At 63.3% G+C, this 55,891-nt stretch carries 55 protein-coding genes and 1 pseudogene (2 of these 56 only partly in view); 33 read left to right on the top strand and 23 right to left on the bottom strand.

Features of this window, described 5'->3' with window-relative positions; genetic code table 11:
• The 5 genes and pseudogenes from ABZ728_RS06065 to ABZ728_RS06045 all read right to left on the bottom strand — a co-directional run.
• Positions 1-1,542 (bottom strand): annotated as a pseudogene (locus tag ABZ728_RS06065) (adenosylcobalamin-dependent ribonucleoside-diphosphate reductase) (its annotated part extends 177 nt beyond the left edge of the window); the annotation flags it as partial.
• A gap of 40 nt (positions 1,543-1,582) precedes the next feature.
• Positions 1,583-2,326, bottom strand: coding sequence for a lysophospholipid acyltransferase family protein (locus ABZ728_RS06060; RefSeq protein WP_366655063.1), 744 nt, complete (start codon positions 2,324-2,326; stop codon positions 1,583-1,585).
• A gap of 71 nt (positions 2,327-2,397) precedes the next feature.
• On the bottom strand, positions 2,398-3,114 hold the full coding sequence (locus ABZ728_RS06055; protein WP_366655062.1) for a YdcF family protein: 717 nt from the start codon (positions 3,112-3,114) through the stop codon (positions 2,398-2,400).
• Between the two features lie 64 nt (positions 3,115-3,178).
• Positions 3,179-4,399 carry a hypothetical protein gene (locus tag ABZ728_RS06050; protein ID WP_366655061.1) on the bottom strand — a complete coding sequence of 407 codons (1,221 nt, stop codon included), beginning with the start codon at positions 4,397-4,399 and terminating at the stop codon, positions 3,179-3,181.
• Between the two features lie 19 nt (positions 4,400-4,418).
• Positions 4,419-5,291, bottom strand: a complete 873-nt coding sequence (locus ABZ728_RS06045; protein WP_366655060.1) for an ATP-binding cassette domain-containing protein — start codon at positions 5,289-5,291, stop codon at positions 4,419-4,421.
• Positions 5,292-5,453: 162 nt separating this feature from the next.
• Here ABZ728_RS06045 and ABZ728_RS06040 point away from each other — a divergent pair, with 162 nt between their 5' ends.
• Both ABZ728_RS06040 and ABZ728_RS06035 read left to right on the top strand, forming a co-directional pair.
• Entirely contained in the window at positions 5,454-6,287 is an 834-nt protein-coding gene (locus ABZ728_RS06040; RefSeq protein ID WP_366655058.1) for a DUF3426 domain-containing protein, read from the top strand.
• Positions 6,288-6,358: 71 nt separating this feature from the next.
• Positions 6,359-6,736, top strand: coding sequence for a response regulator (locus ABZ728_RS06035; RefSeq protein ID WP_366655056.1), 378 nt, complete (start codon positions 6,359-6,361; stop codon positions 6,734-6,736).
• Between the two features lie 28 nt (positions 6,737-6,764).
• On the opposite strand, the gene ABZ728_RS06030 is transcribed toward ABZ728_RS06035, so the two are convergent.
• The 4 genes from ABZ728_RS06030 to argH form a co-directional block, all read right to left on the bottom strand.
• A complete protein-coding gene (locus tag ABZ728_RS06030; RefSeq protein ID WP_366655054.1) occupies positions 6,765-9,356 on the bottom strand; it encodes a TIGR02302 family protein in 2,592 nt (863 codons plus the stop codon).
• Between the two features lie 148 nt (positions 9,357-9,504).
• On the bottom strand, positions 9,505-10,797 hold the full coding sequence (gene lysA, locus ABZ728_RS06025) for a diaminopimelate decarboxylase (RefSeq protein ID WP_366655053.1): 1,293 nt from the start codon (positions 10,795-10,797) through the stop codon (positions 9,505-9,507).
• The gene (locus ABZ728_RS06020) at positions 10,794-10,988 is read right to left on the bottom strand and encodes a hypothetical protein (protein ID WP_366655052.1); all 195 of its coding nucleotides are present in this window, start codon (positions 10,986-10,988) and stop codon (positions 10,794-10,796) included. Before ABZ728_RS06020 ends, lysA begins: the two co-directional genes overlap by 4 nt.
• A complete protein-coding gene (gene argH, locus ABZ728_RS06015) occupies positions 10,985-12,397 on the bottom strand; it encodes an argininosuccinate lyase (RefSeq protein WP_366655050.1) in 1,413 nt (470 codons plus the stop codon). The genes ABZ728_RS06020 and argH overlap by 4 nt, the downstream gene beginning before the upstream one ends.
• 104 nt (positions 12,398-12,501) lie before the next feature.
• Here argH and ABZ728_RS06010 point away from each other — a divergent pair, with 104 nt between their 5' ends.
• A complete protein-coding gene (locus ABZ728_RS06010) occupies positions 12,502-13,080 on the top strand; it encodes a TlpA disulfide reductase family protein (RefSeq protein WP_366655048.1) in 579 nt (192 codons plus the stop codon).
• A 250-nt stretch (positions 13,081-13,330) separates the two neighbouring features.
• Positions 13,331-14,332 (top strand): transposase, encoded by a 1,002-nt coding sequence (locus ABZ728_RS06005; protein ID WP_366655047.1) that lies wholly within the window; start codon positions 13,331-13,333, stop codon positions 14,330-14,332.
• A gap of 263 nt (positions 14,333-14,595) precedes the next feature.
• Here ABZ728_RS06005 and ABZ728_RS06000 read toward each other — a convergent pair whose 3' ends face one another.
• A complete protein-coding gene (locus ABZ728_RS06000) occupies positions 14,596-15,423 on the bottom strand; it encodes an alpha/beta hydrolase (RefSeq protein ID WP_366655045.1) in 828 nt (275 codons plus the stop codon).
• Positions 15,424-15,564: 141 nt separating this feature from the next.
• Here ABZ728_RS06000 and ABZ728_RS05995 point away from each other — a divergent pair, with 141 nt between their 5' ends.
• Positions 15,565-16,233: a helix-turn-helix transcriptional regulator gene (locus tag ABZ728_RS05995; protein WP_366655044.1), complete on the top strand. Its 669-nt coding sequence runs from the start codon at positions 15,565-15,567 to the stop codon at positions 16,231-16,233.
• Between the two features lie 130 nt (positions 16,234-16,363).
• A complete protein-coding gene (locus ABZ728_RS05990; RefSeq protein WP_366655106.1) occupies positions 16,364-16,813 on the top strand; it encodes a helix-turn-helix domain-containing protein in 450 nt (149 codons plus the stop codon).
• Positions 16,814-16,968: 155 nt separating this feature from the next.
• Here ABZ728_RS05990 and ABZ728_RS05985 read toward each other — a convergent pair whose 3' ends face one another.
• The 3 genes from ABZ728_RS05985 to ABZ728_RS05975 form a co-directional block, all read right to left on the bottom strand.
• Positions 16,969-17,847, bottom strand: a complete 879-nt coding sequence (locus tag ABZ728_RS05985) for a 3-hydroxybutyryl-CoA dehydrogenase (protein WP_366655105.1) — start codon at positions 17,845-17,847, stop codon at positions 16,969-16,971.
• 162 nt (positions 17,848-18,009) lie between these two features.
• Positions 18,010-18,579 (bottom strand): cob(I)yrinic acid a,c-diamide adenosyltransferase, encoded by a 570-nt coding sequence (locus ABZ728_RS05980; RefSeq protein WP_366655043.1) that lies wholly within the window; start codon positions 18,577-18,579, stop codon positions 18,010-18,012.
• 29 nt (positions 18,580-18,608) lie between these two features.
• A complete protein-coding gene (locus ABZ728_RS05975; protein ID WP_366655103.1) occupies positions 18,609-18,797 on the bottom strand; it encodes a twin transmembrane helix small protein in 189 nt (62 codons plus the stop codon).
• A gap of 156 nt (positions 18,798-18,953) precedes the next feature.
• On the opposite strand from ABZ728_RS05975, the gene ABZ728_RS05970 reads away from it, so the two are divergent.
• Positions 18,954-19,406, top strand: coding sequence for a hypothetical protein (locus ABZ728_RS05970; RefSeq protein WP_366655042.1), 453 nt, complete (start codon positions 18,954-18,956; stop codon positions 19,404-19,406).
• A gap of 15 nt (positions 19,407-19,421) precedes the next feature.
• On the opposite strand, the gene ABZ728_RS05965 is transcribed toward ABZ728_RS05970, so the two are convergent.
• The gene (locus tag ABZ728_RS05965) at positions 19,422-20,327 is read right to left on the bottom strand and encodes a hypothetical protein (RefSeq protein WP_366655040.1); all 906 of its coding nucleotides are present in this window, start codon (positions 20,325-20,327) and stop codon (positions 19,422-19,424) included.
• Between the two features lie 349 nt (positions 20,328-20,676).
• Between ABZ728_RS05965 and ABZ728_RS05960 the strand changes: the two genes are divergently transcribed.
• Both ABZ728_RS05960 and ABZ728_RS05955 read left to right on the top strand, forming a co-directional pair.
• Positions 20,677-21,258 carry a YqaA family protein gene (locus ABZ728_RS05960; protein ID WP_366655039.1) on the top strand — a complete coding sequence of 194 codons (582 nt, stop codon included), beginning with the start codon at positions 20,677-20,679 and terminating at the stop codon, positions 21,256-21,258.
• A gap of 4 nt (positions 21,259-21,262) precedes the next feature.
• The gene (locus tag ABZ728_RS05955) at positions 21,263-21,811 is read left to right on the top strand and encodes a disulfide bond formation protein B (protein WP_366655037.1); all 549 of its coding nucleotides are present in this window, start codon (positions 21,263-21,265) and stop codon (positions 21,809-21,811) included.
• A gap of 44 nt (positions 21,812-21,855) precedes the next feature.
• Here the strand turns inward: ABZ728_RS05955 and ribA are convergent, their stop codons facing one another.
• Positions 21,856-23,046, bottom strand: a complete 1,191-nt coding sequence (gene ribA / locus ABZ728_RS05950) for a GTP cyclohydrolase II RibA (RefSeq protein ID WP_366655035.1) — start codon at positions 23,044-23,046, stop codon at positions 21,856-21,858.
• Positions 23,047-23,253: 207 nt separating this feature from the next.
• Between ribA and ABZ728_RS05945 the strand changes: the two genes are divergently transcribed.
• Positions 23,254-24,168: a RibD family protein gene (locus tag ABZ728_RS05945; RefSeq protein ID WP_366655034.1), complete on the top strand. Its 915-nt coding sequence runs from the start codon at positions 23,254-23,256 to the stop codon at positions 24,166-24,168.
• Here ABZ728_RS05945 and ABZ728_RS05940 read toward each other — a convergent pair.
• The 5 genes from ABZ728_RS05940 to ABZ728_RS05920 form a co-directional block, all read right to left on the bottom strand.
• Positions 24,161-24,859 (bottom strand): YopT-type cysteine protease domain-containing protein, encoded by a 699-nt coding sequence (locus ABZ728_RS05940; protein ID WP_366655032.1) that lies wholly within the window; start codon positions 24,857-24,859, stop codon positions 24,161-24,163. The genes ABZ728_RS05945 and ABZ728_RS05940 overlap by 8 nt on opposite strands.
• Before the next feature lie 167 nt (positions 24,860-25,026).
• On the bottom strand, positions 25,027-25,962 hold the full coding sequence (locus tag ABZ728_RS05935; protein WP_366655031.1) for a class I SAM-dependent methyltransferase: 936 nt from the start codon (positions 25,960-25,962) through the stop codon (positions 25,027-25,029).
• On the bottom strand, positions 25,959-27,089 hold the full coding sequence (locus ABZ728_RS05930; RefSeq protein WP_366655029.1) for a glycosyltransferase family 4 protein: 1,131 nt from the start codon (positions 27,087-27,089) through the stop codon (positions 25,959-25,961). The genes ABZ728_RS05935 and ABZ728_RS05930 overlap by 4 nt, the downstream gene beginning before the upstream one ends.
• Complete coding sequence (locus tag ABZ728_RS05925) at positions 27,086-27,508, bottom strand: 6-carboxytetrahydropterin synthase (RefSeq protein ID WP_366655028.1); 423 nt, start codon at positions 27,506-27,508, stop codon at positions 27,086-27,088. The genes ABZ728_RS05930 and ABZ728_RS05925 overlap by 4 nt, the downstream gene beginning before the upstream one ends.
• 26 nt (positions 27,509-27,534) lie before the next feature.
• Entirely contained in the window at positions 27,535-28,524 is a 990-nt protein-coding gene (locus tag ABZ728_RS05920) for a zinc-binding alcohol dehydrogenase (RefSeq protein ID WP_366655027.1), read from the bottom strand.
• A 255-nt stretch (positions 28,525-28,779) separates the two neighbouring features.
• Between ABZ728_RS05920 and ABZ728_RS05915 the strand changes: the two genes are divergently transcribed.
• The 16 genes from ABZ728_RS05915 to ABZ728_RS05840 all read left to right on the top strand — a co-directional run bounded on the left by ABZ728_RS05915 (position 28,780) and on the right by ABZ728_RS05840 (position 45,501).
• Positions 28,780-29,529, top strand: a complete 750-nt coding sequence (locus ABZ728_RS05915; protein WP_366655025.1) for a YebC/PmpR family DNA-binding transcriptional regulator — start codon at positions 28,780-28,782, stop codon at positions 29,527-29,529.
• A gap of 51 nt (positions 29,530-29,580) precedes the next feature.
• Complete coding sequence (gene ruvC / locus ABZ728_RS05910) at positions 29,581-30,078, top strand: crossover junction endodeoxyribonuclease RuvC (protein WP_366655024.1); 498 nt, start codon at positions 29,581-29,583, stop codon at positions 30,076-30,078.
• Positions 30,075-30,725, top strand: a complete 651-nt coding sequence (gene ruvA, locus ABZ728_RS05905; protein ID WP_366655022.1) for a Holliday junction branch migration protein RuvA — start codon at positions 30,075-30,077, stop codon at positions 30,723-30,725. The genes ruvC and ruvA overlap by 4 nt, the downstream gene beginning before the upstream one ends.
• Before the next feature lie 5 nt (positions 30,726-30,730).
• Complete coding sequence (gene ruvB / locus ABZ728_RS05900) at positions 30,731-31,849, top strand: Holliday junction branch migration DNA helicase RuvB (protein WP_366655102.1); 1,119 nt, start codon at positions 30,731-30,733, stop codon at positions 31,847-31,849.
• A 1-nt stretch (position 31,850) separates the two neighbouring features.
• Positions 31,851-32,336 (top strand): YbgC/FadM family acyl-CoA thioesterase, encoded by a 486-nt coding sequence (locus ABZ728_RS05895; RefSeq protein WP_366655020.1) that lies wholly within the window; start codon positions 31,851-31,853, stop codon positions 32,334-32,336.
• A gap of 57 nt (positions 32,337-32,393) precedes the next feature.
• Positions 32,394-33,116: a protein TolQ gene (gene tolQ / locus ABZ728_RS05890; protein WP_366655019.1), complete on the top strand. Its 723-nt coding sequence runs from the start codon at positions 32,394-32,396 to the stop codon at positions 33,114-33,116.
• Between the two features lie 9 nt (positions 33,117-33,125).
• Positions 33,126-33,614 (top strand): protein TolR, encoded by a 489-nt coding sequence (tolR, locus tag ABZ728_RS05885; protein WP_366655018.1) that lies wholly within the window; start codon positions 33,126-33,128, stop codon positions 33,612-33,614.
• A 6-nt stretch (positions 33,615-33,620) separates the two neighbouring features.
• Positions 33,621-34,658, top strand: coding sequence for a hypothetical protein (locus ABZ728_RS05880; RefSeq protein WP_366655017.1), 1,038 nt, complete (start codon positions 33,621-33,623; stop codon positions 34,656-34,658).
• A 163-nt stretch (positions 34,659-34,821) separates the two neighbouring features.
• Positions 34,822-36,126 (top strand): Tol-Pal system beta propeller repeat protein TolB, encoded by a 1,305-nt coding sequence (tolB, locus tag ABZ728_RS05875; RefSeq protein ID WP_366655016.1) that lies wholly within the window; start codon positions 34,822-34,824, stop codon positions 36,124-36,126.
• A gap of 119 nt (positions 36,127-36,245) precedes the next feature.
• On the top strand, positions 36,246-36,770 hold the full coding sequence (gene pal, locus ABZ728_RS05870; protein ID WP_366655014.1) for a peptidoglycan-associated lipoprotein Pal: 525 nt from the start codon (positions 36,246-36,248) through the stop codon (positions 36,768-36,770).
• Positions 36,771-36,928: 158 nt separating this feature from the next.
• Positions 36,929-38,101 (top strand): tol-pal system protein YbgF, encoded by a 1,173-nt coding sequence (ybgF, locus tag ABZ728_RS05865; RefSeq protein WP_366655012.1) that lies wholly within the window; start codon positions 36,929-36,931, stop codon positions 38,099-38,101.
• A gap of 32 nt (positions 38,102-38,133) precedes the next feature.
• Entirely contained in the window at positions 38,134-39,666 is a 1,533-nt protein-coding gene (gene tilS, locus ABZ728_RS05860) for a tRNA lysidine(34) synthetase TilS (RefSeq protein ID WP_366655010.1), read from the top strand.
• 51 nt (positions 39,667-39,717) lie between these two features.
• Positions 39,718-41,640, top strand: a complete 1,923-nt coding sequence (gene ftsH / locus ABZ728_RS05855) for an ATP-dependent zinc metalloprotease FtsH (protein ID WP_366655009.1) — start codon at positions 39,718-39,720, stop codon at positions 41,638-41,640.
• Positions 41,641-41,647: 7 nt separating this feature from the next.
• Positions 41,648-42,889 (top strand): dihydropteroate synthase, encoded by a 1,242-nt coding sequence (gene folP / locus ABZ728_RS05850; protein WP_366655007.1) that lies wholly within the window; start codon positions 41,648-41,650, stop codon positions 42,887-42,889.
• Positions 42,890-43,063: 174 nt separating this feature from the next.
• Positions 43,064-44,488, top strand: a complete 1,425-nt coding sequence (gene glmM / locus ABZ728_RS05845; RefSeq protein WP_366655005.1) for a phosphoglucosamine mutase — start codon at positions 43,064-43,066, stop codon at positions 44,486-44,488.
• Positions 44,485-45,501: a bifunctional hydroxymethylpyrimidine kinase/phosphomethylpyrimidine kinase gene (locus ABZ728_RS05840; protein ID WP_366655004.1), complete on the top strand. Its 1,017-nt coding sequence runs from the start codon at positions 44,485-44,487 to the stop codon at positions 45,499-45,501. Before glmM ends, ABZ728_RS05840 begins: the two co-directional genes overlap by 4 nt.
• Here the strand turns inward: ABZ728_RS05840 and ABZ728_RS05835 are convergent.
• Entirely contained in the window at positions 45,486-46,103 is a 618-nt protein-coding gene (locus ABZ728_RS05835) for a shikimate kinase (protein WP_366655002.1), read from the bottom strand. The genes ABZ728_RS05840 and ABZ728_RS05835 overlap by 16 nt on opposite strands.
• A gap of 198 nt (positions 46,104-46,301) precedes the next feature.
• Between ABZ728_RS05835 and ABZ728_RS05830 the strand changes: the two genes are divergently transcribed.
• The 7 genes from ABZ728_RS05830 to ABZ728_RS05800 all read left to right on the top strand — a co-directional run bounded on the left by ABZ728_RS05830 (position 46,302) and on the right by ABZ728_RS05800 (position 52,435).
• The gene (locus tag ABZ728_RS05830) at positions 46,302-46,487 is read left to right on the top strand and encodes a hypothetical protein (protein ID WP_366655001.1); all 186 of its coding nucleotides are present in this window, start codon (positions 46,302-46,304) and stop codon (positions 46,485-46,487) included.
• 125 nt (positions 46,488-46,612) lie between these two features.
• Positions 46,613-47,707 (top strand): site-specific tyrosine recombinase XerD, encoded by a 1,095-nt coding sequence (locus tag ABZ728_RS05825; RefSeq protein ID WP_366654999.1) that lies wholly within the window; start codon positions 46,613-46,615, stop codon positions 47,705-47,707.
• A 44-nt stretch (positions 47,708-47,751) separates the two neighbouring features.
• Positions 47,752-48,738, top strand: coding sequence for a CoA ester lyase (locus tag ABZ728_RS05820; protein ID WP_366654998.1), 987 nt, complete (start codon positions 47,752-47,754; stop codon positions 48,736-48,738).
• A 121-nt stretch (positions 48,739-48,859) separates the two neighbouring features.
• Positions 48,860-49,816 (top strand): acetyl-CoA carboxylase carboxyltransferase subunit alpha, encoded by a 957-nt coding sequence (locus ABZ728_RS05815; protein WP_366654996.1) that lies wholly within the window; start codon positions 48,860-48,862, stop codon positions 49,814-49,816.
• An 85-nt stretch (positions 49,817-49,901) separates the two neighbouring features.
• Complete coding sequence (locus ABZ728_RS05810) at positions 49,902-50,090, top strand: hypothetical protein (RefSeq protein ID WP_366654995.1); 189 nt, start codon at positions 49,902-49,904, stop codon at positions 50,088-50,090.
• A gap of 4 nt (positions 50,091-50,094) precedes the next feature.
• Positions 50,095-51,570, top strand: coding sequence for a sodium:solute symporter family protein (locus ABZ728_RS05805; protein ID WP_366654994.1), 1,476 nt, complete (start codon positions 50,095-50,097; stop codon positions 51,568-51,570).
• Between the two features lie 49 nt (positions 51,571-51,619).
• Entirely contained in the window at positions 51,620-52,435 is an 816-nt protein-coding gene (locus tag ABZ728_RS05800) for an outer membrane beta-barrel protein (protein WP_366654993.1), read from the top strand.
• A gap of 22 nt (positions 52,436-52,457) precedes the next feature.
• Here ABZ728_RS05800 and ABZ728_RS05795 read toward each other — a convergent pair whose 3' ends face one another.
• Positions 52,458-53,531: an AbrB family transcriptional regulator gene (locus tag ABZ728_RS05795; protein WP_366654992.1), complete on the bottom strand. Its 1,074-nt coding sequence runs from the start codon at positions 53,529-53,531 to the stop codon at positions 52,458-52,460.
• Positions 53,532-53,898: 367 nt separating this feature from the next.
• Positions 53,899-55,891, bottom strand: the 3' portion of a protein-coding gene (secA, locus tag ABZ728_RS05790) for a preprotein translocase subunit SecA (RefSeq protein WP_366654991.1). Its footprint extends 773 nt past the window's final position; only the last 1,993 of its 2,766 coding nucleotides appear in the window; its start codon lies beyond the right edge, outside the window; it ends in the stop codon at positions 53,899-53,901.

Genomic DNA, 55,891 nt, shown 5'->3' with positions numbered 1-55,891 from the left:
CAGATGATCTTCCGGTGACAGGCTCTGGGCGTCGATGAAAGCGTCCGGCAATTCGTCCGGCGCCGGGATCCGGCCGATATGCTCGGCGTAGCGTTCGACTGCCGGGTGCAGCATCGCCTCGCTCGTGCGCGTCCCATCCGGCTCCAGTACCGCCCGGTCGTATCGGAAGGCGAAAACCGGCTCAATGCCGGACGATACGGCATTGGCGAACAGCGAAATCGTTCCCGTCGGTGCGATCGACGTCAGCAGGGCGTTGCGGATGCCATGTTTTTCGATCATCGCCCGCGTCTCAGGATCGAGATCGCGGATCATCGGACGATCCATGTATTTCGCGCGATCGAACAAGGGAAATGCGCCCTTTTCCGCCGCCAGCCGTGCGGAAGCGCGATAGGCCGACCGCCTGAGGATATCGAGCCACCGTTCCGTCAGGCGGATCGATTCCGGCGATCCGTAGCGGACATTGCAATAGATGAGGGCATCGGCCAATCCTGTGACGCCGAGCCCGACGCGGCGCTTCAGCCGGGCTTCCTCGGCTTGCTGGGGCAATGGAAATTGCGAGCAGTCGATGGCATTGTCCAGCATCCGCACTGCGGTCGGGACGAGATCGGCCAGAGCGTCTTCGTCCAGGCGTGCATCCGCGGTGAACGGGTCGCGGACGAGCCGGGCCAGGTTGATCGAGCCCAGAAGACAGGCGCCGTACGGAGGCAACGGTTGCTCGCCGCAGGGATTCGTCGCGGCAATCGTCTCGCAATACGACAGAGTGTTTGTGGCGTTGATCCGGTCGATGAATATCACCCCCGGCTCTGCGTAATCGTAAGTGGCCCGCATGATGCGGTCCCAAAGCTGCCGGGCGGATACCGTTCGATACACCTTGCCGTCGAAGATCAGCGGCCAGTCGGCATCGTTGTCGACGGCATCGACAAAGGCATCGGTCACCAGCACCGAAACGTTGAACATCCGCAATCGCGCCGGATCGGCCTTGGCATCGATGAAGGTCTCGATGTCCGGGTGATCGCAGCGCAGCGTCGCCATCATGGCGCCCCTGCGGGAGCCGGCGCTCATGATCGTTCGGCACATTGCGTCCCACACATCCATGAACGATACCGGGCCGGAAGCGTCGGCCCCGACACCGTGAACGGCCGCGCCGATCGGCCGGAGGGTCGAAAAATCATAGCCGATACCGCCGCCGTACTGGAGGGTGATCGCTGCCTCGCGCAGATGGGTGAAGATCGACCCCATGTCGTCCTCGATCGTGCCCATGACGAAGCAGTTGAACAGCGTGACCCGGCGGTCGCTGCCGGCGCCCGAGATAATGCGGCCGGCCGGCAGGACCTTGAAATCGGTCAAGGCGTCCATGAAACGGGACGACCAGCCGCTTTCCGCCGCTTCGGGCGCGGCCAACGCACTGGCAACCCGTCGCCACGTATCCTCAATCGTCGCATCAGACGGGGTCCCGTCGGCCGCGCGGAGCCGGTACTTCATGTCCCAGATGCGGCTGGAAACCGGGTTCAGATCGTCCATTGTGGCGAATCCCGAGGGCATCGACAGGCGTAAAAGACTATGGGCATTCGCCCCTGGCGCGTCAACGACCCCCGTCATGGGGATCGGGCTGGCGCGTTGCCTCCGTCAGCAGCCGATCAGAGGCGCCTTCCAGTTCCGATCTGAGCCGTGTCGCCATTTCTTCGCGCGCCAGTCCCGGCGGTATCGCCGGCAGGAATTCCACCGTGATCGTTCCGGATTTCTTTCGAAACGACCGGCGCCCCCAGAACGCGCCGGAATTCAGCGCCATCGGCACAACAGGCAGGTCCAGCGCATCGTACAGCGCGAATATGCCGGCCCGATAGGCGTGGTCCTGGCCGGGCGCGACCCGGGTCCCCTGTGGGAATATGACGATAGGCCGGTTCTGGGCAGCCATCCGGTGCGCCCCTTCGATCAGGCTGGTGATCGCCCGGCCCTTCGCGCCGCGATCGACGGCGATCTGATCGGCCTTGCGCGCGTACCATCCCCAGAGCGGGATTTTCAGAAGCTCGCGCTTCAGGATGATGGCCGGGTCATCGAGCAGGAGATGAAGTTTCATCGTTTCCCACATCGATTGATGCTTGGCGGCGATCAGCACCGGCCCGGGGGGGAGATTCTCAAGCCCGACGACGCGGTAATCAAGGCCGAGAATGACCCGTTCCAGAAACGAAAGCGACCGCAGATACCAGCGGATAACGGCCAGAAAGGCGGGCTTCGGCAGCAACAGTGACCACAGCAGCGCTATGCAGAGAATGGCGGTCCACGAGAACATTACCGCATTGAACAGGAGCGAGCGCAGGACAACCATGGTACCGCCGGTCGGAAAAAGGGGGACGAGGCGAATTTGCAGGTGATCGGCGTCGTTGCCGACTTCCCGTGTCAGGCTGGTCGGGCGATTCCGACCGGCAGGGCGATCCCGCGAAGCCAGGACCGGACGCTGGCATAGAGGAATTTGTTGTATTCGGCAACGACCAGCCGCGTCGTTCCGGGCCAGCGCCACCAGTCTTCCAGGCGGACATCCGGGCTGGCGACGGGATAGGAGGCAATCTCGAGATCCGGCATGGTCTGATGGAATTCGACGACCGACCGCGGCATATGATAATTCGACGTGACCAGCCAGATCGAATCGACGCCATTCGCCTCTGCCCACGCCGCTGCCTCGGCCGCATTGCCCACGGTGTCGCGCGCAACGTGATCGAGATGGACGCAGCACGCCGCAAGCGACGGTGGCAGGCGGCCCCGGCGCACCAGTTCGTCGAGGCCGACATCGCCATGGACGCCCGAAACGAGAAGATTATTTCCCTTGCCCTCGGCGAGCATGGAAAATGCAGCCGGAATCCTCTCGCGACCGCCCGTCAGAACAATGATGGCGTCCCGCGCGGCGAGGTCGCCGATCCCGGGCGGTACGTCGTCGCGAATGGTCTGGGCGAATTGCACGAGTCCCACGACCCAAGCCATGGCCATCACCATGAGACCAAGCGCAATGGCCGCGAACAGGGCGGTGGTGCGTCTGCGGCGGCCGGTCGCCAGCGCAACGTACCGGCAATTGTCATCGGAGCCGGGTTCCAGCATCGTCGCGGGCGATTGGGACGGCATGGCGCGGACCTTCGGATGCTCCCGACTCGGCTGGCGGAAAGGCGGCGACTTCCAGGTTTTCCCTCTACCACACCTGACGAAGCCGGTGGAACAAAATCCCGCCGCACGCAACGGCGGCAAAAAGGGCAGAAAGGGGCGGCACGATCAGGACGACGCCCATGTGCCACCATTGCGGATCGATCAGGCCGCCGAAGACGGTGCCGGTGTCGAACGGTGTGGAGCCGGTCGCGGGAGCGGTCTCGATGCCGGTCAGGCCCCAGGAAAGCCCGATCCCGATCACGGTGCCGGCCCCCGATCCCGCAAGAACGGCTATCAGAGCGTTCCATGCCGTCGGCAACACGATTGCGCTGTCGTCGGCGCCGAGGCGGTGCATTTCGAGCATTGCCGGCCGCCAAATGTCCCCGATCAGGGTGAGGATACCGGCGAAAGCGGCAAATAGGGCAAAGGCGGCGACCAGAAAGACGGCCCAGGCGCCCTGCCGCAGCGTCGTTGCAACGGCGGCGACGTCGGACGACCATGCCCGATGGTCGTCAAGGCGGGCATCGGCAACCGTCGCGCCCAGCGCTTCCCCTAGGGCCAGTGTATCGATATCGGCGTCAGGGCCGACCGTGACGTCGATCAGAGCTGGCAGCGGCAGGGCGCGCAGATCCTGGTTGCCGCCGAACCACGGCGCCAGCAGAGCTTCGACCCGCTCGCGCTCGATCGGTTCGGCGGACAGTATTCCCGGCCAGTCGTTGAGCAGGGCGATGGTTTCGCCGATCTCGATCGCCTGATCCACGACATTGTCGGTGGCGGGAAGCTCTACCGTCATCCGCCCCGCCAGACCCGACAGCAATCTGGATTCGCCGGACCATACCGCCAGGATCGCCAGCAGTGCCATGGTGGCCATCGCTGCGATCGGGCAGGCCACGAGACCAAGCCGGCCCATCGGGGCCGAAGGGCCCCGGAAGGCGCGCGGCCGCGTCGGCCATCGCACGCCGGCCGATCGAAACCAGGCAGGCAGTTTCGCGCGCGCAAGAGAGCGCCGGGGTGCGGATTTGCCGGCCGTCGAACCTTCGGGTACGGTTGAATATGCGCTGCGATCCTCGGCATCATGGCGCTCCGACGGGTCGCCATCGCGCGAGTGGTCACGGGCGCCGGGCTCGATGACCGGCGCCTCGGACGGCTGATAGCCGGAGTCGGGTTCCGGTTCGGCCGGCGGTCGAGGATCGGGGTCGCCCGCCGAACGGGTCGGAGATGCGCGGCGAAGGCGCTGAACGAGGGTATTGCGCCGGCTTGGTGCCATGGTGTTTTCCGGTTAGCCGCTATGCACGAGACCCGGGGCCGGTCCAGTGCCCCGACCCGATACCGGACCCGGTACTGGGAGTGGGGCTGGCCATGAACTCGGTCCGGGGGTGCAGCGAACGGCGGCGTGCGCTGAGTTCCAGGCGGGGGTGAGGGGATGCCTGCAGAATCGAAGGGTCGTTCGTCGCCAGGATGATCGTCGTGCCGTGGCGATGCAATTGTTCGATGAGGCCCATCATGCGCCAGGCGCCCCGTTCATCCAGGCCACGGGTCGGGTCGTCGGCTATGAGCATCTGCGGGCGGCCGATCAGGGAACGGGCCAGGGCAAGGCACCGCGATTCGCCACCCGAAAGACTGTCGGCACGGTCGTGATCGCGCCCGGCAAGCCCCACCCAATGCAGCAGTTCCCGTGCCGCCGCTATGGTGCGTTCGCCGGCTTGCCCCGGCTGGGTGCCGGCATCGGGCGCGTGGGGATTCAGGGCAATCGGGAGCAGGACCGTTTCGAGAACGGTCGCGCCCGGCAAAGGGTAGAGTGACTGAAAGACGAGTCCCAAATGGCGGCGCAGCCGCGCGCGGTCGCTGCGCTTGCCCGAAAGACGGACCTCTTTCCCGAGGAGAACCAGCCGGCCGCTGGCCGCCGGACGTTCCAGGGCGATGACCGACATCAAGGCGGATTTTCCGGCGCCGTTGGGACCGGTTACAAGTTGATAGCCGCCCCGGTCGACCGCCGCTGACAGCGGTCCCAGACGCTCGCCGGTGCTTCTGTCGCCAGCGGCGATGCCGGCCGGGGGAGCAATCTCGACCTGGATATCGTCGAGGCGAAGTGCAACGGTGTGGCGGGCGAGGGTGTGGCCGGCATCGAGAGCGTCGGTCGGGGGCTCTTTATAGGGCATTGGGCGGATCTGCATTTCAGAAGGAATGGGACGAGTGATAATCGGCCTCTGTGGAATAAACATCATGCGCGGCGACGCCAATACGATTGCGGTTCCTTGCGTCGCCTCGACGGGCACTCTATAACGATTCCAGTCTTTGTGTCCTAAGCACTCAATGTGTCCATGATCCTGAATTGCCCCTCCTGTAGTGCGCGATACAACGTCGATCCGGCGAAGCTGGGGTCGTCGGGCCGCCGCGTGCGTTGCGCAACCTGCGGCCATGTGTGGCACCAGGAACCCATCGACGGTTCACCGGCTCCAGACGCAGGGCAACGGCCGGGAGGCGGCGGGGGCAGCGACGAGTTTCCAGGCTATGGCGACTCCGAGTATGGCGCTGCCGGCGGATTGCCGGGAACCGGAGGCGATGACTATGACGTCGCCCAGCCATCCGATACCCGATCCGGGACAGCCGGACTGGCGGCATCGCGAATTGGTGGATCGGCCCGCGGCAATGGCGGGACAGCGGCGGCACAATCCGTCCCGCCGCCGGCGGAAACATCGACACGCCGTGGGGGCGGGGCCGCCGTACTGTTGTGGATTCTGGTGCTGGGCAGCATAACCGTCGCCGCGCTCTATGTCGGCCGCGATCATGTGGTCGACACCTGGCCGCCATCCTATCGCATTTATCAGCAGCTCGGAATCGACGTGACGACACCGGCGATTGCCGGGCCCGGGCTGACTGTGCGCCAGGTGACGTCAGAGCGATTGGAAGGAGAAGGGCAGAGCCCGCCCCGTCTGGTTGTTACGGGCGAACTCGTCAACGATAGCGAGTATGTAAGACCGACTCCGCGTTTGATGGCGACTTTGTTTGACGGCGGTGATCGGACCTTGTTCGACTGGAGCTTCAGCGTGGAGCGAGAACGACTCGAACCCGGCGAGTCCGTCCGATTTGCAACCGCGCTCGACAATCCGGATGATTCAGCGACGCGACTGGAGATCACCGTCGCCGACAATTAAATCCCGGGCATTGCAGGACCGGATATCGGCGCTGCGTTGCAGCGGTTCGGGGCAGAAAGGTTCGTTTGACAATGGGAAAAAGCCTGCGCCGGGTGCTGATTGTCGACGACGAAGCGCCCGTCCGCGAATTCGTCACGCGCGCGCTGGCCCATGCCGGGTACGAGACCGATCAGGCTGATGATGGACTGACCGCTCTGGACGCGCTGGAGCATAAGCATTTCGATCTTGTGATCACCGATATCGTGATGCCCGGTATGGACGGCATTGCCCTGGCATTGAAGTTGGCCAAGGAGCAACCCGATCTCAAAATACTTCTGATGACCGGCTATGCGGCCGAGAAGCAGCGGGCCTATGGGCTTGATTCATTCATTCACGAAGTTATCGGCAAGCCATTTACCCTGCGGCAGATCGTCGATGCGGTCGGGCGTGCCCTGAAGAACAGCGCATGATGATATGGCGGCGTGGCCTGACGGATATTCAGAACCGTTCCAGCAGCCGGTCGACATAATCACGCTCGATCTCCGGTCGGGACTGGTCTCCGGCGCGGCGCCGCAATTCCTCAAGTATCGCCCGTGCCCGTTCGGTGGCATCCCGCCCCGGCAGGTCGACATCGTCGTCGGCATAGGTACCACTGCCATCCGTGGGGCGGCCCAGGGGATCGCGGCCGTCCTGACCAGCGCCGTTTCCTGAACCCGGTATCGCGGCAGTGCCCTGGCCCTGTTGTGCCATCCGGTCGAGAACGGTGTTCAGAAAGCTCTGCGTGCCCTGGCGCATTCCCTCAAGGGCCTGTTCCTGAGGCGGCAATGATCCGCCCGCATCACCGCCCGTCAGCGATTGGCCCGATTGTCGCATCGCCTGCTCGGCCCCGCCAAGTTCCTCGGGAATAGAGCCTGTCATCTCGCCGATCTGGCGCATCATCTCGCCCAGGTTGCGCCGGATTTCGTCCTGTCGCCGCGCCAGTTCCGCCAGTTCCTCGGCGGTTGCCTGCTGCTCGGCCGGTTCGCCGATCCCTGGTTGGGACGGCGCGGTCGATCCGGGTGTACTGTCGAACAGTGACCGCGGCAGCCGGGATCCGCCGAAAGGTTCCGGGCTGCCGGACATGCCCGGAACGCCGGGCTCTCCGGCGTCGTCAGGCGTCTGGGTGCCTGCACCGGAACCGGACTGGTGCGTGTCGTCGAAAAGCGCCTGCTGTGCCGTCATCAGGGACTGCATCTCGTCCATCATGGCGTTCAGAGCTTCCATCGCCTGGTTCTGTTCGACCGCTTGCCGACCGGTCTGCAGGCTTTCCAGCATGTCTTGCAGTTCCGACAGCATCTGTCGTGCCTGATCGCGGGCGCCGCTCTCGTTCATTGCCCTCAAGGCGTCGATCATTTCCGTAAAATCGGTCGATGGCAACAGCGACCCCGGCGGGCTCTGCGGCTGGCCGGGCTCGTTCGGTGCGTGGCGCGCCATGTCGCGAGCCAGCGCATCCAGATATCGTTCGAGGGCAGCCTCCAACCGGTCGGTCAATTCCGCGATTTCTTCATCGGACGCTTCGCTGATCAGGGCGCGACGCAGATCCTCCTGGGCGGCGCGCAGTTCCCGCTCCATCAGGGAGAGGTCGCCATCCTCGATTCGCAGGGCCGTGTCCCACAACAACTGAGCGACAGGGTCGACGGCGTCGCTGACGCGGGATTGAGCGAAGATCAGGCGCCGGGCGGCGGTCCGCAGGGCCAGAAACACGACGGTGTCGCCGTCATACCGGTTGACCTGCGCGGACAGGCCATACAGGCCTTCCGCAACGGATTCGGCGGCGGCCACGTCGCGAATCAGCGTCCGCCGTTGCTCGACGATCGCCTGGGCGACGGGGTGCAGGAATTCCCGCTCCGGCAACCGGACCAGCATCTGCGAAGACTGACCGGTATTGCCGGCGTTGTCGCTTGCTGCCAACCGGACCCGCACCGGTTCGCCGGCCCAGGGATGGGCGGTCAGATCCTGAAAGAATACGCCGTCGGCCGATGTCGTTGCCGTTCCGGGTGGTGGCAGCTCAAGTGTCAGCGGCTCGCGTTCCAGTGACGATTCGGCGTCGAGTTCCAGCAACAGGGTCGCGGAAATGGATTCGATGCCATAGTCGTCCTTGGCCTGGTAGGCCAGTCGCAGGGCATTGCGTTCGGTAGCGCGCGGCGGCTCCGTAAAGGCGATCTCGGGCGCGAGGTCGGGGATGACACGAATGCTCCACACGCCCAGGGTCGTGCCATCCTGGCTGATCGACAGGCCGCTGCCGGCGGATATGGTCTCTTCGACTTCGAATCCATCGTCGCCCAGAGCTTCGAAAGCCGTTCTTTCGCCGCCGATCGAGAGCACGGGCGGTTCGCTGCCTCCGGATACCCGTGCCAGCAGCGTTGATCCGGCGGGTATTTCGACCGCATCCGGAGGCGCGGTCGGCGGCGCATTTTCGGGTGCACCGGGGTCGCGCGGTGCGGGTTGAAGATAGACCGGCGGCGCGCCGGTATAGCCGGGCGGGGATACCGATACGTCCAGGCTCGGCGGTGTCGCCGGTGAGGAACCGGCGAAGGCAGGCACGAGATTGCGTCCCAGCCGCGCATCCCAATCGGCCCCGGCGACGACGACCGCAATTACCAGCAACAACCCCAGGCCGCCACGCAAGCCATAGGGGTCCTGTGATGCGAGTCCGGGCCGTGGCGGCCGCACGACCCAGCGTGTCGTCGCGGCCCGCAGACGCAACAGATGGGCGTTCCATAGCAATCGGCTGCCGGGATCCATTACGCCCGCGCTTTGCGCGTCTTCCATCGCTGTAAGGGGCCGGTGCTCGAACCCGCTGTCCTGTTCCAGCCGTCGCCGTGCATTGCTGCGATCAGGCCAGGCGGTCCCGGCGATGGCGGTCCATATCAGCGCGATCAGGGCCGCCAGCGCGGCCGCCAATACGGTTGCGTGAAGCCATGGCGGCAACCGTGACAGCACGTCGAGCAGGATCAGGGCCAATGTTGCGCCAAAGACCGCCACAGCCGGCCACAACCGCGGCCACAGACGCTCCCATGCCAGAGCCGCCCATGCGGCCCAGAGCCGCATGCCCGGCTCCCAGGGCCTGGCGCCGGACGCCGACTGCTGATCGTGACGGGCAGTGCGCGAACCCCGGCCGCTGGAGGACGGGGGCCGGGGCGACTGGGGCCGGGTTGACTGGGGGCTGGGCGGTTTGGTCATCCGTCTCCGACGCCGGTCAGACGTCTTCCATTTGCCGGGGGGGTGTCATCCAGGGCGGCATGGTCTCGTTTTCGATTGTCTGTTCGAATGTTGGCCGTTTTCTGACGATGGCGAATTCCGATCCGTCGACCAGCACTTCGACGGCCCCCGGCCGCGCGTTGTAGCGGGATGCCATGACGGCGCCATAGGCCCCGGCGTGGCGAAAAGCGACGAGATCGCCGGACGCGAGCGGCCCGAGCCGTCGGTGCCGGGCAAATGTATCGCCGGATTCGCAGATCGGGCCGACGACATCATAGGTCTGGTCACGGTCGGGCGCATCGCCATCCGGCTCGCGGATCGGCTGGATGTCGTGCCAGGCTTCGTACAGGGCCGGGCGGATGAGATCGTTCATACCGGCGTCAAGAATGGCGAATCGACGGCTATCGCCCTCCTTGATATAGAGCGTGGTTGCCAGCAGCACACCGGCCGGGCCGGCGATCGACCGGCCCGGTTCGATCGTCAGATGACAGCCCAGCCCGCCAACCGTTCGTTCGATCAGTGCGGCATAGTCTCGCATTTCGGGGATGGCTTCGCCCTGGTAGTCGATGCCCATGCCGCCACCCAGGTCGATCGACGTGAGCGGGATGCCGTCGTTCCGCAGGGTGCGTACGAGCTCGGCCACCCGGCCGTAGGCGGCTTCGAAGGGGGCGAGGCTGGTAAGCTGGCTGCCGATATGGACAGCGACGCCGATCGGATCGACATGGTCGAATGCGGCCGCGTCGGCAAAGACCGACGGCGCGCGGTCGATATCGATGCCGAATTTGTTCTCTTTGCGACCGGTGGTGATCTTGTCGTGGGTCCCGGCGTCCACGTCCGGGTTCACCCTGATGGCGATCGGTGCGCGCTTGCCAAGTTTGGCCGCGACGTTCGCGATCGCGTGCAGTTCGGGAATGCTCTCGACGTTGATCTGGCCGATGCCGACCTCCAGCGCCAGCCGTATGTCGTCCCGGCTCTTGCCGACGCCGGAGAAAATGATTGCCGATGGCGATATTCCGGCGGCCATGGCCCGCCGCAGCTCACCGGCCGAAACAACATCGGCGCCAGCGCCTTCGGCCGCCAGTGTTCCGATCACTGCCAGGGCATCGTTGGCCTTGAGGGCATAGCATATGCGCACTGACAGGCGGTCCAATGCGTCTGCATAGTTCCGGTAATTGGCAATCAGGGCCTGGCGTGAATAGACGTAGGCCGGTGTCCCGACCGCCGCCGCGATCCTGTCGAGCGGCACATCTTCGGCGTGCAGTATCCCGCCGCGATAGGAAAAGAACGTCATGAACCTGGGTAACTCCGGGGAAACGGGTCGTTGTCCTGAACGCTTTCCGGCGGCAGCACGTCGCCCGGGCGTTTGCCGCATGCAGCGACGCCGGTCGCGACCGAGAGGGCGATCAGCAAGGCCAGCGCCATGGAGCCGGGCCGGATGGTGCGTGACGCCGGCCCGGATTGCATACGGATATTGCCGTTCATAGATAGCGCTCCCGTGCGTCGGCGACGGCTTCGCGGACCCGGACCGGCGCCGTGCCGCCCAGGCTCGTCCGGCTGGCGACGGAGGCGTCGACCGTCAATACGGCGTAGACATCCTCGGTTATGCGGTCGTCGATATCCCTCATGGCGGCCAACGGAACATCCTCCAGCTTCGCTCCCGTCTCTTCGGCCAGCCTGACCACGCGGCCGGTGACGTGATGTGCCTCGCGAAACGGCAGTCCCGCGACACGCACCAGCCAGTCGGCAAGATCGGTCGCTGTCGGAAAGCCGGCGGACACCGCCTGGCGCATCGCCTCGGGGTTGGCGGTGAGGTCGCCGATCATGCCGGTCATGGCCGCCACCATCAGGCCGATGCTGTCGTCGGCATCGAAGACCGGTTCCTTGTCTTCCTGCATGTCCTTCTGATATGCGAGCGGCAATCCTTTCATTACCGTCAGCAAACCGATGAGATGGCCGAAGATCCGGCCCGCCTTGGCGCGTGACAACTCTGCGGCGTCGGGGTTGCGCTTTTGCGGCATGATGGACGAACCGGTCGTATAGCCGTCGGAAAGCCGGACGAAGCGAAAGGCGTCACTGGTCCAGATCACCAGTTCCTCGGCCAGCCGCGAAAGATGCATGGCCGTGATGGACACGGTATTCAGGTACTCGATCGCGAAATCCCGATCCGAGACGCTGTCGAGTGAGTTGCGCGTCGGGCCGTCGAAGCCGAGCGCCGCCGCCGTCATGCCGCGATCGATCGGAAACGGCGTTCCGGCCAGCGCGGCGGCCCCCAGCGGGCATTCGTTGAGCCGTTTGCGGCAATCGACCGCACGGCTACGATCCCGGCCGATCATTTCCACATAGGCCATCATATGATGACCGAAGGTAACGGGCTGGGCCGACTGCAGATGGGTGAAGCCCGGCATGATCGTATCGGCATGGCGTTCTGCCTGGCCGATCAGTGCTGCCTGAAGCTCCTTGAGGCCGTGATCGAGCCGGTCGATCGCGTCGCGCACCCAGAGCCTGAAATCCGTTGCCACCTGATCGTTCCGCGACCGGGCCGTATGGAGCCGCCCGGCGGCCGCGCCGATATCGGCGGCGAGGGCGCTTTCGACATTCATGTGAATATCTTCCAGCGAGCGGCTGAAATCGAACCGCCCTTCGGCAATTGCAAGTCCGATCCGCTCCAGGCCGTCGACGATGGCGTCGGCGTCCGCCTGCTCGATGATGCCCTGCGCCGAGAGCATGCGGGCATGGGCCATTGATCCGGCGATGTCCTGGGCCGCGAGCCGTTTGTCGAAATCGATCGAGGCGTTGATACGTTCCATGACGGCGTCAGGCCCTGAGGCAAAGCGTCCACCCCACAGGCTGTTGACGGTCGGGGCGGTGTCGGAAACAGTTTCGTTCGTCATGTCTGGGATCACTATATTGGCAAATGTGTCAGTGGGCCTGTCTCGGTCTTGCCCGTTTCGAAGGTTAGGGGCGATCCGCGACGGACGGTAACAGGAGGTTTAGCGTGCACCGCAGTTCGATCATAGGGGCCAGCGTCGCAATGGCCGGGATTTGTGTGGCGGCAATGGCGCTCGCGGTCTGGGGGCTGCCGGAATCGGGTGATGATACACGTTTCGCGGGTGCAATTGATTATCCGGGCTTCTCCATTCACGAATCGCCACAGGCTGTCCCCGATTTCACGTTCGCCGACGTCGACGGCCGAAGCTTGAGCCTGTCGACTTTCGAGGGCAAGGTCATACTCGTCAACCTTTGGGCGACCTGGTGCCCGCCCTGTGTGGACGAAATGCCCGCGCTGGACTCCTTGCAGGCCGAGCTTGGTGGCGATGATTTCCAGGTCGTCGCGCTGTCGATCGACCGGGAGGGCTCAGAAGCTGTCGTGCCGTTCTTCGAGGCGCAGGATCTTCGCAACCTCCCGATCTATCTGGATTCCGACGCCAATGGCCCACGCGCGTTTCAGGCGCGCGGCTTCCCGACATCGATCCTGATCGACCGCCAGGGGCGCCGAATCGCGACGGTCGAAGGCGATCTGGCCTGGGATGACTCGGAAGTGGTGGACATGCTGCGCCGCGTCATGGAAAGCTGACAGCCTTATCGGGGATATCAACCACGCAAATCCCGCCATTCGGCAGAATCCGGAGAATCCGGCCCCACGCTACTCTGCAGTGCATAGGCAGAAAGTAACTTGCTTAAAGTTGCAACCTTCCCTATTATACTTCATGATTGAAGCGTCGCTGCGGCTTTGCGCAGTGCGCGTGTAGGTGAGCATGAGTTATGCTGGCGTCGGGATGGAATACCACCCCAGGACCGCCGCCGGCCAGCAAGTGAGGGGTAGTATGGCCACATCCTCAAAGACCGGCGTCTGGTCGACACCGGCGACCCATCCGGTCGGCGGCATGCGCGGACAGCTTGCGCGCATCGATGACGCGATCGAGTGGGCGCGGTTCGACAAGTTTCTGCGCTGGCTGAAGGCCGAGAGTGTGGGCCAGTTCGGGCATCAACCCCTGGTGATGTTCAAATCCCTGCTGCTTAAGGAATGGTTCCAGCTTCGGGCTCATGATTTTGAGCTGGAGGTCGGCGACCGGGCTTCGTTCCGGAATTTCGTCGGGCTTTCACAATCGGACTCGGTGCCCTGTCATGCCGACGTGTCGTTGTTCGGGCATTTGCTCTGGGAGCGGGGCATCGGCGATGAACTGTTCAGCGAACTGACCCGGCAACTGACGGAGAACAGGTTCCGCTGCGAACTCGGCGAGGGAATGGCGGCCAATCAAGCCCAGGACGGGCGTCAGCCCGCCGACGGCGTTCTCGACACGGGGCTGGAGTATTTCGGCGCCCAGATCAATTTCCTGCGGCATGGGACCGAAACCCGTCCTTCCGAATGGCGGGAGATCGAGTCGCAGTTTTCTGCCTATTGGCACAAGATGGCGCGGCCGGATGGCTACCCTCAGCTGTCGGACATCAAGATCGGTGAAACCGGGATCCTCAGGCCTCATCTGGCGCTGATCAGGGTTGCCGATGACGGTGAGGATTTTGTCTATGAGTATGTCGGTAGCCGGATCGAGGAACAGAACGGCCGCATGCTGGTTGGGCGCTCGTTGCGGCAGAAAGCGGCCGACAATCTGAAGGCCTTTGGCACTTACGGACTGCAGGGCGAATTGTTCGCCCTGTTCCGCAGTGCCCTGATAAAGGGCCGTCCGATCGGTTCCTCGGTGTTCTTCACCAATCCCACGGGACAGAAGTGTCACCTCTGGTCGACCGTTGCGCCGTTGGCGGACGAGGAGGAACGGGTGACGATGCTGTTCGGAGCCGCATATATCGAACATGTCATCGTCAACTGATCTCGTCTGGCAATCCTCCGGCGGCCCTGCGACGCCTACCCTGGTTGCCACAAAAAGGGCCATTCATCGGTCCGTATTTGCCGGCCGGACGCTTGCGAGCAACTCGCGCCCCTGATGGGGTGGCAGAGGCCGAACAGATCTGTGCGAGACGTATCCCCACCCGGCGTTGTCTGACGTGTGGTTCATGGGCCAGCACACTGGATCCCGGGCGCCGGCTTCCGAAATGAAGTCCGGCGCGTGCGAGGTCGATCGGCCATTGGCTGCTATTCCGCGGCAATTGCGAACCGGTGTTCGAAAAGCCAGTTCTCGAGATGCATGTTCACCAGATCGGGAGCTTCGAGCGGCGGCAGATGGCCGGCATTCGGGATGACGTTGAAGGACGCGTGGGGAATGAGGTTGGCTATTTCCCGATGGCACGCCACCGGTGTGGCCACGTCGCCTTCGCCTGCCAGAATGGTCGTCGGGCAGGTAACCGATGCCGCAACCGACGAATAATCCGGCCGTCCGGCCATGGCGATCTGGTGTTTGCAAAACGCCTCGGCGCCGACTTCGAACGTTTTCCGAACCAGCTTGTCCAGAAATTGCGTGTCCTGAGCCCGCTCGGGATGAACCATGCGCTCCATGGCTTCGCGCCAGGTCTTCAGAATCCCATGTGAGCGGGCGCGGCGCACCATGAGCCGTCGGCGCCTTGCAAGTGCGGGATCGTCGGCGCTTACCGACGTCGACATCAGCGCCATTTTCAGGAAACGTTCGGGCGCCCGCTTATACATTTCAAAGCAGATGTACCCACCCATGGAGAGTCCGACAGCCGCGAACTGAGCAGGCGCCTCGGCCAGTATGGCTTCGGCAATGCGTCCCAAGTCATCAAATTCTGGCAATGGCGCAACCCAAGTTTCGGCGCAATCGTCAAAGTAGTTGAGTTGATTTTCCCACAGTCCGCGATTGCAGGAAAGACCGGGGATGAAAAGCAGGGGGAGTTTTTCGCTCATAATTAGTCTCCACTGGGTTCGATTTTGCGGCCCAGCACCTGAGCCGGGAACCAGTATTGCACCTAAACTTTTGACGAGAAATGAGATAACGAAAACACGCATAAATTGCATATCTTTCCGACAATGCCATGGTTGCGGATAGATAGGCGTCATAAGAATAGGAAAAACCCGACCCGCGCCGATTGTTCGGCTTTCCCCGCCGCGGCAAAAAGAGTATCCTGAGGTGAACGAGGAGACTTTGCCATGGCCGATAATTTCGATCCTTCGGATCCGACTCGCCTTCGCTTGATCGATCTGGTTGAGCGACATGGCACCAATCTGGCCGCCGTTTCGCGGGCGGTGGGCAGAAATCACGCCTATCTTCACCAGTTTGTGAACCGCGGTACGCCTAAACGGCTGTCATACGAAGTGTGCCAGGCGCTGGGCGAGTATTTCGACGTCGACTGGAGCGTTTTCTGGGAAGGGGGACGCCGCCCGACCTCGCGGAGCGCAGGCAACCGCATGTCCAGTGTCGGCGGCAGGAACGCAGACACTGCCAACGATCAGTCTTTCGTCGTTCGCCTATCGCTTGCCCGGCTGACTTCACCCTATAAAACCCCGGCCCAGTTCAGCGCTGCCATGGGAATTGACCGATCGAGGTATGCCGATTTGGAAGATGGGGTAGAGGAACCATCCATCGGAGAGCTGGATAGGATATCGAAGATTTCCGGCAAGACGTTGGATTGGCTGATACGCGGACTTGAGCAGGGAGAGGGCGACTCATCCAAAAGGAATAAGCGATCAGCAGGACGTAGTTCCGCTATCGATATAGCCAGTGCAGGGGATTTCGGGGTCGACCGTGGCGAGTCCTCGCCCAGGTCCGGCCTCGGTTCCGGAGAATGGAACGATGGTAGCCGGGGGCGAGTGAAATAGGAAAAAAAATAGGTGGACCCCTATAGGCTGTAGGTGTACACTCACAGGCACAATGAGACGGTAGGACGCTCTACCGTAGGAAGTTCCAGATTGGAGATATGCCGTGGTTGCTACCGATAGCTTGGCTGTGATGAGTGCAGCGAAAGAATCTAACACGATTTCGCCCGAATCATCTAAGCGTGGGCCGCATCCGGTCGACTCGCATGTTGGTCGGCGTATCCGTCAGCGCCGGATGCTGATGGGTATGAGCCAGGAAAAGCTGGGCGAGGCGATCGGATTGACCTTTCAGCAAGTTCAGAAATATGAACGTGCGGCCAACCGGATCAGTGCCAGCAAGCTCTATGACATTAGCCGCGCCCTGGATGTCCCGGTGTCATTTTTCTTCGAAGATGTCGATCCGTTGAGTGCGGCTCCGGCCGTGGGCAGCGCTGTCGTCGGCGCCGAAGCACCGGAAAATGCCATGGACAAGCGCGAAACGCTTGAGCTGGTCCGGGCGTTTTATCGGATCGAGAATCCGTCGGTGCGCAAACGGTTGATTGACTTCGTCCGCTCGCTGGAAGGCGAGACGGCAACTCACTGAGCAAAGCTGCTGCGCCACGGCGTAAAAAGTCTGGGGCGCCCTTCGGTGGGGCGCCCCATTTTTGTGATGGCTCCGTCGGATTAACGGGCCGTGGATTCGATGTCATGTTTTTCGGGGCCAGGAGAAGTGAACGTCCATAGCCCCAATCAGGCCCCCTATCGCGTGGGGACCGGGGTGTCGCCGGAATAGTCGTAAAAGCCGCGTCCAGCCTTCCGGCCCAGCCAGCCGGCTTCGACATATTTCACGAGTAGCGGGCAAGGACGGTACTTGCTGTCAGCCAAACCGTCATAAAGAACGTTCATGATCGACAGGCAGGTATCCAGTCCGATGAAGTCGGCGAGTTCCAGCGGCCCCATGGGGTGATTGGCGCCCAGCTTCATGGCCGTGTCGATTCCCTCGACCGATCCGACCCCCTCATACAGGGTGTAGACGGCCTCATTGATCATCGGCAGCAGAATACGATTGACGATGAATGCCGGGAAATCCTCTGCCACTGCCGTCGTTTTTCCGAGATCGCCGGAAAGCCTGTTGATGACCTGATAGGTGGCGTCGCTCGTGGCGATTCCGCGAATGATTTCGACGAGCTTCATGACCGGAACCGGATTCATGAAATGCATGCCGATGAACTGTTCGGGTCGGTCGGTCGTTGCCGCCAGCCGGGTGATCGAAATCGATGAGGTATTGGTTGCGATGATCGCATCGGGCTTCAGGTGGGGGACGAGCGTCTTGAAGATCGTGCGCTTGATTTCCTCATTTTCGGTTGCCGCCTCGATTACGAGATCGCTGTCGGCGAAATCCGCATAGTCCACGGTCCCCTTGATCCGGCCGAGCAGGGCATCGCGCTCATCAGCTGTCATCCGACCTTTGGACACGAGCTTTTCGGTCTGGGTGCTGATCATTGCGATCCCGGCGTCGACCCGTTCTTGGCTGATATCCAGGAACACGACGTCATGGCCATGCGCAGCGCCGACCTGGGCAATGCCGCTTCCCATTTGTCCCGCGCCGATTACGCCGATTTTGTCGATCATATCAATTTCCATCCAACCTTTGAACATCGCCCGCGGCACCAGAACCCGATGGGCGGGTGCCGAGGCGCCGCGTTCGCGCTGCAGTGCAGCATAATGGTGACGACGGTAGTGATTGTGCAGAAAGGTGTCAATCTGCCCGGCGATTCATCACGACTCCGCTTTTGGCATTCAGCGATGTTGCCCAGGTACCCACAGGACGTCGCCGCCATGGTCGATGTTGAGCCAGCGTGACATCACGAAATGATGATCAGACAGCCGGTTTATATATTTCATCGCGGCGTCGGAGACGGGTTCATCGACCGCCAGAGCGACCATCGCGCGTTCCGCCCGGCGGGCGACGGTCCGGGCGAGGTGAAGATGAGCGGCTGCCGGCGCCCCGCCCGGGAGGACGAAACTCTTGAGCGGCTGGAGTTGGGCATTCATATCGTCGATTTCGCGTTCGAGTCGCGTGACTTGCGTCTCTGCGATGCGCAGGGGAGGATATTTCGGTTCTTCCTGTTCGGGGGTGCACAGATCCGCCCCGAGGTCGAAAAGATCGTTCTGAATGCGCGAAAGGATGGCGTCAGCCTCGGCGTTATCGGCGGTGTACAGGCGGACCGTGCCGATGATCGCGTTCAGTTCGTCCACGGTGCCATAGGACTCGACGCGTGGGCATGTCTTGGGAACCCGGCTGCCGTCGCCGAGCGATGTCTTGCCGGCGTCGCCGCCGCGTGTGTAGATCCGGGTCAGTTGTACCATCTCGGTTCCAGTTCCGCGTCGCGTGAAAATTATGCCATGATGGCTATTGCGAAGAAAACCAGCGCCAGCCCTTGAAGGGCGACCCGCGCCTGCATCAGTTTGTTGCCGTACCGCCGGTTGAAATCGCCGCCACGCGCCATGCCGACCAGACCGACCCCAAGGCAGACCAGCACCGCTAGCGCGGTGATGATGCCCAATATGAAGAATGTTGTAGCCATAGCCGTCAATATAGACCCGATTCCGCCACACCAAAACTTTTCTCGCGCCGATTTCCGGCCGGGACCCCTTGGTCGCTCGCATCTCGCGGATCGACAAGGTCGGGGAGATCGGGGGCGGGCAGATCGGCAAGGACGGCAAGAGAAGAGGAATGGGCCATGGACGATAGAGACGGAAAACCCTCAGCCTCGGCCAATTGCCGCCCGCCGCGCATTCTCGTCGCGGCGTCGCTGGCAGTCGGGTTCGCGTTCGTTGCCCAGGAGGTCGTGGTCTTCGCCGGCCAACCCTGGTCCATCGCGTCGGCGGGTATGGTCGCCAGCTATCTGATCGTCGCGTTCGTGCGCGTTGCAGGATACTTTGCCGCACCCTTCATGATCGGACGCGGCCAATGGCTGAGCTTCATGGCCGGGCTGCTACTGGCCCCGGCATTGGCGAGCTGGGTGCTGATGTTCCTGCCGGCGGCCTTTGGCGACCCCGTGGTCGCCGCACTCGCCGCAATTAGCGGCGTCGTGCTGCTGGCCCTTTACGTCATGATATTCCGGCATTTCGTGATCGAATTCCTGGACAACCGCCACGTGGGACCGGGTAAGCCCCCGGGGGATAGGCGATAGCGGTTCCGGACGTCCTCAACTTGGTGGTTTCGGTTGCGGCTGCGGAAAGCCGCTCAGCCGGTCCGGCACCGGCCTGGGTTCGGCCGGTTCGGTGTTTGCTTCGGTGAAGGTCGGTCGATCGGGGGCCCGTTGAGATTCGATTGCGGTATCATTGGCATTATCATCGTCGTCAGCCCCGGTCGCCGCTGCCTCGGCGGCAAAGGTGGCTGTCCGCTCAGGTGCGGCCGGCCGCGATGCCGGCGTCGGGAAGCCGGCGACCCGATCCGGGATCGGGGACGATTCGCTCGCGGTTCTGTTGCTTTCGGCTCCGTTGCCGTCGGTGCCGACGCTGTCGGGCCGCTGCAAGGGAACCAGGCCGGCGAAACCAACCGGCGCAACCTGTTCCTGGTCGGATGTTGCGTCGCCGCTGGCGGGTGCGGTGTCGACCGCCGCCGGCCCATCATCCAGTTCGCCTATCGGCGCGAGCGGTGCCAATGCGATTTGAGGAATATCGATTGTGGGCACCCCGGCCAGCCGCGCCGGCACGGGTGCGTCGGTCGCGACGTCGGGTCGCGATGCCGGCCGGGGCGCCATTAGCGGTGCGCCGTTCAGGGTGTTATCGTCATCGGTAAGCGCCCAGGTGCCGGATCCGGTTCGGCATCCGCTGGCAGCTTTCTGGCCGCTGTCGCTGAGGTTGACGACGAAGTCCCGGCATATGGCCGGATCCGTCCGCGTTTCCACGACCATCATGGTGCCCCGGCCGGACGGCAAACGGTTTTCGCTGTCGGTCGTCGCGGTTTCCAGGAAGGTTTCGATCGCCTGGGCGTCTTCGCTGTCGACGTCGTCAAAGGAAAAACCAAAGGCGTCGCCCGTTGCGATTGCGACACCGACGGACGCCAACAGCAGCGCCGACGCGGCCGAACCGCAAGGCAATCTCTTCATCCCGCGCATCCGCGCGGTCATTCCGCGCGTCCTCGTGACTGATAGCCAATCCGATGTATGCCGGTGTGTCATCGTACCTCGTCTCGCGGGGCTGATCGGGCCTGTTGCGCCATTGTAAAAAAGTACCTCTAAATAGCACCAAAGCAATTCCGTGTCACATGCGACCCGCCTCCATCGACATATCACTCGCGTTTCGTTGCCGCCCGGATGAAATGCTGATACGACCGCCCGTGGCTGGGACCGGAGCGGCATGGGCCGCCGTCGACGCGACCGGTTCGCACATCGCGGGTCGACAGTTCATTGCCCGACAATCCAACCCGCCCGTCAATCACCCGGACCTCGCAGCGCCGTGATTCGATCGCTCTATAATTTCACGATGGACCTGGCCGCCCACCGGCATGCCGTGACGGCGTTGATGTTGATCGCCTTCGTGGAAAGTTCCGTCTTTCCGATACCGCCCGACGCGATGCTGATCCCGATGATCATGGCGGCGCGCGAGAAGGCGTGGAAGCTTGCCGCCCTGTGCACGATTGCTTCCGTCGCCGGCGGAATTGCCGGATACGGCCTCGGCTATTTTCTGTTCGAAGCCATCGCGCGGCAGATCCTCGAATTCTACGGCTATATCGAACAGTTCGAAGCTTTTCGCCTCAACTATAACGAGTGGGGCGGCTGGATCGTCTTCATCTTCGGTGTCACGCCATTTCCCTATAAGGTCATTACACTGGCAAGCGGCGCAACCGAGCTCAACCCATTGGTTTTCATGGTCGCCAGCGTCCTGTCGCGCGGCCTGCGATTCTTTGTCGTCGCCGCTTTGATCTGGTATTTCGGTCCGCCCATCCGGTCGTTCATCGAGCGCCGTCTGGGCCTCGTCTTCCTCGTCGGCTGTGTGCTGTTGATCGGGGGCTTTGCTTCGCTGCAATTCATGGGTTGATGCCATGTCGCCGGGTTCTTCGTTTCTCGTGACTTTCTATTTCCGCTTCGCGCCGCAGTTGTTGCTGGCGGCAAGCATTGTCGTGCTGGGGACGGCCATGGCGTCGGAGCGCTGGGGCGGACTGCTGCCGTGCCCGCTTTGCCTGTGGCAGCGCTGGCCATACTGGGTGGCGATAGCGATGCTGCTGGCGACGATCATCATACCGGGCCGCGATCAGGGCGCGCTGGTACGGACGTTCCTGCTGACGGCTGTCGGCATCACGTTCACTGTCGGCGCCGGGCTCGGTGGATATCATGTCGGGGTCGAGCAGGGCTGGTGGCCGGGCCTCGCCTCTTGCGGCGCGACCGGTCCGGCGCTCCAGTCAGGAATGGCGGCGGAAGATCTGCGCCAGCAACTGTTCGATACACCGGTTGTGCGGTGTGACCGGCCGGCCTGGACACTGTTCGGCATTTCGATGGCAGGCTATAACATGCTCGTCTCGGCCGTGCTGGCCTTCGCCGCCCTGGCCGCAGCCCTTGTCACTTCGCGGCGGGCGGCAAGGGCAGCGCGATAAGTCGGCGGCGGGCTCAAGGGTCGGGGCAAGAATAGGGGAAAAGGTCAGAAGGCGGAATCGTCCAGCATATGGCCGGCCCGCGTCATCTTGGCATTCAGATAGCGGTAATTGTGCTCGTTGACCGTCGACTGGAGTGCGACCCGGTCGACGACTTCGATGCCACCGTCCGTCAGATGGGCGATTTTTTCGGGATTATTGGTCATCACCCGGATCCGGTCGATGTCCAGCGCCCGCAGCATCGCCACTGCGATCTCGTATCGCCGTTCGTCAGCCCCGAACCCGAGCAGACTGTCGCTGTCGATCGTGTCCAGACCGTGATCCTGCAGATCATAAGTGCGCATCTTGTTGGCGAGGCCGATGCCTCGGCCCTCCTGCGCAAGATAGAGGATGAGGCCCCAGCCGTTGTCGGCAATCGTCTGCACGGCGCCGCGCAGTTGTTCGCCGCAATCGCAGCGCAGGGATCCGAAAAGATCGCCCGTCAGGCAAGCTGAATGTAACCGGACCATAGGCGCCGTCTTGCCATCCGGCGTGCCAATCTGAATGGCGACTTGTTCGGTAACGCCGTCGGCGCCCCGAAACACGATGAAGCGCGTGTCTGTCGATTCCACGAGCGGCACCCGCGCTTCGCTGACCTTCTTCAATGTCAGCGCATTGTTCAGCGGCAGGCTTTCGATGTCGCCGCATCCGACACCCAACAAACGCCCCGACGCCAGCAGCCGCTCGACCGCGGGCACCTGACCGGCCGCGATCGGGGCAACGATGAGCGCCGGGACCAAATGGCAGGCTTTGGCCAGATCGATCGCCTGAACCACATCGGCCGGAGCCGGGCGTGCAGCCGCGCCCGCCAGCATGTCGCGCGCTTCCGACGGCCGTAGCGGTGCGCATGCCACCCGTTGCGACCAATCTGTGGCAGTTAGTTTGCCGAATGGTACCCTCAGCGCCTGAGAGCGGGCGCTGCCGTTGACAAATCCCAGCGTCTGCGCCCGTTCTGCCGTGACGACCAGCCTGGCTTCGTTGCCGGCCAGACTGGCGACGGTTGCTGCGGCATCATCATCGCCGTTTTCGACCGATGCGATGATATACGCGTCTGTATTGCCCCAGAGCACGACCGGGCGGCCCCGGCGAAGATCCGTAGCCGCCCGGTCGGCGCGGATGACACTATCTTCCTCGTTGGCAAAAGACGCATTATCGGACAGATTGGCGGACAAGCTGGACTGATGCCACATTGTATTCATCTCTTCTCCGGTCTGCCGGCTTTGTCCCCATCGAAACGGGGCCTCCCATCGGGGCCGGACTGGCGAGCCGCTTTGCAATAGGCAGGCGGCAGATTAGTCTGAGCCCGGAAGGCCGTCGTTCGAACGGGCTTCCGTGACACTCTCGTTACAGTGCATTACGCGAAATGATGCGTAATGGTTCAAAGTCCAGAGTGGAAAATGCGGACTATGCCGGATGTCACGAAAATCTCCGCCGTATGGAGTGCGCTTCTTGAGGCCGACAGGCGTCGCCGCGAGGGATGCGATCGGGCGGAATGCATCGCGGCCTTCGATGGGCGCACGTCCCGGCAGCCCACGCCGTCAGAGGCGTCGGCGCTGAAAGACATGTTCCTGCCGATCGTGCTGGGCGGCGCCGGGTCCGACCGCGAGCCAGGCGGCATCCACGTCATCGCGCAGATGGGAATGAGCCTCGACGGCCGGATCGCCACTGAATCCGGGCATTCCCACTATATCAACGGGCCGGAGAACATCGTTCACCTGCACCGGCTTCGGGCCTTGTCCGATGCCGTCATCGTAGGGGCCGAAACGGTGGTCACCGACGACGCGCGGTTGACGACCCGTCTCGTCGACGGTCCCGACCCGGTGCGGGTGATCCTCGATCCGCGTGGCCGCGTGCCATCGACGGCTGCTGCAGTGACCGGCGCAGGGGGGACGGCGATCGTGCTGACGGGTCCTGACGTGCCACGGCATCGCGGTGAGATTTCGGGCCAGGGTTCGGCCGGAGACCCGCGCCTGGGGCGGGCGACCGTATGCCGCATGAGCGAGGCTGCGATGACCGTTTCTGGCGGATTTCATCCGGCAGCCGTGATCGACCACCTGGCAGCACGGGGGCTGTCACGGCTGTTCGTGGAGGGCGGCGGACGGCTGGTGTCGGCATTTCTGGCCGCCGGCTGTCTTGACCGTATCCATGTGTGCGTGGCGCCGATGATCATCGGTTCGGGCCGGCCTGGACTGGTTCTGCCGCCGATCGATCGGCTGGACGGCGCGATCCGCGCACCCGCCGCCATTTATCGCCAGGGCGCGGATGTTCTGTTCGATCTCGATCTCAGGGAGGCCGACGGCAGGGGGCAGAGTTCTAGATGAAGTCGATGATCTGGACGAAAAAGCTCTTGATCTTGCGGTCGACGATTTCGCCTTCTGCATTTTTCCGCGATCGGTAGGCGGCGATCAGGGCTTTGAAGAGGTTTTCCATGTTGCCGGTACTGACTTTGAATTCACCAAAGTTGGGTTCGAAGTAGTAAAAATGCGAACCGACGCCCAGAACCTTACCGCCGGATTTGTATCCACATGTCGCATGGGCGCCGCCGCCGACCAACGTAAACCCGATCATTGTGTATTGATGGCTTGAGTTGGATGCGGTTTTAATAAAGCTTACAGCTTGACTTACACTTCTTGCGTTGTCTGCATCCATTCGTTTCATTTTACTCTTTGTGATGCGCATATTATTTTCATTAAGAGCGATTGTCTTGACTTCTGACTGCGGCAGCCATTTTTTGTCCATGACGTAAGGGAAGCCAACAGTCTGCGCCATGTGCCAATTCTCGGCCTCATACAGCCTTTGCTTGATATTGGCATGCATGATCGTCGACCAACTGCCAACATAATCGATCCGATCCTGTGCCGACTCACCCTTGTGCGACTTGTGCCGGGCCATCCATTCGCCGCAGAGTCCAAAACAGATGCCCGTCCGCGAATCATGGTCCTGCGGAAACATTGTTTCGATGTAGTTTTTCTGTTTGAACGGGGCGGTGAGGTAGCTGTCCAATGATGGCATTATTTTTTACCCTGCGGTATGCGTAAGGCCCGAATTGCCACTTTGATAGACAAAAATCGCATAAATTTAAGAAAAATGCACTAAAAATGCATACAGGAAAAGCGTTTGCAAGTTCTGGCGGTCGATGTCCGACAGGCAAGCATGCGGGTTCGGAGCGCCGGCACCCCTTAGGGCAGGGCGGTGAGGTCCAGATGGCCGATGGTGATACCCCAGCTGGCTATGTCTTCGGGCGTCTGCAGGCGACGGCGCCAGATGTCGAGCCAGCCGGTCAGGCGGTCGCGGTGGCCCGGCATCGCGTCGGCGGCGGCGTTGGTGACGCCCGTCACCAGCTCAAGGCCAAGGGCGCCATTGCCGGGGCCGAGGCGCCAGGGGCTGTTGCCCGTCGTCACTTCGTATCCGGCGCGGTCCAGCAACCCCGCCAATGTTTCGGCGCCCTGCGGACCGATGGCGCGGCCAAGCCCCTTGTCGCGGCTCTGGTCGGTGTTGAATCCGTTCAGGATCAGGCTGTCGGCAGGGTCGTCGGGATCGAAGGTCATCACGCCGTCATAGCTGAGCGTGAAATGTACAGCCGCCCTCATCTGGCGAACGCGATCGGTGAACGACCGCAGCCAATCGAGCGAGACGAGGTCGAGCAGCGCGGCCCCCGTTATCAGGTCCGGTGCCCGGCCGCCGGTGGCGGCGATGTCGGGGCCGGTGGGGGAGCGGTTCAGATCGCATACGCTGGTGGTGATCTCCGCGCGCCAGGTCTTGCCCGAGAGCACCAGACCGTCTCCCTGTATTTTGGCGCGGACATCGTTGCGGGCGGCCCAATCAGAAAGCCGCTCCGTCGCGGCGCCTAGCAAGACGGGATCATTGTCGACCAGCAGCCAGGTCTGATCGCCGCCCAGCGCGGGCGCCAGAAATCGCAGATTGGATCCGGTCCCGGATCCCAGATCGCGAACGGTGATCGGCCCGCGATCGTCGCGCCATCCCAGCAAGGCGTCGAGTGCCGCTTCCGAGCGCGATGCGTGGTCGACCGGTTCACGCAGGGCCAGCCATTCGGCGTCGAATCCTTCGGCACCCGTCCCCGTCTCAGTCCCAGTCCCCGTCTCCGGCCCGGTCATCGTCCTGCTCCTCCCAACTTCGAGACATCATCCCGAGGTGCCGGTGCGGCGGCGGCCCGATCAGTGACGGTTATCATCTCTGATGCGACCTCGTCCCAGCCGCGCAACCCTTCGCGGGCCCCCAGAGCGCCGGCGCGCAGACGTCGATAGACGGCGTCGTCGGACAGCACAAGTCCGATCGCGTCGGCAAGCGCTTGCGCATCGCCGACCGGAACCAGCATTGATGCCTCGGCGGGTGCAGTGTCGGCAACCGCGCCTGCCCGTGTCGATACGATGGGCAGGCCGCGTGCCACGGCCTCGGCGATTACCATGCCATACCCCTCGTAGTGAGAGGCGAACACGAACAGGTCGCATTCGGCCCAGACGGCTTCCAGGCCGGCGGTGTCCAGTTCTCCCGCCAGCCGGACGCGACCGGCCAAACCGGACCCGGCCAGTTTCGCGCGGATCATGGCTGCCGTCCCGGGGTCGCGATCCGGCGAACCGACAATGCTAAGCTGCCACGGCAGATCTTTGAGCCGGGCCAGGGCGTCGATCAGAACGTCATAGCCTTTGCGCCGGATGAGCGTGCCGACGGTCATCAGCCGGAAGACGCCGTCCGGCCGGTCGGCGGGGGCGGGGTCGGCTTGATCGACACCGGGTTCAACGACCGAAATACGCGAAGCCTCGACATCGAAATCGGCGAGCCGGGCGGCGGTTGCCGGGCTTGTGCAGACGATGTGGCGCGCAGCAAGCAGTGCACGGCGCTCGGAGCGGTAAAGCGCGTCGGCAGCAACGGGGTCTGTGCCGGTTTCGTCGCAAAGCGGATGATGAACGAGTGCCACGAGCGACAGGCGCCCGGCCTCGTTCATGGCAATATCGGGCATGGCACCAAATGCCAGCCCGTCAACGATGGTAACCGCGCCATCGGGGATCTCAGCCATGGCCTGCGCGGCCTCGGCCAGCTCTGCCGGTGCGGGATGCGGGAACGACTCTGCCAGTCTGATCGTGCGCACATCGCGACCCCGCCCGCGCAGGCCATCGACCACGCGGCGATCGTAGATATACCCGCCGGTCCGCGTATCGAGGCTGCCCGGATGGACGAAATGAACGGGAAAGGCGTGCCCGCTCAGGTTCTCAGGCAGGGTCACTGGTGGGCGTCCTTGCCCGCATTGATGCCGCCTTCGAAGGATGCCCAGGCGGCATGACTTTCGTTCAGGGTCACCTTGATCGCCCGCAGCCCCTTGCCGCTGTCGCCCAGGGCGCCGCCGGCAACTCGGTGCGACAGGCGGTCGAAGATCGTTCGCGCCATGAATTCGGTGGTCGTGTTGATGCCCTTGAAGTCGTCGAGATCGTCCAGGTTCTTGTAGTTGAAATCGGCGAGAACTTCCTTGAGGAGGCCGGTCGCGGCCCCGATATCGGTGACCACATTGTCGTTGTCCAGCGAGGAGCGCCGGAACTCCACATCGACAACATAGGTGGCGCCGTGCAGGTTTTGCGCCGGCCCGAATGTCTCGCCGCGAAAGCTGTGGGCGATCATGAAGTGATCTCTGACGCCTACGGAATACATCGTGATGTCCTTTCAGATCGGGGTGGTCAGGTCGCGTTATGGTCGTAACGGATGCGGTGCATAAGCGTTCCGGCCGGTCGGTCGGTCAGCTTCGCCATCGTCGCCGGCAGGTCGCCGAAACGGCTTTCGCCGGTGATCAGGGCGTCGAGTGCCGGATCGGTCAGTAGCCCCAGCGCACAGGCCATACGGCGGCTGAAGTCCCATCGCGGCTGCCGTTGGGCCGGGATGCGGCCAACCTGGCTTGAGCGAACGGTCAGCCGCCGGGCGTGAAAATCCTCACCCAGCGGCATGGCCGGTTCGGTGGTGCCGTACCAGCTGGCCTCGACGATGGTGGCCTCGGTATCGGCAAGGGACAGCGCCTGGCGCAGCCCGTCGGGGTTGGCGCTGGTATGGATGACGGCATCGCGGCTCGGCTCAGCAGCAGCCGCGCCGGGCGGGACGAGCGTCAGCCCCAGCGCGCTGGCCGCCGCCGCTTTGGTCGTGTCAGGGTCAATCAGATCGACCGTCACGCCGGGAATTCGCGCGGCCAGCCAGGCGACGAGACAGCCGACTACGCCGGCCCCGATCACAGCCACCCGATCGCCGATACCGATGCCGGAATCCCAAAGAATGTTGACCGCCGTCTCGGCATTCGCGGCCAGCACCGCCCGCTCCGGCGGTACACCGTCGGGCAGGGGGTGGACCATGGCGGCGGGCGCGACAAACCTGTCCTGATGGGGGTGAAGGCAGAAGGCTGATTTGCCCTCCAGGACCGCGGGCCCGCTTTCGACCGTTCCGACGGCGATATAGCCGTATTTGACCGGAAAAGGGAAGGTTCCCTCCTGCAGCGGGGCGCGCATGGTCTGCCATTGGCTTTCCGGCACCCCTCCGGTAAAGACGAGACTTTCCGTGCCGCGGCTGATGCCGCTATAAAGAGTGCGCATTACGACATCCGCCGCCGTCGGTGCCGGAAGCGTCGTCTCACGGATTTCCCCCTGTCGGGGCCCGGTGGTCCAGAAGGCGTTGGCAGTGGGCATCGGTGCTGGCGGCCTCGTTGTTGTTGCGCTTCGGGGGCCATTGCGCCACCCGGCAGAGACCATAGGCATTCCGGACGGTCCGTGGCCATAGCAGACAGACTGCGAAGTCGGCCGAAAGGTATGCTAGATAAACGCGTAAGATCAGCGGACAAGGGGCGCCGGGCACATTACGGGCCTTGACCGGCGGGCGGTGATTGCCCAAAGGATGTGCGGCTATCAATCGATCGAGTATCAGCAATTCGGGACCGGGCGACCATGGCGGGCCATTCTCAGTTCAAGAACATCATGCATCGGAAAGGCGCGCAGGACGCAAAGCGCGCCAAGATATTCACCAAGCATATCCGCGAGATCGAAACCTCCGTTCGGGCCGGTAGCCCGGAGCCGGAGAAGAATCCGCGACTGCGGGCGGCCATTCAGGCGGCCAAGGGCGACAACATGCCCAAGGACAACATCGAGCGGGCGATCAAGAAGGCCAGCGGCGCCGGCGACGGCGCAAACTACGAGGAAGTCCGCTACGAAGGCTATGGGCCGCAGGGCGTGGCGATCATCGTCGAAGGCCTGACCGACAACAAGAACCGGACGGCCGCCGAGGTCCGCGCGGCCTTCGCCAAGCACGGCGGCAGCCTGGGCGAGACCAATTCGGTCGCCTTCACGTTCAATCAGGTCGGCGAACTGATCTTTCCGGCAGAGGGGATCGATTCCGACGCCATGTTCGAGGCGGCGCTGGAAGCGGGCGCCGAGAATGTCGAAACCGCCGGCGACGACTATAGCGTGACCTGTGTCGCGGAAGACTTCTCCGAGGTGCGCGATGCGCTGGAGGCCCGGTTCGGGGTGCCGAAATGGGCGGGGCTGAGCTGGAAGCCGAACAACACCATTCAGGTGGACGAGGACACGGCCCGGACGCTGATGAAGCTGATCGACACACTCGAAGACAACGATGACGTTCAGCGCGTCTCGTCGAACCTGGAAATTACCGAAGACGTCATGGCTGCTCTGTCGGCCTGAATCGGGCCCGATTGCCGATACGATTGCCGGGACTGCTCGGAAGAGGGCGCAATGCGGATCATCGGGCTGGACCCCGGACTGCGGACGACAGGCTGGGGCGTGATCGACGTGGCCGGCTCCCGTCTGCGCCATGTCGCGGACGGCGTCGTCACGACCGACGCCGCCGCCGCGCTTTCGGATCGGCTCAACCAGTTGCATGACGGGCTGATGACGGTACTTCAGCAGTTCGATCCGGCTGAAGCCGCGATCGAGGAGACCTTCGTCAACAAGAACCCGACTTCCACCCTGAAACTGGGCATGGCGCGGGGCGTGGTACTGCTGGTTCCCGCCCGGCGCGGCCTGCCAGTCGGTGAATACAGCGCGAACCACGTCAAGAAATCGGTCGTCGGGGCCGGTCACGCCCAGAAGGAGCAGGTACAGCTTATGGTGCGCATGTTGCTGCCCGGCACTACGCCAAAAAACGCAGATAGTGCCGACGCGCTGGCCGTGGCGATCTGCCATGCCCATCACAGTCAGACAAATCGGCGCATCGCCGGCGTTCCCTCGTGATTGCCAAACTGCGCGGCATTCTCGACATGGCCGGTACGGACAGCGCCGTCATCGATGTCGGCGGCGTCGGTTACCTCGTGTTCTGCTCCGGGCGCACGCTTTCGCGGTTGGGCGAGCCGGGGGCGCCGGTGACCGTGATCGTGGAAACCCAGGTCCGCGAGGATCACATCCATCTGTTCGGATTTGCCGAGGCGCGGGAGCGGGACTGGTTCCGGTTGCTTACAACGGTTCAGGGCGTGGGAAGCCGCGTGGCGCTGGCGATCCTGAGCGTCCTGGCACCCGACGATGTCGCCAATGCCATCATGGCGCAGGACAAGGCCGCGCTGACCCGCGCCGACGGCGTCGGGCCGAAGCTCGCCGGGCGGATCCTGTCGGAATTAAAGGACAAGACTGGCTCGATCGGCGTGCCCGGCAAGGCCGGCGCCGCTGCCGGCATCGCGGCTGCGGCGCCGATGGGTGACAGATCGGATGCGCCAGCCGGCGCCACCGGCGATACGCTGGTCGAAGACGCGGTTTCGGCTCTGGTCAATCTGGGCTACGGTCGCAGTGATGCTTTTGCGGCCGTCCGGACGGCGATGGGCGACCTCGGTACCGGAACGTCGCTTGCGCGGCTGATTCCGCGGGCGCTGAAGGAGTTGGCGCGGTGAGCACGATTGACCCAACCCATGGTACCGAATTCGGGGGCGGCGAGGACGAAAGCCGGCTGGTGTCAGCGGACTTCGCCACCGGCGATCGGCAGGAAACGGCGCTCAGACCCGACCGGCTCGACAGCTTCATCGGACAGCAGCAGACGCGTGCCAATCTCAAGGTTTTCATCGATGCGGCCGTGGCCCGGGGCGAGGCGCTGGACCATGTACTGCTGCACGGGCCGCCGGGGCTGGGCAAGACGACGCTGTCGAACATCGTCAGCCGGGAACTGGGCGTCGGATTTCGCGCGACATCGGGACCGGTCATCCAGAAGGCCGGCGACCTGGCGGCAATCCTGACCAACCTGCAGCCGCGCGACGTGCTGTTCATCGACGAAATCCACCGTCTCACCCCGGTGGTCGAGGAAATTCTCTATCCGGCGATGGAGGATTTCCAGCTCGACCTCGTCATTGGCGAGGGGCCGGCCGCCCGCAGCGTCCGCATCGATCTGCCGCCCTTTACCCTGGTCGGCGCGACGACGCGCTCGGGCCTGCTGACCACGCCGCTGCGGGAGCGATTCGGCATTCCGCTGCGTCTGGAGTTCTATACCGCCGTTGAACTGGGACTGATCGTCAGCCGGGCAGCCAAGCTGCTGAATTGCGACATGACGGTCGACGGCGCCGCCGAGATCGCCCGCCGGTCGCGCGGAACGCCCCGCGTCGCCTCGCGGCTGCTGCGCCGCGTGCGCGATTTCGCTGCTGTCGAGGGTCAGTCCCGCGTCGACCGCGCCATAGCCGACCTGTCGCTGAAGCGTCTGGATGTGGACGAGAACGGCCTGGACGCCATGGACCGGCGCTATCTGTCGATCATCGCCCGGATCTATGGCGGCGGTCCCGTCGGCGTCGATACGCTTGCTGCCGCCCTGTCGGAAGAACGTGATGTTCTGGAAGACGTGATCGAGCCGTATCTCCTCCAGCAGGGGCTGCTCCAGCGAACGCCGCGGGGACGGGCGCTGACCCGGTCCGGATTCGTTTATCTGGGGCTGGACGCGCCAGCGGCCGGACCGGCGCCGCAGGCGCGTTTCGATTTTGCGGCCTCTGACGGCGGCCCGGCGACCGATAGCGACAAGCAAACGGAGCCATAGCATGACCGACGCCGTGGATGACGGGCGCCTGTCGCCCGCCCCCGCACATGTCCACCGAGTCCGCATCTATTGGGAAGACACCGATGCATCGGGAATCGTCTACCACGCCAATTATCTGAAGTTCACCGAGCGGGCGCGGACCGAATGGCTGCGGGCTCTGGGCCGCTGGCAAAGCCGGGTACTGGACGAATCGGGGATCGCCTTTGTTGTGCGGCGTGCCGAGATGGAGTTCCACCGTCCGGCCCGGCTCGACGACCTGCTGGATGTCGAAACGCGGCTGGGTCGGGTGTCCGGGGCCACATTGACCGTGAACCAGAGCATCATCGCCGTCGAAGACAGCGATTCCGGCGATGAGCGGGCCGAATCCGATACCGATCGATGTTTTCGCCCGACATTAGTCACAGTCTGTGTGCAACTAGCATGTGTCGACCAGCGCGGACGGGCTGTACGATTGCCGCCAGCGTTCCGCGCGACGGCGTCGGCGTAACGGGCAGGGATAACTGTTGGTTACTGGAACGGTAGATTCGGGGATGGTGGGTTTTCGATGGACGAATTGAGCACTGCGCAGCTGGCCGGCCAGGCCGCCCATGATCTGTCGCTCTGGGGGCTGTTCCTTCAGGCGGACATCGTTGTAAAGATCGTTATGCTGCTGTTGATCGTCGCGTCGGTCTGGTGCTGGGCGATCATCTTCGACAAGGCCCGCAAGATCCGCCGCCTTCGTGCCGCCGCCGACGATTTCGAGGAGTCGTTCTGGTCAGGCGGATCGCTGGAAGATCTCTATGACCGCGCAGGCCGGGAGCCGCAGGAACCGATGGCGGCAGTCTTCGGCGCCGGCATGCGCGAGTGGCAATATTCGACCGAAACGCCAGGCGACGGCCACGGCCATCTCAGGGCCGGGTTCGATTCGCGGCTGGAGCGCAGCATGGGGCTGACGCTCTCGCGCGAAATGGGTGAGACCGAGCGCGGGATGACGTTTCTGGCGTCGGTCGGGTCGACCGCGCCGTTCATCGGCCTGTTCGGCACGGTCTGGGGCATCATGAACTCGTTCACCTCGATCGCGGCGTCGGCGAATACCAGCCTCGCGGTTGTGGCGCCGGGGATCGCCGAAGCACTGTTCGCTACGGCGCTCGGCCTGTTCGCGGCTATCCCGGCCACCGCGGCCTATAACAAGTTTTCCAACGATCTCGCCAAATACGCCGAACGTCTGGAAAACTTTGCCGGCGAATTCGGGGCGATCCTGTCGCGCCACATTAACGAGCGGACATGATCAATGGCCATGACGCCGAATAGTGGCACGCGATACCCAAGCAACGGGCGCGGCCGAAGGGCGGGGCGGGCCTATCGTCCCATGGCCGAGATCAACGTCACGCCGTTCGTCGATGTCATGCTGGTGCTGCTGATCGTTTTCATGGTCACGGCGCCGTTGTTGACGGTCGGCGTCGAGGTGGATCTGCCCCGGACCGAGGCCCGGCAGCTCGAACAGGAAGCACAGGATGATCCGGCCGTGATCACGGTGGACCGGGATGGCGCCGTTTTCTTCGGCGAAACCCCGGTGGAACTGGCGACCCTTGGCGAGACGATCCGTGGCGTGCGCGGCGAGAATCCGAATATCAGAATCTTTGTGCGCGGCGATCGGACGATCCAGTACGGGCGAGTCATGGAAGTGATGGGCGCCCTGAACACCGGAGGCTTTACCAATGTGGCGCTGGTGGCGGAACTGCCATCGCCCGCTGGTGATTCTGCTTCGCCTGCGGCCGGCCCATAGGCAGGCATGATGCGATCGAGTGTTGCCTCTTCGATAGTTCTGCATCTGTTGATCCTCGCGGTCATCGTGCTAGGGCCATACATCTTCCAGCGCCCGCGGCCGGAAATCGCTATTTCGCAGGTATCGGTCATCACGGCCGAAGAGTTCGACCGCGCACAGGGGAACGTAACGGGGGGAGAAACGGCCGCCGCGACGCCGGAGCCTGAGCCGGAGCCGGAGCCGGAACCTGAGCCGGAGCCGGAGCCCGAGCCGGAGCCGGAGCCGGAGCCTGAGCCTGAGCCTGAGCCGGAGCCCGAGCCTGTTCCCGAGCCCGAGCCCGAGCCTGTTCCCGAGCCTGAGCCCGAGCCTGAGCCGGAGCCGGAGCCTGAGCCTGAGCCTGAGCCTGAGCCGGAGCCGGAGCCCGAGCCTGTTCCCGAGCCCGAGCCCGAGCCTGTTCCCGAGCCTGAGCCCGAGCCTGAGCCCGAACTTGCGGAGGTCACGTCACCGCCCCAGGCGCCGCGGCCCGGACAGCGCCCGCAACCGCCTCAGCCCCAACCGGAGCCCGAACCCGAGCCTGAACCGGAGCCCGACCCCGAACCCGACCCCGACCCCGACCCCGACCCCGAACCCGACCCCGACCCCGACCCCGACCCCGACCCCGACCCCGCGAGCGACGACCTGGGAGCGCTGCTGGACGATCTGGCTTCTCGGGACGAGGCAACGCAACCGCGCCAGTCAGGCCCCAGTCAGCCAACACGGTTGGGTCGGGCGGACGAAGACGCCTTGCGGGCGGCCGTCCGTGAATGCTGGAATGTGGATGCGTTTGCGGCGGAACAGCCGCCGGCAGTGCTGATCAATATCCGGATGAATGCGGATAAGACGGTTGCCGATGCGACGGTCGACGACATGCAGCGCTATAACAACGACAATGCGTTCAGGGCCGCGGCCAATGCTGCCCGCCGGGCTGCCATGAACCCGCAATGTCAGCCCTGGCCGCTTCCGGACGGCCGCTATGACGAATGGCAGTATATCGAAATGAACTTTGATCCGAGCGATATGTTCTGACTACGGACTGGTATTGAAGTGGTTGTAAATGCCCATGAGGGAGCGTGAAAGCATGACGAATGGTTACTCGGCCGCTGGGCCGGCACTGCATTCCCGATGGATTGGTGCACTACTGGTTGCCGGCACGGCCCGGCTAAGCCGTTGGGCGAATATGGTGCCAGTAATGAGCGCGTTAATGGCCGTCGCTGTTCTGGTCATGCCCGGGCAACCCGCTCAGGCGCAGGTTCAGATCGATATTACTCAGGGCGTGACCGAACCGCTGCCGATCGCGATCACGAACTTCGTCGGCGCCGATGGCGGAGACTCCGAAGTCGGCCGCGATATCGCCTCTGTCGTTGCAGCCAATCTGCAGCGGTCGGGTGTTTTCAGGCCGATCAGCCCCGGTTCCTTCATTCAGTCGCCGCAGGACATTCAGTCGGGGCCGAATTTTTCGGAATGGTCGATCATCAATGCCCAGGCGCTTGTCGGCGGTCGCGTCCGGACCGAAAGCGACGGCCGGTATCGGGTGGAGTTTCGGCTCTGGGACGTCATCAACGAAAGCCAGATGGTCGGGCTGGCCTATTCAACCGCGCCTGACAACTGGCGGCGGGTGGCCCATATCATTTCCGATGCGATCTACAGCGAGATCACCGGCGAGGACGGGTACTTCGATACGCAGATCGTCTATGTCTCCGAGAGCGGCCCCGGTGACAACAGAACCAAGCGCCTTGCGATCATGGATCAGGACGGTGAAAATCACCGCTTTCTGACCGACGGCAGTTCTCTTGTCCTGACACCCAGGTTTTCGCCCTCGGCACGTGAAATAACATATCTGTCGTATCAGAATAACCGACCCCGGGTATTCCTGTTCAACATAGACAGCGGCCGGCAAGAAAGCCTGGGCGAATTCCAGGGCATGACATTCTCGCCGCGTTTTTCGCCCGATGGCAACCGCGTGGTCATGAGCCAGGCGGTGCAGGGGAATTCCGACATTTATGTAATGGACCTTCGGACCCGCGACATGCGGCGGCTGACCGATGCGCCGGGCATTGATACGTCGCCCAGCTTCTCGCCCGATGGGGGCCAATTGGCTTTCGAGAGCGACCGTGGCGGCAGCCAGCAGATCTATACGATGAATGCCGATGGTTCCAATTCGCGGCGCATAACGTATGGTGACGGCCGCTACGGAAGTCCGGTTTGGTCGCCGCGTGGCGATCTGATCGCGTTTACCAAAATCGAGGGCGGGCGGTTTCACATCGGCGTCATACGCCCCGATGGCACGGGCGAACGAATACTGGCCGAGGGCTACCATGTCGAGGGTCCGACCTGGGCGCCGAATGGCCGGGTGCTGATGTACTTCACCGAGACGCCCGGATCGTCGGGAGCGCGTTCGGCGCTGAGGGCCGTGGACATTTCCGGCGCTCACAGCTGGAACGTGCCGACGCCTCAGGATGCGTCCGATCCCGCCTGGTCGCCATTGATTCCGTGAGCGTCGGCCCGTCTTGTGATCTGCGGTGGATGGTGTATCCCCAACCTTGAATCCCCTGCCGACGAACGCGGCCACCCGCGCCCAACAACCAGTAATGATCAAACAAGGATGATATTTCGATGCGGTTAAAATTTGCAGCAGTCATGGCGACGGCAATTCTGGTGGCAGCCTGTTCAAGCACACCCGACCAAACAGCCTCCGCAACCGGCGAAGGGACTTTCAGCGATGGCGATGGCGCCGGTACCGGCACCGGAATCGACCGTCAGGTCGCCACCGGCGACGTCGCTCCGGGATCTCAGGAAGATCTCGTCGTCAATGTCGGAGATCGGGTCTTTTTCGGCTTCGATGAATATCAGATCAGTCAGGAGGCGCAGAATACGCTGCGCCAACAGGCCCAGTGGCTCAACCGGTATCCGAACATCAATGTGGTCATTGAGGGCCATTCCGATGAGCGCGGGACGCGGGAATACAATCTGGGGCTTGGCGATCGCCGCGCCAACGCCGTCAGGAGCTTTCTCGTCTCACAGGGCGTCTCGGACAGTCGGATAAGCACCGTCAGCTATGGTAAGGAGCGCCCGGCGATTCTCGGCAGCAACGAAGACGCCTGGGCGCGCAATCGCAGAGGCGTCACGGTCGTCAACTGAACGGGGATACAATCGACATCGGCCGGGTCGACGCTGCCCTACCAGAGCGACCGGCCGATGGCGGTCACAGCATTGCCGCTTTGCGATGTCAGTGAATACGACCACATATCGAGTTGTGGCATAAGTTGAGTATGCCGTTTCGCAAGGAGCCGGATCAGATGATCGTCAGAATGTCGCCTGCAGCGCCGCCACGAACTGCCCGGATTGCCGGACGGGGGCGGGGCCGCTTGGCCGCCGGCGCGGGCGTTGCGATGGTGATGGCCTTGTTGACCGCCAGCCCGTCGGCAATGGCCGATCAACGCATCGATTTGGCGACACCGACCCTGTCGGGCAGTGAGATCGACAGCGGAGTGCATGGCTACGGCCTTCATCTTGCGCAAGCGCCCCGATCCCTTATCGATGGGTTCGGTTCTCGTGGATCTTCGGTCCAGCCGATTCAGTCGCTTTCATCGGACTATGCCGCATCCGTGGAAACGCGGATTCAGGCACTGGAGCGTGAGATCTCCGAACTGACCGGCCAGGTCGAGGAGCTGAGGTTTCGAAACGAGCAGTTGGCCGCGCGACTGGACCGTGTGCTCAACGATGTCGAATTCCGACTGTCCGAGTTGGAATCCACCGGCAGTGGGGCCGCCGGACAGAATGCTCAGCAGAGCAACGGTACCGTCGACCAGTCGGTGGCGTCGGGCGCAGGGACCGGTGCGGAGCCGGCCTCCGGAAACGGGGACACCGGGGGCGAACGTTCTGTTTCCGGCGATGGCGAGATGACCGATACGATTCGCACGTTGGGGACGATTCCGCTGACCGGGGGGCGTCCGGCGCCGCCGGAAGAATCCGCGGGCTCCGGCAATCGATCCGGGGGCACCTCGGCGCCACAGTCGAATGCCGCTGATTCCGGATTCGACGCTGGCGATGCGATGGCCGAGCTGCCATTGCCCCAGGGAGAAAGCGGGGAGGCCAGCGCGGATTACGATGAGGCGTACGGGCTGTTGACGCGCGGACGGTACAGCCAGGCCGAAGAGGCATTCCGTGCCTTCATAGACCGTCATTCCGGTCATCGGCTTGCTGATAACGCCCGCTATTGGCTTGGCGAAACCTTTTATATCCGCGAACGGTACGAGGATGCTGCCCGTACGTTCGCAAGCGCCTATCAACAATCGCCGGAGGGCAACAAGGCTCCCGACAACCTGCTGAAGCTGGGGCTGTCATTGGCGTCGCTCGATCAGCGCGAGGATGCATGCACTGCGCTTACCCGTGTTTCGGAGAATTTTCCCGACGCGCCTGGCGCCATTTCCGATCGGGCACGGCAGGAGCTTTCCCGCCTGTCGTGCTGAGCGGTTTGTTTAAACAACGCGAGACAGTGCGTGTGAAACCGGGCGCAGCGTCATCACCGGAGACGATCTCGGAGCGCTTGCTGGCATCCGCAGAACAGGATTTTGGCGCCGTTGCAAACGCGGACGGGGGCGGCGACGGATCGCCTTTGGTGCTCGCCGTATCCGGCGGTGGCGACAGCATGGCCATGGCCTGTCTGGCCAGTTTCTGGGCGAAACGTACGGGACGCCGCCTGCTTGCCGTGACGGTCGACCATGGGCTGAGACCAGAGAGCGGTGACGAAGCGCGCCGCGTGGGTACGCTACTGGCGCCATTGGGCATCCGGCATCGGATCGTAATCTGGGAACACCCGCCGATCGGCGGCGGTGTTCAGGCCAAGGCTCGCGAGGCGCGGTATCGGCTGTTGGGCGACGTCTGTCGCGACACCGGTGCGCAGTGCATGATGACGGCACACACGGCAGACGATCAGGCAGAAACGGTCGCAATGCGGATATTGCGCCGGTCGGGTCCCGACGGCCTGGCCGGAATGACGGCCCTGCGCGATCTGGGCGGGGTCATTCACGCGCGCCCGCTGCTGAGTTGGCGCCGCGCGATGCTGCGGCAGGTTTGCCGCGAAGCTGGCATCGGGTGGATCGAGGATCCGTCCAACGACGACGCGACCTACACCAGAATCGCAATGCGCCGCGCCCTCGCGACACAGGTGCCCGATACGGCCGAGGCCGGGACGGACCTGACGTCGGAGCTGCTCCGGCTGGGGCGTGCAATGGGGACGGTACGCAGACACATCGAGCAGGCCGTATTGGCGGCAGGCAGTCGTTATCTGACGATCGATGCCGCGGGCGAGGCGGAGATCGCGGCGGACGGGCTGCGTGGCCTGGCGCCTGCTGTGGCCGACAGACTGGTCGCGCGCGTACTGACCGCCATCGGCGGGCGCGGGTTTCCGGTCGAACCGGCTGCCGGTGCCCGGGCGGCAGCACTTGTTGGTCAGGGCCACGATGGCGGGCCGGGACGAGGCCATCTGTCTATTTCAGGCTGTCTTTGCCGTATGGCGACCGGCAGGAAAGCCGGCCCGTTTGCCGGGCAGACAGTGCTGAGATTGGTGCGTGAGCCCGGGCGGACGACCAGTCGCATGCGCGTAGCGGCTGGCGATACGGTATTGTGGGACAACCGCTTCATGGTTGGTCCGGTACCGGTGGCTGGATGGGTAGTGGCGCGGCAATCGCTCACGGACCTTGGCGGGACGGCCAAAGAGGCCCATCTGATCTCTATTGGCCGTACCTTCTGCTGTGGCGGTGTACGGGGTACGGGTGATAAGCTTGCGACAACTCCGTTCCTGAGCGACGAGGCGGGGCGTCCGATTGCCGCACCGCTCATTGCGAACCAGAAGGTTTCGGCGGTTGTTGGCGATAGTGCCGGCGGGGCGATCGGCGCGATGGGCGGAGTTGACGGGCCTGCGGAAGGCCCCGGAATAGAGCCAGGCGAGGTTTTCGGCATCCGCTGGGCGCCGAGGATTCCGCCGGATCGGCCAGCGTTCGCCGTTGTTGGAACGGCGAACCGCATTATTTAGTGTAGAGGGGACGGGTTTCGACCCGGCGGTGAGGATGAGAGGCGGTGAGACGTGAATAATCTCGGCAAGAATCTGGCGCTGTGGATCATTATCGGTCTGCTGCTGGTGGCGTTGTTCAACCTTTTTCAGGGATCGGGCGAGCAGTCCGCACAGCAGTCGGTTCCCTATAGCGATTTCGTGACCGCTGTCGATCAGGGCCGGGTTTCCGACGTCACGATGAAGGGCAACCAGATCACCGGCAGCTACCAGGATGGGCGGACGTTCTCCACATACGCCCCTCCGGGCAGCGATGTGGTTCAGCGGTTGACCGAAGCCGATGTCCGCGTGTCGGCGGAGCCGGATGACAGCAATATGCCGTCCATTTTCAGTATCCTGCTGTCCTGGTTCCCGATACTTCTGCTGATCGCGGTCTGGATTTTCTTTATGCGCCAGATGCAGGGCGGCGGTGGCAAGGCCATGGGCTTCGGCAAGTCCAAGGCCAAACTGCTGACCCAGCATCACGGGCGCGTGACATTCGACGAGGTCGCCGGCATCGACGAAGCCAAGCAGGAGCTGGAGGAAGTCGTCGAGTTCCTGAAAGATCCGCAGCGCTTTCAGCGTCTCGGCGGCAAGATCCCCAAGGGCTGCCTTCTTGTCGGACCTCCCGGCACAGGTAAGACGCTGACAGCCCGCGCGGTCGCCGGCGAGGCCAATGTGCCGTTCTTTACCATTTCGGGTTCTGATTTCGTCGAGATGTTCGTCGGCGTCGGCGCGAGCCGTGTGCGCGACATGTTCGAGCAGGGCAAGAAGAACGCGCCGTGCATCATCTTTATCGACGAGATTGACGCCGTCGGCCGTCATCGCGGTGCCGGACTGGGCGGCGGCAATGACGAGCGTGAGCAGACGCTGAACCAGCTTCTGGTCGAGATGGACGGGTTCGAGGCGAACGAGGGCGTTATCCTGATCGCCGCGACCAACCGGCCTGACGTGCTGGATCCCGCGCTTCTGCGTCCCGGTCGTTTCGACCGTCAGATCGTTGTGCCCAACCCGGATCTGGTCGGGCGCGAGAAGATTCTGAAGGTCCATATGCGCAAGGTGCCTTTGGCGCCGGACGTCGATGCAAAGGTTATCGCGCGGGGAACGCCCGGTTTCTCTGGTGCCGACCTCGCCAACCTTGTCAACGAGGCCGCCCTGCTGGCGGCGCGGCGCCGGCGGCGGGTCGTCGGCCAGCAGGAATTCGAGGACGCCAAGGACAAGGTCATGATGGGCTCGGAACGCCGGTCCATGGTCATGACCGAAGAAGAAAAGAAACTGACGGCCTATCACGAGGCCGGTCACGCGGTTCTCGCGGTTCATGAAGAAGCGTCGGATCCGATTCACAAGGCAACGATCATTCCCCGGGGACGTGCGCTCGGAATGGTGATGCGACTGCCCGAACGTGACCGCGTCAGTCTTGGCAAGCATAAATGCCAGGCCGATCTGATCGTCGCGATGGGGGGCCGGATCGCGGAAGAGCTGATCTTCGGGCCGGAGAAGGTGACTTCGGGGGCATCGGGCGACATTCAGATGGCCACCAATCTTGCCCGCAAGATGGTGACTGAATGGGGCATGAGCGAAAAGCTCGGCATGCTTCAGTACGGGGCGCCGGAGCAGGAGGTGTTCCTCGGCCACTCGGTGACCCAGTCGCAGAATATGTCCGACCATACGGCGCAGTTGGTCGACGAGGAGATCCGGCGGATCGTCGACGAAGCTTACGAGCGGGCCCGGAAGCTGCTTGTCGACAATATCGATCAGCTTCACAAACTCGCAAATGGGCTTCTCGAATACGAGACCCTTTCCGGCCAGGAGATCGACGCACTGTTGCGCGGCGAGGATATCGTCCGCCCCGAGCCGGATGACACGCCGCCACCGCCGAAACGTCCGGCGGGCAAGAAATCCTCGGTGCCGACCGGCGGTGCCAAAAAGGGCTTTGGCCCCGAGCCCGCAGGTACGTGAGGTCGGAATGATGGCCACGAACGGCAGCGCCGGGGATCCGGCGCTGCATGCACAAGCCGACAAAAGCCCCGGTCTCGACCGGGGCTTTTGTCGTTGGTTGGCGGATGATCCGTCCGCGCGGCTGTATCTGCGGCCGCTGCCGCTCGCAATTTCTCCCGGCGGTTTCTGCGAGAGCGATCTGGGCGGCGTGCCAAAGGCTAGCGGGCTGCCCGGTGCGTTGCCGTTGGCCGGGGGGCCGGTGCAGTTCGCGCAGATCGAGGTGATCGTTCGCCCGGCTTCCGGGGACGGATTGGCCAACCCCGGCCGGGCTGTTGCAAACGCGGACGACGTTAGAGACTGGGCGCGGACGGTGGGGCGCGAGGACGAGGTCGCCCGGCGCCTTGCCAATCTGACGGCGCCGCGCGCGGCGCTGGCCGGGCTATCCCTGGACAGGCCGCGTGTCATGGGAATTGTCAATGTGACGCCGGACAGTTTTTCCGATGGCGGCGACTTCAGCGACCGGCAGTTGGCGATCGATCACGGCCGATCGCTCGTCGACGCAGGATGCGACATCCTTGATATCGGCGGCGAAAGCACGCGGCCGGGCGCCATGCCCGTGCCGGTGGCCAGGGAACTGGAGCGCGTCCTGCCGGTGATCGAAGCCCTGGCCCCGTTGGGGGTGCCGATCTCGATCGACACCCGGCATGCCGACGTCATGCGCGCCGCGCTGGCAGTGGGCGCGCGGATCATCAACGATGTCACTGCACTGACCGGCGATCGCGAAAGTCCGCCGACTGCGGCGGCAGCCGATCCGGTGCCGGTCGTGCTTATGCATATGCTGGGCGAGCCTCAGACCATGCAGGACGCGCCGCGCTATGATTGCGCGCCGCTGGACGTCGCGGATCGGCTGGAAGCCTTCTGTTCGTCCGCGATGGCCGCCGGCATCGATCGCTCACGTCTCGTCATCGACCCGGGCATCGGGTTCGGCAAGACCGTTGCCCATAATATCGACGTTCTGCGCCACACGGCCATGCTGCATATGTACGGGTTTCCGGTTCTGATCGGGCTGTCGCGCAAGCGGTTTCTGGGATCGATTGGGGGGACTGCTGGCGGGCCGGGCCCCGGCAGCAACTCACTGCCGCCCAAGGCGCGGCTGCCGGCCTCGTTGGCGGCAGGGATGTTCGCCTTGCAGCAGGGGGCACAGATATTGCGGGTCCACGATGGCGCCGAAACGGTTCAGGCCGTTCGGTTGCTGCAGGCACTGCGCTAGCCGTTTGCCCGGTTCAATCCGTTCTGCTGCGGTTACTATATAGTCACCGCTCCGGGACCATGGCGGCCTTGATCGCTCTGGTCCCGGTGCGCTATGCCTTTGCACAGTCGAACGCAATTGTTTTCGGTGGCTCAGGGCCGCCATACGCGTTCTTACCGGTTGAGACGGTGACCCATGACAAGAAATTTGTTCGGAACGGATGGTATCAGGGGCACGGCCAACCGTGAGCCGATGACAGCGGAAACCGCGCTGAAAGTGGCGGCGGCGACGGCCGTCCAGTTCCGCAACGGCGGTCACCGGCACAGTGTCGTCATCGGCAAGGACACCCGCCTTTCGGGCTATATGATCGAGCCGGCGCTTACTGCCGGATTCATCTCCATGGGCATGGACGTCACCCTGGTCGGCCCGATGCCGACACCGGCGGTTGCCATGCTGACCCGGTCGCTTCGGGCCGATCTGGGTGTCGTTATATCGGCGTCGCACAATCCTTATGAAGACAACGGAATCAAGCTTTTCGCGCCGGACGGGTACAAGTTGTCGGACGAGGTCGAGGCGTCGATCGAGCGGTGGATCGACAGCGGCACGGAATCGATGCTTCCGGGGCCGGACAAGTTGGGCAAAGCCCGGCGACTCGAAGACGCTCAGGGGCGATACATCGAATACTGTAAATCGACGCTACCCCGCGGCGCACTGCTGGAGGGGCTGAAAGTTGTCGTGGATTGCGCCAATGGCGCCGCCTATCATGTTGCGCCTCGCGTACTGTGGGAACTGGGGGCGGATGTCATCAGTATCGGCGTTTCGCCCGATGGCCGGAATATCAACAAGGGCTGCGGTGCCACCGCGCCACTGGCCATGCAGCAGGCGGTTCTCGACAACCAGGCCGATCTGGGAATAGCCCTCGACGGGGATGCGGATCGTCTGATTCTGGCCGACGAAAAAGGCACGCGCGTCGATGGCGATCAGGTCATGGCATTGATCGCCCGCAGCTATCAGAAATCGGAGCAGCTCAGCGGTGCGGGCATGGTCGCGACCGTCATGTCGAATCTGGGTCTGGAGCGGTTCGTCACCGGACTGGGCCTGAAGTTCCACCGAACCCGCGTCGGGGATCGCTATGTGGTCGAGGCCATGCGCGATCTGGGTTTGAATCTGGGTGGCGAGCAGTCCGGCCATATCGTGTTGAGCGATTATTCGACCACGGGCGACGGCCTGATTGCGGCACTGCAGGTTCTGAACGTCCTCAGGCAGTCCAGCAGCCCGGCGAGCGATCTACTCAGCGTCTTCAAGCCGGTGCCGCAATTGCTCAGAAACTTCCGCTATAGCCCCCGCGCCGACGGACAATCGCCCCTGGACGATGTCCGTGTGCGTGACGCCATGCGCGCGGCCGAGGGCGAACTCGGCGAGGGTGGACGACTGGTGCCGCGGCTTTCGGGTACGGAGCCACTGGTCCGCATCATGGCCGAGGGCGACGATGAGGCGGTCGTTACCCGAGTTGTCGACGATATCGTGGCGGTGCTGGCCGAAACCAGTGGTGGCGACGGCGCCACCGGGGCGGCTTCGGAAACGCCGCCGAAGGCATCGGCGTCCAGGATGACGGCATGATGCAGATTCCATCGGAGCAATCGGACGGCCCCGCTGCGATTGGTGATGGCGCGACCGCTGATGATGCGATCTCGGATAGTGCTGCTGGCGATGGGAGACCCGATTGCGCCCGACCCTGGCGGAACGGCCCGCCGGTTCGCATCCTTTCGATCGGGGTTGCCGAACCGGGCAGTGCATCGGGAACCCATGCGGATCTGCAGATAGCGGGCGCCATGCGGGCCTACGCCGCCGCAGTGACGAGCAGCGTGGCGATCCCGTCACCTCTCGGGCCGCCCGACGACCCGGGCCAGGCTCCAGTACGAGGAGACCAGTCACGGGAGCACCAGTCACGGGGTGGGACTGCGGAACGGGTCGACATTGCTGCGGATTTCCTGGGGCGGCAGCTCCTTTCAGCGCTGGGCGAGGTGCAGCCGCAAGCGATCAAGGTCGGCCTGCTGCCGTTGTCGGCGTCGGTCGACTCCGTTGTCGACATTCTGATGGCAGAGGCGCCACGGATTCCGAAGGTCGTGGATGCCGTTTGCGTGGGCCGTGACGGTCTTCCGTTGGTCGAGCCGGATGTCGTGGCGCATCTGAAGCGGCGCCTCATCGTCGGTGCCGATGTACTGGTCGCCCGGATTGCCGATGCGGAAGTGCTGGCCGGTATGTCGATCAACACGCTGGAAGACAAGCGCCACGCGGCGCTGATGCTGCGCACGATCGGCGCCGAAACCGTCGTCCTGGTCGAGCCGGCGGCGTTGGGCGATCGGGTGGCCGATTATGTTGCCGGCCCCGGCCGCGACGATCAGGGCGACATCGAAGAGGTCATGGATTATCCCCGTCCGAGCGGCTGGCATGTTCGCGGTGTCAGCGGCGCGATGGCAACGGCAACGGCGATCGGCCTGGCGCGCGGATTGCCGGCCGTCGAAGCCGTGGCGCTGGCGCGGCGCTATGTCGCCGAGACCATCCGCCTGGCCCGATCGACCGGCCCCAATTGCGGGGAGATCATGGTCTGCCCACCCTATTTCCCTGCCTGATTCGGGGCCGGATTGTGGGTCTGATTCCGGACTCCTTCCAGATATGCGCCCAATGCCACGAGGCAGCTTTCGGTCATGGCTTCCAGCGGCCGGTTGCGACTGTCGACAGTGATATCGGCGGCGCCATAGACCGGATTGCGGATTTCCATCAGGGATTTGAGTTTCTCACGCACGTCGCCGCCGGCGAGCAGCGGTCTGTTTCCGCGCTTCGCCGTCCGCTCGACGAGGACGCTGAGCGGCGCCTTCAGCCAGATCGAAATCGCCTTTTCCGCGACGGCTTGCCGGATTGCCGGGTCCATGAAGGCACCACCCCCAGTTGCCAGGATATGCGGTTCTTCATCCAGCAGCCGCAGAATCACTTTGCGTTCTACATCGCGGAAGGCGGATTCGCCATATCGGCTGAATATCTCCGGGATGGTGCATCCTGCAGCCAGCTCGATTTCATCGTCGGAATCCCGGAACGGCAGGAACAGCCGCGCGGCAAGGCGCTTGCCGATCGCGCTCTTCCCGGCTCCCATCAGGCCGACAAGCACCACACTGCGGTCCAGATCGATCCGCTCCAGCAATCTACCGTTCTCGGCTTGCCTCCGTTTTCGCACCATTCGCTTTCGTCCTGCCGCATGTCGACTGGCCCCGCTCGCCGTGGGCGCTGTCGCAATCTGCCTTCGTCTTGTCATCTATCCTTATCACCAATAGCATGACGACACGTTGCCGGTGTAGGGTCGGTCCGTCGACACTGTCGCGGTCGACGATGCATCTGGTTGCGACTGCTATCCCGACTATGAGGCCGGAATTCAATCGTGGCACGAAATCGCAATCGTTCGGTGTTCTCTCAGGGTGGCTCCAATTCAGGAATTGGCGGTCGCATCCTGCGCATGCTTCTGGCCGTCATCCTGCTGGCTTTGGTTGGCGGCGTGGTATTCCTGGGCATCTGGGACTTCCAGCCCGAGAGAACCGTCGTCGAGCGGCCTGTCTCTGCGAACTGACGGACCGATAGCGCAGGTTCGCCAACATCCATACCGAGATCAATCGTTCATGCGCTCCGGCAATTCGCGTCGCGGGGAAATTCCGCGGCTGCGAAGGCGTTGGACGGGGGTGTCGTCCGGATGCTATGCGAAGATATTGTCCCGTCAATCATCTTGTGCAGCTATTGATCATGGCCAAACCCGGCAGGCCTCCCAGCCCCAAGAAACCCCTCAATCCGCGCGTTGAAGCATTTCTGGATATGTTGGTTGCGGAACGGGCGGTTGCATCCAACACCCGCGCTGCTTACGAACGTGACCTTGTCAATTTCGCCGAGTTTCTTGCATCGCGTTCCGCATCGTCCGCAAACGGTCGCAAGCCGGTCCCCGAATCGGCAACCGAAGACGACCTGCGCGCTTATCTCGAAGCGCTGGCGCAGGGAACAGGGGCCGAAGGCGCCGCAACGTCGAAGCGCACCATCGCCCGACGGCTATCGGCCCTGCGGCAGTTCTTCCGGTTTCTCGTCTCCGAAGGGTCGCGCAGCGACGATCCGTCATCGGCGATCGACAGCCCGAAACTCGGCCGGACGCTGCCCAAGATCCTGACCGAAGACGAGGTGGATCGGCTGGTCGGTGCAGCAGAAGCCAGATCCGGCGCCGACGGCATACGGCTGGTGGCGTTGCTGGAGATTCTCTATGCCACCGGCTTGCGGGTTACCGAACTCGTCGGGCTGCCCTTGACGGCGATCAGCCGCGACCGGCGCTATCTGATCGTCAAGGGCAAGGGTGGACGCGACCGCATGGTTCCGCTTACCGACCCGTCGCGCGTTGCGCTCGAAGCGTATCTGACCACGGCGCGCGAACAGTTTCTCGTGCCCGGCAAAGTGGAAAAGCAGCGTCCCTGGCTGTTCCCCTCGCGCATTGCCGTCAACGGTTATTTGACTCGCCAGCGATTCGCGCAATTGCTGAAGGAACTCGCAGCCGAGGCGGAGATCGACCCGGACCGCGTCAGTCCCCATGTGCTCCGGCATGCCTTTGCGACCCATTTGCTGAATCGCGGTGCCGATCTCCGCGCCGTCCAGAAGATGCTGGGGCATGCCGATATCGGCACGACGCAGATATACACACATGTTCTCGGCGACCGTCTGGCCCGGCTGGTCAACGATCATCACCCTCTTGGATCGGGTGAGGGAAGGCGGCAGGAAGAAGCGAGTGACGGCGACGAGGCGGAAGGCTCCGGCTAATGCCGGGTTCGCCCGGATGCATGGCCCAGCGATGAGGGAATCGAATGACTGATGGGTTGAGAGAAGCGGCAGACGTACGGCCGTGCCGGAGTCTGCTTTCCGTGCCTGCCGGTTCGCCCGCATTGTTCGAAAAAGCGGCCCGGTCAAAGGCCGACGCCGTCATCCTCGACCTTGAGGACAGCGTTGCTCCCGATTCCAAGGCAGAGGCGCGAGCCTCGGTCATCGCCGGGCTCAGGGATGTCGACTGGGGCGACAGGATCGTCTGCTTGCGGATCAACGCTTGCGACACGCCGTTCATGTATCGCGATCTGATCGATACGATCGAGCAGGGCGGCGACCGCCTGGACGCGATCATGATCCCGAAGGTCAATTCCCCCGCAGAGGTCGCGGTTGCCGATATGCTGGCGTCACAGGTCGAGGCCGCCGTAGGGCGGCAGCGGCCGCTAGGGCTGGAGGTCCTGATAGAGACCGCTGCCGGGCTGGCAGCCGTCGACGCGATCGCGGCTGCATCGCCCAGGATCCAGGCGCTGCATCTGGGTCTGGGCGACTTCGCGGCTTCGCTCGGCGCTCGAACCACCGTGATCGGCGGTCAGAGCAGCGACTACGGCGTTCTTTCCGAGGCCACGGACGATAATCGCGCGCGCGCATTTCATCCGGGCGACATCTGGCACTATGCGTTGGCCAGACTTCTGGTGGCGGCACGCGCCCTGGGCCTGCGGGCGATCGACGGTCCTTACGCCGATTTCCGGGATGTCGAGGGGATTACGTCCCTTGCACGACGGTCGGCAGCCATGGGATTCGATGGAAAATGGGCGATCCACCCATCCCAGATCGACCCTATCAACCGATGCTTCACGCCCACAGAGGCCGAAACGAGCAGGGCGCGCGCAATCCTGGAGGCGATGGAGGCGGCCCGGCGAGACGGCCGTGCCGCCGTGACGCTGGATGGCCGCATGATCGATATCGCGTCGATCAAACAGGCGGTGGCATTGATCGGCAAGGTGGATCGAATATCGTCAAAAGAGAAATAGACCTCTAAGTGTCTCGTTTAAGGTTTGTCACCACAACCCGTTTCGTTGTAAATGGGCTGTCTCCCGTTTTCTGCCTGTGCTAGACACCGGCAGATTTCCTCGAAGGTGCTTGATAAGATCCATGCAGACGTTTCTCGAATTCGAAAAGCCGATTGCGGAACTCGAAGGCAAGATCGAGGAGCTTCGCCACATCTCCGACGGTGGCGACCTCAACATCGCGGAAGAAGTGACCCGTCTTCAGACGAAGCTGGATCGCATCTTGCGCTCGACCTACGAAAAGTTGACACCGGCCCAGAAAGTCCAGGTGGCGCGGCACCCGAACCGGCCCCATTTCGGCGACTATGTCGACGCTCTGATCGATGATTTCACGCCGCTGGCCGGCGACCGGTCGTTCGCCGAGGACCGGGCCGTCGTTGGCGGACTGGGGCGGTTCCGTGGTCGCTCGGTGGTGGTTATCGGCACGGAAAAGGGGTCGGACACCGATACCCGGCTAAAGCACAATTTCGGTATGGCGAAACCCGAGGGCTATCGTAAAGCGATACGCCTGATGGATATGGCCGACCGGTTCAAGTTGCCTGTGCTGACCCTGATCGATACGGCGGGGGCCTATCCCGGCGTCGCCTCCGAGGAGCGCGGGCAGGCAGAAGCCATCGCCCGTTCGATCGAAAAATGTCTTTCCATTCGTGTGCCGCTGGTGGCGACGATCATTGGCGAGGGTGGGTCCGGAGGCGCGATCGCCCTTGGCGCCGCCGACCGAATCATCATGCAGGAACACTCGATCTATTCAGTCATCTCGCCGGAAGGCTGCGCTTCGATCCTCTGGCGGTCCAGCGCCATGAGCCACGAGGCGTCTGCGGCGCTGAAGCTGACGGCGAATGATCTGCGCCAGTTGGGCTTGATCGATCGGCTGGTGCCTGAGCCGATCGGCGGCGCACATCGCTTCCCGGACGAGGCTATCTCTCGCCTTGGCGACACGATCTCCGAGTGCCTGACCGAAGTCGACGGGCTGGAGGGCGAGTCCCTGATCGAGCGGCGCCGGGCAAAATTTCTGGCGATGGGGCAGAAAGGCCTGCCCTGATCGGCTATATTACCCCTTTCTGAATTGACCTTTGACAGCGTACGCAGAAGAATACGCCTGTATTCAATTCAATTTGGAAGGGCTGATGGCTGCATATATCAACCGATTCGCTTGGTTCGTCGCGCTGGCGGCCATCGTTCTTCTGGCTTACGCCGTCCCCTATCTCTTTTTGTCGTCGGTCGAGCGTCTTGCCGGCGCGTTTTTGTTCTGGACCCTTTTCGGCGGCTGCGCGGTGGCACTGATCATCTACGCCACCACGCGCTGGAGGGTCTGAGCGAATGCGTGCGGAAGTCATCTGGCTGGCGCTTGCTGCCTATCTTCTCGCCGGCATCGTCGTCGCGGCCATTGCCCGGCGTAATCTAGCCCGGGGCGTTGAGTCCTTTTACCTGGGCGGACGGGCGCTCGGGGGCGTCGTCTCGGCGCTGAGTTACAGCGCCACGACCTTCAGCGCTTTCATGATGCTGGGCCTGGCAGGACTTACCTATACCGGTGGCGTCGGGGCGCTGGGCTTCGAATTGATTTACCTTGCCGGGTTGAGTCTCGTGGCGATTTTCGGACCGCGATTCTGGCTTGTCGGCCGGCGATTCGGCTACATCACGCCGTCGGAGATGATCGGTGACCGCTATGAAAGCCGGCCGCTTGCCGTCGTGATGGCCCTGATGAGCTGTCTCTTCCTTGTGCCCTACAGTGCCGTGCAGCTTATGGGTATCGGGTATCTGCTTTCCGGTACGACAGGGGGCGACATATCCTTTGCCACGGGCGTTGCGATCGGGGCCGGCCTGGCCGTGCTCTGGACGCTGGTGGCGGGTCTGCGCTCGGTTGCCTGGACTGATGCACTGCAGGCTTTGATCATGGTCGTCGGCGGGCTTCTGGCCGTTGGCTTCGTTGTCTATTCCCTAGGCGGCCTGGGCAGTTTCATCGGCCAGCTGGAAGCTGATCACGGCGCCAAACTCGCCGTGCCCGGGCCGGGGCTCTTCCGGTTCGAGACATTCGTCGCCCTGACCCTGCCGTGGTTTTTCTTCTCGATTTCCAATCCTCAGGTCAGTCAGCGGCTGTTTACGACCGAATCGCTGGCGGCGATGCGCACCATGATCATCGGGTTTCTCGTCTTCGGCTTCGTATTCACACTGATCTCGATCGTCTGGGGGCTGTCGGCGCTTCTGCTGGTACCGGATCTCGACAATCCCGACATGGCCACGCCGTCAATACTGGCATCCGGCGCGCTGCCGCCCTGGCTGGCCCTTGTCCTGATCATCGGTGTTCTCGCGGCAGCCGTCTCAACGATCGATTCCATCGTGCTGACGCTGGCCTCGATGGTATCGCGCGACGTCTTTCGCCATGCCGTCGCCAATAGCGGCGAAGCCAGCCAGTTGCTGGTCGGCAAGATCGTGATCGTCGTCATGGTCGCTCTGGCCGCCATGTTCGCATCGCTGCAAGTCGATCTGATTTCACTGCTGTCGGTCGCATCCTCGGCCGGTCTGTTGGTCACGGTGCCGGCTATTGTCGGTGCGTTCTTCTGGCGGCGGGGAACAGCGGCGGGTGCTCTGTCAAGTATGGTCGCCGGCGGGCTTTTGGTCACATGGTGGCAGTTCGGCGGTGTATCGCCGTTGGGGGTGCCCGCAGCCGTCATGGCATTGTGTGTCGCCATCGTGATTTTCGTCGGTGTCAGTCTGGCGACATCCGCGCCGAAAGCCAAGGCGCGCGCGTTCATCGACGACATCCGTGTCGATCTTGACCGCCGAAACATTTCCTGATCGGGTCATTCCGTTACGAAGGGTTGAACAACGACAGAAGGGGGGAGCCATGGTGCGAAGATCGGCACTTTCGATGCTGGCGCTTTCAGTTCCGGCCATGGCGCTGACCTTTTCGGGCCCCGGTATCGAAGCGGCCTTCGCGGCTGACGACGGGCCGGGCTTTTATGTTCGCGCAGGTGTCGGACTGGAACGGTCGACCGACGCCACGTTTTCCGACAGAAATTGCGCCAGCGTTTCGCCGCCGGCGCTTTTCGGCTGCGTCGAAGGGCCAGGCGGCCAGTCGATCGGTGGGCGCGGAGACTTCGGCCAATCGATTGCCGTGGAAGGGGCTATCGGTTTCCGGCCGTTGCCGACGCTGCGGCTCGAAGCGGTTCTGGCTCATCGACCGAGCTTTGCCTTCAGCGGCAACGCGAATTTTCTGGGAATTCAGGGGCGTCAACCGGTGGACGGAGACGCCAGCACGACCAGTGCAATGGTCTTTGGCTATCTGGACATCGCACCGATGCTGGAAGCCGATCTCGGTCGGTTCGAGCCGTTCATCGGCGCCGGATTCGGCGTTGCACGAAATGCCATCGGTGACGTGACCTATTCCTTTCCGGACCATACCAATACCGGGTATTCCCGCACTTCCGGCGGCAGCCGGACCAATCCGGCCTGGGCGATCACGGCCGGCACGGGTGTGCGACTTGCCGAGTCGCTCGTCCTGGACGTTTCGTACCGGTACAGCGACTATGGACGGGTTCAGACCGATCCCGGTCCGCTGAACGTCGTTCGGGAAACATTCGATGTGACCATCGACATCGACGCCACCGAAGCTCATCTCGCCAGCCACGCCGCGATGACGTCCCTGCGCTACGCATTTTAGGACGAGCAGCGGTCCGTCGGCGTCAGGGTGCCTTGACCGTCGGCAGCCAACCATAGTGCGCTGCCACCCGGGCAGTCAGCGAGAAGATGAATGGTGCCAGGGGCAGGATGATGAAGATGCGGGTCAGGTGAAACGCCGTTACCAGGGCGACGCCTTCCTCCAGTATCTTTGCGGTCAGCGCCATCTCGGTCACGCTGCCAGGGGCGGTTGCCAGCACCATTGTCGTCCAGCTGATGCCGGTCAGGGCGCTCACGCCCAGGGCCATCGCGGTGCAGGCTATGATCAGCAGGAACGTCGACAGAAACGCCGCCGGGACGAAACTCTTCGATTTCGAAAAAAGGGTCCGGTCGAACATGGCGCCGAGCCATACGCCCAACAGGATCTGTGCAGCCGATAGGACGACAAAAGGCAGCGCCGAAACGGGAAGTGACAATGCCGCGGCCAATGCCGATCCGGCAAGCGGGCCAAGAAAGAACGGATTGGAGACTTTCAGACGCTTGGCGACCCATCCGCCGGCGGTGGCGGCTGCTATCAGCAGCAGACCGCCCAACAGGTCGACGTTGGCATCGCGCAGCGTCGCCATCGGGTCCTGAACGCTGCCGTCGAGAGCGACGATCACCGGCGGCACCAGGAGCACGAGCAGCATGATGCGTAACGTTTGCGCGAAGGCGACGGGCCCCGGCGCAACGCCGTGACGGACGGCCAGATTGGCAGTTTCGACCGGACCGATCGGGATGGTGGCCAAACTGGCGGAAATCACGTCGATGCGGGTCAGCCGCATCAGAACGGCGGCAACCAGAAATCCGGCGACGACGGTCAGGACGGCGACGGCAATCATGGCGACTATCCAGTCGGCAATGGCCGCAACCGCCACCGGGGTGAAGGACAGGCCGACGGTCGCCGCAACCACCGTCTGACCGATCGGGCGCGTTATCGTCGGTACACGAATGGAAAAGCCCGACAAGCCGAGCGCCGATGCGAACACCATCGGCCCGATCATCCATGGCAGCGGCACGTTGAGCGCGGCGGTAATCCAGCCCGCGCAGATCGCCCCGACATATATGCCGAGCATGCGGACAATGTATCGATAATCCATATCCCGGATGCCCCTTGGCTGTGGGCCGTCGAACCGGTTCAGCCGTTCATGGCCTGCCGGTCCGGTTCAGGATGCTATGGTATACCAAGCTATTCTCGGCAATACGACCGCAATATGCGCTGGCGCATCGCGCGAGCCGGGTGAACGTTGATAGTATTGTCCCCGGATCTTCGAAGCGACACTCCGTGCCGCATCTCGTCCGGTAAAGGGAAATTGGGGAGCCGCCTTGCCGTCTCCGCCCTCGCCAATTCCCGAGCGCGGCACGTAGTGACGCGCCCGGGATTGCGCTCGGCAACTTCCTGCGCGCGAAGCGCGACCGCGGCGCATCCGGGGTCGGAAATTCAAGGGCGCCGATAGTGCTTCGAGGTCAGTCGACTGCCCCGTGACAGTGCTTGTATTTCTTTCCCGATCCGCAAGGGCAGGGGGCATTGCGGGCAACCTTGCCCCATGTCGCCGGATCTTCGGCGTCGAATGCGGCCTGTCCGCCCGACGCGGAACCGCCGGCTGCTGCAGCACCAGCGCCAGCGGCGCCCGCCGCACGCGCGGCGGCCTGGTCGGCTTCGCCCGGTCCCGGAATGCCGCCGGCCATGGCGGGGTCGGTGCGGGTCTCCTGCATCGGCTGGCGCGGCCGCTGCGGAATGGCATCGTCCGGCTTGCCGACGCGCAGTTCGACATGGCTGAGAACACGCGTAACTGACTCGCGAAGCTGCGCCAGCATCGCATGGAACATCTCGAAAGCTTCGGTCTGATATTCCCGCAAAGGGTCCCTTTGCGCATAGGCGCGCAGTGAAATGCCCTGGCGAAGGTAGTCCAACTGTAGCAGGTGGTCTTTCCATGTCTGGTCGAGAATCTGCAAAAGCAGGCTTTTCTCGGCCATGCGCATGATTTCCGCGCCGTAGGCCTCTTCCTTGTCGGCCATTTTCTTGTCGGACGCTTCCCGGACGCGGTCCTCGATTTCCTCTTCGGCGATGCCTTCTTCCGCCGCCCATTCCGTCACCGGCAGATCAAGCGCCAGAACGCGGCGAATGTCTTCGCCGAGCTGCTCGATATTCCAGCGTTCCGCGTAGGTGTTGGGCGGAATCGCCTTGCGCACCATGTCCTGGATGACCTCGTGCCGCATGGCATCCACGGTCGCCTTGGCGTCGGTCTCCTGCATGATCTCGCGCCGCTGATCATAGACCACACGCCGCTGATCGTTCATGACGTTGTCGAATTTCAGCAGGTTCTTGCGGATGTCGAAGTTGCGGGCTTCGACCTTGGACTGCGCCTTTTCCAGTGCCTTGTTGATCCAGGGGTGGACGATCGCCTCACCCTCCTGGAGACCGAGTCGGCGCAGCATGCCGTCAAGCTTGTCCGATGCGAAAATCCGCATCAGGTCGTCTTCCAGTGACAGGAAAAAGCGCGAACGCCCCGGGTCACCCTGACGGCCGGCACGGCCGCGAAGCTGGTTGTCGATCCGCCGGCTTTCGTGGCGTTCGGTTCCAACAACGAAGAGACCACCCGCATCGAGCACCTGTTGGCGGGCTTCGGCGATCTCGGCCTTGATTTCTTCGGTCTTGGCGTTGCGGGCCGTCTCGTCGATCAGGGTCGCCGCTTCCTGGGCGATGCGCATATCCAGATTGCCGCCGAGCTGAATGTCGGTACCGCGCCCGGCCATGTTGGTCGCGATGGTCACCGTGCCGGGCCGGCCCGCCTGTGCAATGATATAGGCTTCCTGCTCGTGGAAGCGGGCATTGAGGACATTGTGTGGCACCTCGTGCTTCTGCAGCGCGGCAGCCAGTTGCTCGGACTTCTCGATTGACACCGTTCCGACCAGCACCGGCTGTCCGCGCTGATGGGCATCGGCGATGGTCTCGATGATCGCCTTGTTCTTCTCGTCGAGGGTCCGGTAGACCTCGTCATCCTCGTCGTTGCGCCGTACCGGCACATTGGTCGGAATCTCCACGACTTCGAGGCCGTAGATTTCGCCGAATTCGGACGCTTCCGTCATGGCGGTGCCGGTCATGCCGGCGAGCTTGGGATACATGCGGAAGAAGTTCTGGAAAGTCACCGAGGCGAGCGTCTGATTCTCGCGCTGAATCTGGGCGCCTTCCTTGGCTTCCAGCGCCTGGTGCAGGCCCTCGGAGAAGCGGCGGCCTTCCATCATGCGGCCGGTGAATTCGTCGACGATGATGACCTTGTCGTCCTTGACGACATAATCCTTGTCGCGCTGGAACAGCCGGTGCGCGCGCAGGGCCTGATTGACGTGGTGGACGACGTTCACGTTGCCGATATCGTAAAGACCGCCGGGACTGAGCAAGCCGGCCTCCTCGGCGAGGCGTTCGACGTTCTCCTGACCTTCTTCGGTAAGGTTCACCGTG

It is taken from the genome of Fodinicurvata sp. EGI_FJ10296, assembly GCF_040712075.1.
In the GTDB taxonomy this organism is placed as follows: domain Bacteria; phylum Pseudomonadota; class Alphaproteobacteria; order DSM-16000; family Inquilinaceae; genus JBFCVL01.
This window is presented reverse-complemented; position numbering and strand designations above follow the sequence as displayed.

Excerpts from the sequence above, each read along its gene's own strand:
- ABZ728_RS06060 (WP_366655063.1), bottom strand. The coding sequence starts at position 2,326 with ATGGTTGTCCTGCGCTCGCTCCTGTTCAATGCGGTAATGTTCTCGTGG.
- ABZ728_RS06055 (WP_366655062.1), bottom strand. The coding sequence starts at position 3,114 with ATGCCGTCCCAATCGCCCGCGACGATGCTGGAACCCGGCTCCGATGAC.
- ABZ728_RS06050 (WP_366655061.1), bottom strand. The coding sequence starts at position 4,399 with ATGGCACCAAGCCGGCGCAATACCCTCGTTCAGCGCCTTCGCCGCGCA.
- ABZ728_RS06045 (WP_366655060.1), bottom strand. The coding sequence starts at position 5,291 with ATGCCCTATAAAGAGCCCCCGACCGACGCTCTCGATGCCGGCCACACC.
- ABZ728_RS06040 (WP_366655058.1), top strand. The coding sequence starts at position 5,454 with ATGATCCTGAATTGCCCCTCCTGTAGTGCGCGATACAACGTCGATCCG.
- ABZ728_RS06035 (WP_366655056.1), top strand. The coding sequence starts at position 6,359 with ATGGGAAAAAGCCTGCGCCGGGTGCTGATTGTCGACGACGAAGCGCCC.
- ABZ728_RS06030 (WP_366655054.1), bottom strand. The coding sequence starts at position 9,356 with ATGCGGCTCTGGGCCGCATGGGCGGCTCTGGCATGGGAGCGTCTGTGG.
- lysA (WP_366655053.1), bottom strand. The coding sequence starts at position 10,797 with ATGACGTTCTTTTCCTATCGCGGCGGGATACTGCACGCCGAAGATGTG.
- ABZ728_RS06020 (WP_366655052.1), bottom strand. The coding sequence starts at position 10,988 with ATGAACGGCAATATCCGTATGCAATCCGGGCCGGCGTCACGCACCATC.
- argH (WP_366655050.1), bottom strand. The coding sequence starts at position 12,397 with ATGACGAACGAAACTGTTTCCGACACCGCCCCGACCGTCAACAGCCTG.
- ABZ728_RS06005 (WP_366655047.1), top strand. The coding sequence starts at position 13,331 with ATGGCCACATCCTCAAAGACCGGCGTCTGGTCGACACCGGCGACCCAT.
- ABZ728_RS06000 (WP_366655045.1), bottom strand. The coding sequence starts at position 15,423 with ATGCGTGTTTTCGTTATCTCATTTCTCGTCAAAAGTTTAGGTGCAATA.
- ABZ728_RS05995 (WP_366655044.1), top strand. The coding sequence starts at position 15,565 with ATGGCCGATAATTTCGATCCTTCGGATCCGACTCGCCTTCGCTTGATC.
- ABZ728_RS05990 (WP_366655106.1), top strand. The coding sequence starts at position 16,364 with ATGAGTGCAGCGAAAGAATCTAACACGATTTCGCCCGAATCATCTAAG.
- ABZ728_RS05980 (WP_366655043.1), bottom strand. The coding sequence starts at position 18,579 with ATGGTACAACTGACCCGGATCTACACACGCGGCGGCGACGCCGGCAAG.
- ABZ728_RS05975 (WP_366655103.1), bottom strand. The coding sequence starts at position 18,797 with ATGGCTACAACATTCTTCATATTGGGCATCATCACCGCGCTAGCGGTG.
- ABZ728_RS05970 (WP_366655042.1), top strand. The coding sequence starts at position 18,954 with ATGGACGATAGAGACGGAAAACCCTCAGCCTCGGCCAATTGCCGCCCG.
- ABZ728_RS05965 (WP_366655040.1), bottom strand. The coding sequence starts at position 20,327 with ATGAAGAGATTGCCTTGCGGTTCGGCCGCGTCGGCGCTGCTGTTGGCG.
- ABZ728_RS05955 (WP_366655037.1), top strand. The coding sequence starts at position 21,263 with ATGTCGCCGGGTTCTTCGTTTCTCGTGACTTTCTATTTCCGCTTCGCG.
- ribA (WP_366655035.1), bottom strand. The coding sequence starts at position 23,046 with ATGAATACAATGTGGCATCAGTCCAGCTTGTCCGCCAATCTGTCCGAT.
- ABZ728_RS05945 (WP_366655034.1), top strand. The coding sequence starts at position 23,254 with ATGCCGGATGTCACGAAAATCTCCGCCGTATGGAGTGCGCTTCTTGAG.
- ABZ728_RS05940 (WP_366655032.1), bottom strand. The coding sequence starts at position 24,859 with ATGCCATCATTGGACAGCTACCTCACCGCCCCGTTCAAACAGAAAAAC.
- ABZ728_RS05935 (WP_366655031.1), bottom strand. The coding sequence starts at position 25,962 with ATGACCGGGCCGGAGACGGGGACTGGGACTGAGACGGGGACGGGTGCC.
- ABZ728_RS05925 (WP_366655028.1), bottom strand. The coding sequence starts at position 27,508 with ATGTATTCCGTAGGCGTCAGAGATCACTTCATGATCGCCCACAGCTTT.
- ABZ728_RS05920 (WP_366655027.1), bottom strand. The coding sequence starts at position 28,524 with ATGCCCACTGCCAACGCCTTCTGGACCACCGGGCCCCGACAGGGGGAA.
- ABZ728_RS05915 (WP_366655025.1), top strand. The coding sequence starts at position 28,780 with ATGGCGGGCCATTCTCAGTTCAAGAACATCATGCATCGGAAAGGCGCG.
- ruvC (WP_366655024.1), top strand. The coding sequence starts at position 29,581 with ATGCGGATCATCGGGCTGGACCCCGGACTGCGGACGACAGGCTGGGGC.
- ABZ728_RS05895 (WP_366655020.1), top strand. The coding sequence starts at position 31,851 with ATGACCGACGCCGTGGATGACGGGCGCCTGTCGCCCGCCCCCGCACAT.
- tolQ (WP_366655019.1), top strand. The coding sequence starts at position 32,394 with ATGGACGAATTGAGCACTGCGCAGCTGGCCGGCCAGGCCGCCCATGAT.
- tolR (WP_366655018.1), top strand. The coding sequence starts at position 33,126 with ATGACGCCGAATAGTGGCACGCGATACCCAAGCAACGGGCGCGGCCGA.
- ABZ728_RS05880 (WP_366655017.1), top strand. The coding sequence starts at position 33,621 with ATGATGCGATCGAGTGTTGCCTCTTCGATAGTTCTGCATCTGTTGATC.
- tolB (WP_366655016.1), top strand. The coding sequence starts at position 34,822 with ATGAGCGCGTTAATGGCCGTCGCTGTTCTGGTCATGCCCGGGCAACCC.
- pal (WP_366655014.1), top strand. The coding sequence starts at position 36,246 with ATGCGGTTAAAATTTGCAGCAGTCATGGCGACGGCAATTCTGGTGGCA.
- ybgF (WP_366655012.1), top strand. The coding sequence starts at position 36,929 with ATGATCGTCAGAATGTCGCCTGCAGCGCCGCCACGAACTGCCCGGATT.
- folP (WP_366655007.1), top strand. The coding sequence starts at position 41,648 with ATGATGGCCACGAACGGCAGCGCCGGGGATCCGGCGCTGCATGCACAA.
- glmM (WP_366655005.1), top strand. The coding sequence starts at position 43,064 with ATGACAAGAAATTTGTTCGGAACGGATGGTATCAGGGGCACGGCCAAC.
- ABZ728_RS05840 (WP_366655004.1), top strand. The coding sequence starts at position 44,485 with ATGATGCAGATTCCATCGGAGCAATCGGACGGCCCCGCTGCGATTGGT.
- ABZ728_RS05835 (WP_366655002.1), bottom strand. The coding sequence starts at position 46,103 with ATGGTGCGAAAACGGAGGCAAGCCGAGAACGGTAGATTGCTGGAGCGG.
- ABZ728_RS05825 (WP_366654999.1), top strand. The coding sequence starts at position 46,613 with ATGCGAAGATATTGTCCCGTCAATCATCTTGTGCAGCTATTGATCATG.
- ABZ728_RS05820 (WP_366654998.1), top strand. The coding sequence starts at position 47,752 with ATGACTGATGGGTTGAGAGAAGCGGCAGACGTACGGCCGTGCCGGAGT.
- ABZ728_RS05815 (WP_366654996.1), top strand. The coding sequence starts at position 48,860 with ATGCAGACGTTTCTCGAATTCGAAAAGCCGATTGCGGAACTCGAAGGC.
- ABZ728_RS05810 (WP_366654995.1), top strand. The coding sequence starts at position 49,902 with ATGGCTGCATATATCAACCGATTCGCTTGGTTCGTCGCGCTGGCGGCC.
- ABZ728_RS05805 (WP_366654994.1), top strand. The coding sequence starts at position 50,095 with ATGCGTGCGGAAGTCATCTGGCTGGCGCTTGCTGCCTATCTTCTCGCC.
- ABZ728_RS05800 (WP_366654993.1), top strand. The coding sequence starts at position 51,620 with ATGGTGCGAAGATCGGCACTTTCGATGCTGGCGCTTTCAGTTCCGGCC.
- ABZ728_RS05795 (WP_366654992.1), bottom strand. The coding sequence starts at position 53,531 with ATGGATTATCGATACATTGTCCGCATGCTCGGCATATATGTCGGGGCG.